This is a genomic window from Paenibacillus rhizoplanae (assembly GCF_042684125.1).
GTDB lineage: Bacteria > Bacillota > Bacilli > Paenibacillales > Paenibacillaceae > Paenibacillus_AQ > Paenibacillus_AQ rhizoplanae.
This window is the reverse complement of record NZ_JBHUKY010000079.1, coordinates 1-50,759: the sequence shown is the minus strand read 5'-3', so window position 1 is coordinate 50,759 and position 50,759 is coordinate 1. Positions and strand designations below refer to the sequence as shown.

Annotated in this window: 37 protein-coding genes and 1 tRNA gene; 28 read left to right on the top strand and 10 right to left on the bottom strand. The window is 51.0% G+C overall.

Annotation, left to right across the window (positions count from 1 at the left end):
• Window positions 1–91: 91 nt before the first annotated feature.
• Window positions 92–271, bottom strand: coding sequence for a hypothetical protein (locus ACFSX3_RS29885; RefSeq protein ID WP_209994152.1), 180 nt, complete (start codon window positions 269–271; stop codon window positions 92–94).
• Between the two features lie 202 nt (window positions 272–473).
• Between ACFSX3_RS29885 and ACFSX3_RS29880 the strand changes: the two genes are divergently transcribed.
• Complete coding sequence (locus tag ACFSX3_RS29880) at window positions 474–1,859, top strand: MATE family efflux transporter (protein WP_209994153.1); 1,386 nt, start codon at window positions 474–476, stop codon at window positions 1,857–1,859.
• Between the two features lie 228 nt (window positions 1,860–2,087).
• Complete coding sequence (locus ACFSX3_RS29875) at window positions 2,088–6,068, top strand: endo-1,4-beta-xylanase (protein WP_209994154.1); 3,981 nt, start codon at window positions 2,088–2,090, stop codon at window positions 6,066–6,068.
• Between the two features lie 377 nt (window positions 6,069–6,445).
• On the opposite strand, the gene ACFSX3_RS29870 is transcribed toward ACFSX3_RS29875, so the two are convergent.
• Window positions 6,446–7,039 (bottom strand): TetR/AcrR family transcriptional regulator, encoded by a 594-nt coding sequence (locus ACFSX3_RS29870; RefSeq protein ID WP_209994155.1) that lies wholly within the window; start codon window positions 7,037–7,039, stop codon window positions 6,446–6,448.
• A gap of 110 nt (window positions 7,040–7,149) precedes the next feature.
• On the opposite strand from ACFSX3_RS29870, the gene ACFSX3_RS29865 reads away from it, so the two are divergent.
• Together ACFSX3_RS29865 and ACFSX3_RS29860 are read left to right on the top strand one after the other, a co-directional pair.
• The gene (locus tag ACFSX3_RS29865; RefSeq protein WP_209994185.1) at window positions 7,150–8,574 is read left to right on the top strand and encodes an MDR family MFS transporter; all 1,425 of its coding nucleotides are present in this window, start codon (window positions 7,150–7,152) and stop codon (window positions 8,572–8,574) included.
• A 26-nt stretch (window positions 8,575–8,600) separates the two neighbouring features.
• Window positions 8,601–8,927 (top strand): hypothetical protein, encoded by a 327-nt coding sequence (locus ACFSX3_RS29860; protein ID WP_379313638.1) that lies wholly within the window; start codon window positions 8,601–8,603, stop codon window positions 8,925–8,927.
• Between the two features lie 81 nt (window positions 8,928–9,008).
• Here the strand turns inward: ACFSX3_RS29860 and ACFSX3_RS29855 are convergent.
• A tRNA-Pro gene (locus ACFSX3_RS29855) sits at window positions 9,009–9,085 on the bottom strand.
• A gap of 284 nt (window positions 9,086–9,369) precedes the next feature.
• On the opposite strand from ACFSX3_RS29855, the gene ACFSX3_RS29850 reads away from it, so the two are divergent.
• Entirely contained in the window at window positions 9,370–11,817 is a 2,448-nt protein-coding gene (locus ACFSX3_RS29850; protein ID WP_209994157.1) for a hypothetical protein, read from the top strand.
• A gap of 7 nt (window positions 11,818–11,824) precedes the next feature.
• On the opposite strand, the gene ACFSX3_RS29845 is transcribed toward ACFSX3_RS29850, so the two are convergent.
• Window positions 11,825–12,883 (bottom strand): ATP-grasp domain-containing protein, encoded by a 1,059-nt coding sequence (locus ACFSX3_RS29845; RefSeq protein WP_209994158.1) that lies wholly within the window; start codon window positions 12,881–12,883, stop codon window positions 11,825–11,827.
• Between the two features lie 45 nt (window positions 12,884–12,928).
• Entirely contained in the window at window positions 12,929–13,867 is a 939-nt protein-coding gene (locus ACFSX3_RS29840) for a tyrosine-type recombinase/integrase (RefSeq protein WP_209994159.1), read from the bottom strand.
• A 505-nt stretch (window positions 13,868–14,372) separates the two neighbouring features.
• On the opposite strand from ACFSX3_RS29840, the gene alaS reads away from it, so the two are divergent.
• The 12 genes from alaS (at window position 14,373) to ACFSX3_RS29780 (ending at window position 29,405) form a co-directional block, all read left to right on the top strand.
• On the top strand, window positions 14,373–17,006 hold the full coding sequence (gene alaS, locus ACFSX3_RS29835; RefSeq protein ID WP_209994186.1) for an alanine--tRNA ligase: 2,634 nt from the start codon (window positions 14,373–14,375) through the stop codon (window positions 17,004–17,006).
• Window positions 17,007–17,343: 337 nt separating this feature from the next.
• A complete protein-coding gene (locus ACFSX3_RS29830) occupies window positions 17,344–17,619 on the top strand; it encodes an IreB family regulatory phosphoprotein (RefSeq protein ID WP_036696603.1) in 276 nt (91 codons plus the stop codon).
• Window positions 17,619–18,035, top strand: coding sequence for a Holliday junction resolvase RuvX (ruvX, locus tag ACFSX3_RS29825; RefSeq protein ID WP_209994187.1), 417 nt, complete (start codon window positions 17,619–17,621; stop codon window positions 18,033–18,035). Before ACFSX3_RS29830 ends, ruvX begins: the two co-directional genes overlap by 1 nt.
• Window positions 18,036–18,048: 13 nt before the next feature.
• On the top strand, window positions 18,049–18,357 hold the full coding sequence (locus ACFSX3_RS29820) for a DUF1292 domain-containing protein (RefSeq protein WP_036696606.1): 309 nt from the start codon (window positions 18,049–18,051) through the stop codon (window positions 18,355–18,357).
• Window positions 18,350–18,655, top strand: coding sequence for a DUF1292 domain-containing protein (locus tag ACFSX3_RS29815; RefSeq protein WP_209994160.1), 306 nt, complete (start codon window positions 18,350–18,352; stop codon window positions 18,653–18,655). Before ACFSX3_RS29820 ends, ACFSX3_RS29815 begins: the two co-directional genes overlap by 8 nt.
• A gap of 182 nt (window positions 18,656–18,837) precedes the next feature.
• Window positions 18,838–19,884 (top strand): endolytic transglycosylase MltG, encoded by a 1,047-nt coding sequence (mltG, locus tag ACFSX3_RS29810; protein ID WP_209994161.1) that lies wholly within the window; start codon window positions 18,838–18,840, stop codon window positions 19,882–19,884.
• Window positions 19,885–19,931: 47 nt separating this feature from the next.
• Complete coding sequence (locus ACFSX3_RS29805) at window positions 19,932–20,864, top strand: peptidase U32 family protein (protein WP_209994162.1); 933 nt, start codon at window positions 19,932–19,934, stop codon at window positions 20,862–20,864.
• Window positions 20,865–21,123: 259 nt separating this feature from the next.
• Window positions 21,124–22,446, top strand: coding sequence for a peptidase U32 family protein (locus tag ACFSX3_RS29800; RefSeq protein ID WP_209994163.1), 1,323 nt, complete (start codon window positions 21,124–21,126; stop codon window positions 22,444–22,446).
• Between the two features lie 259 nt (window positions 22,447–22,705).
• Complete coding sequence (locus ACFSX3_RS29795) at window positions 22,706–24,904, top strand: methyl-accepting chemotaxis protein (RefSeq protein ID WP_379313635.1); 2,199 nt, start codon at window positions 22,706–22,708, stop codon at window positions 24,902–24,904.
• Between the two features lie 193 nt (window positions 24,905–25,097).
• On the top strand, window positions 25,098–26,984 hold the full coding sequence (locus tag ACFSX3_RS29790; RefSeq protein WP_209994165.1) for a cache domain-containing sensor histidine kinase: 1,887 nt from the start codon (window positions 25,098–25,100) through the stop codon (window positions 26,982–26,984).
• Between the two features lie 6 nt (window positions 26,985–26,990).
• The gene (locus ACFSX3_RS29785) at window positions 26,991–28,295 is read left to right on the top strand and encodes an ABC transporter substrate-binding protein (protein ID WP_379257217.1); all 1,305 of its coding nucleotides are present in this window, start codon (window positions 26,991–26,993) and stop codon (window positions 28,293–28,295) included.
• Between the two features lie 48 nt (window positions 28,296–28,343).
• A complete protein-coding gene (locus tag ACFSX3_RS29780; protein WP_209994167.1) occupies window positions 28,344–29,405 on the top strand; it encodes a LacI family DNA-binding transcriptional regulator in 1,062 nt (353 codons plus the stop codon).
• Window positions 29,406–29,646: 241 nt separating this feature from the next.
• On the opposite strand, the gene ACFSX3_RS29775 is transcribed toward ACFSX3_RS29780, so the two are convergent.
• Together ACFSX3_RS29775 and ACFSX3_RS29770 are read right to left on the bottom strand one after the other, a co-directional pair.
• Complete coding sequence (locus ACFSX3_RS29775) at window positions 29,647–30,822, bottom strand: glycoside hydrolase family 130 protein (protein ID WP_209994168.1); 1,176 nt, start codon at window positions 30,820–30,822, stop codon at window positions 29,647–29,649.
• Window positions 30,819–32,051, bottom strand: coding sequence for an AGE family epimerase/isomerase (locus ACFSX3_RS29770; RefSeq protein WP_209994169.1), 1,233 nt, complete (start codon window positions 32,049–32,051; stop codon window positions 30,819–30,821). The genes ACFSX3_RS29775 and ACFSX3_RS29770 overlap by 4 nt, the downstream gene beginning before the upstream one ends.
• A gap of 255 nt (window positions 32,052–32,306) precedes the next feature.
• On the opposite strand from ACFSX3_RS29770, the gene ACFSX3_RS29765 reads away from it, so the two are divergent.
• From ACFSX3_RS29765 to ACFSX3_RS29735, 7 genes are all read left to right on the top strand, one after another.
• Window positions 32,307–33,071, top strand: coding sequence for a response regulator (locus ACFSX3_RS29765; RefSeq protein ID WP_379257212.1), 765 nt, complete (start codon window positions 32,307–32,309; stop codon window positions 33,069–33,071).
• Window positions 33,072–33,381: 310 nt separating this feature from the next.
• Complete coding sequence (locus ACFSX3_RS29760) at window positions 33,382–34,758, top strand: ABC transporter substrate-binding protein (protein WP_209994189.1); 1,377 nt, start codon at window positions 33,382–33,384, stop codon at window positions 34,756–34,758.
• Between the two features lie 107 nt (window positions 34,759–34,865).
• Window positions 34,866–35,747, top strand: coding sequence for a carbohydrate ABC transporter permease (locus ACFSX3_RS29755; protein WP_209994170.1), 882 nt, complete (start codon window positions 34,866–34,868; stop codon window positions 35,745–35,747).
• Window positions 35,748–35,751: 4 nt separating this feature from the next.
• Window positions 35,752–36,585, top strand: coding sequence for a carbohydrate ABC transporter permease (locus tag ACFSX3_RS29750; RefSeq protein WP_209994171.1), 834 nt, complete (start codon window positions 35,752–35,754; stop codon window positions 36,583–36,585).
• Between the two features lie 67 nt (window positions 36,586–36,652).
• The gene (locus tag ACFSX3_RS29745) at window positions 36,653–37,678 is read left to right on the top strand and encodes a glycoside hydrolase family 130 protein (RefSeq protein WP_209994172.1); all 1,026 of its coding nucleotides are present in this window, start codon (window positions 36,653–36,655) and stop codon (window positions 37,676–37,678) included.
• A 121-nt stretch (window positions 37,679–37,799) separates the two neighbouring features.
• Complete coding sequence (locus ACFSX3_RS29740) at window positions 37,800–39,869, top strand: methyl-accepting chemotaxis protein (protein WP_209994173.1); 2,070 nt, start codon at window positions 37,800–37,802, stop codon at window positions 39,867–39,869.
• A 250-nt stretch (window positions 39,870–40,119) separates the two neighbouring features.
• Window positions 40,120–41,937: a peptidoglycan D,D-transpeptidase FtsI family protein gene (locus tag ACFSX3_RS29735; RefSeq protein ID WP_209994174.1), complete on the top strand. Its 1,818-nt coding sequence runs from the start codon at window positions 40,120–40,122 to the stop codon at window positions 41,935–41,937.
• Here the strand turns inward: ACFSX3_RS29735 and ACFSX3_RS29730 are convergent.
• A complete protein-coding gene (locus ACFSX3_RS29730) occupies window positions 41,886–43,127 on the bottom strand; it encodes an AI-2E family transporter (protein ID WP_209994175.1) in 1,242 nt (413 codons plus the stop codon). The genes ACFSX3_RS29735 and ACFSX3_RS29730 overlap by 52 nt on opposite strands.
• A gap of 224 nt (window positions 43,128–43,351) precedes the next feature.
• On the opposite strand from ACFSX3_RS29730, the gene ACFSX3_RS29725 reads away from it, so the two are divergent.
• On the top strand, window positions 43,352–44,722 hold the full coding sequence (locus ACFSX3_RS29725; RefSeq protein ID WP_209994176.1) for a polysaccharide deacetylase family protein: 1,371 nt from the start codon (window positions 43,352–43,354) through the stop codon (window positions 44,720–44,722).
• Window positions 44,723–45,099: 377 nt separating this feature from the next.
• On the opposite strand, the gene ilvD is transcribed toward ACFSX3_RS29725, so the two are convergent.
• Window positions 45,100–46,785 (bottom strand): dihydroxy-acid dehydratase, encoded by a 1,686-nt coding sequence (ilvD, locus tag ACFSX3_RS29720; protein WP_209994177.1) that lies wholly within the window; start codon window positions 46,783–46,785, stop codon window positions 45,100–45,102.
• Window positions 46,786–47,045: 260 nt separating this feature from the next.
• Window positions 47,046–48,086, bottom strand: coding sequence for an acyltransferase family protein (locus ACFSX3_RS29715; RefSeq protein WP_209994178.1), 1,041 nt, complete (start codon window positions 48,084–48,086; stop codon window positions 47,046–47,048).
• Between the two features lie 211 nt (window positions 48,087–48,297).
• On the opposite strand from ACFSX3_RS29715, the gene ACFSX3_RS29710 reads away from it, so the two are divergent.
• From ACFSX3_RS29710 to ACFSX3_RS29700, 3 genes are read left to right on the top strand one after another with little or no spacing between them, the layout of a single operon-like run.
• A complete protein-coding gene (locus ACFSX3_RS29710; RefSeq protein ID WP_209994179.1) occupies window positions 48,298–49,047 on the top strand; it encodes an alpha/beta hydrolase in 750 nt (249 codons plus the stop codon).
• A gap of 47 nt (window positions 49,048–49,094) precedes the next feature.
• Window positions 49,095–49,865 (top strand): HAD family hydrolase, encoded by a 771-nt coding sequence (locus ACFSX3_RS29705; RefSeq protein WP_209994180.1) that lies wholly within the window; start codon window positions 49,095–49,097, stop codon window positions 49,863–49,865.
• A 40-nt stretch (window positions 49,866–49,905) separates the two neighbouring features.
• Window positions 49,906–50,646: an NAD-dependent protein deacylase gene (locus ACFSX3_RS29700; protein ID WP_209994181.1), complete on the top strand. Its 741-nt coding sequence runs from the start codon at window positions 49,906–49,908 to the stop codon at window positions 50,644–50,646.
• Window positions 50,647–50,759: the final 113 nt, after the last annotated feature.

Here is a 50,759-nt window from a genome sequence, read left to right as displayed (position 1 = left end):
GCGCGCAAAAAAACCGCAGGCGGAAATTCGCTTCCTGCGGTTTTTTTGCGCGGAGTGCCTTACGGGTATGTAGCACAGGCAGACTGTGCGGTTAATCCTTATCGATCAGCTCCAGCTTTTCAAGGATCTTAAGGGTGGTAACGGCGGACAATTGTACGGCTAATTGAATGCTGGCCTGGCTGTTTCCACTCTGCTCCAAGGCAGCTTGGTTCTCGGATAACACATCTTCCGTCACCTGCTGGATCAGACTTTTGACGATCTCGTTATTCATAATAGGCTCCTCCTTCCGTAAGTAAATACTCTCATTCTATATTTCGGCAGGACCCAGGAATTTACTTAGGGAGCAGGGAATGTTATCCGGTAATCTGAACGAAATCCACACTTAACACAGACTTGGAGTGGAATCTGTAGTAAACTGGAAGGAATGTATTGTATGCCTGCAATTATTCTACAGAAAAGAATGTGATCAATGTATGCAGCTTCAAGCTCGTCAACCGGCCAAGAAATGGCTGGAAAAATATCTGTCCGGAGACAGCATGGATTACCGGCAAATTATCGCCCTGTTTCTGCCTATTCTCATTGACCAGGCCTTCATTATCGGGCTGAATCTGGTCAACACTGCGATGATCAGCTCGTCAGGGATGGCGGCGGTCAGCGCGGTGAATATGGTGGATTCCCTGAATATTTTTCTGATCAATGTATTTGTGGCGATTGCGACCGGGGGGACGGTGGTGGTTGCGCAGTATAAAGGAAGCGGGAATGACCGCATGGTCTCCCAGGCTACGGCCGGTTCGGTTACCTCGGTCTCGCTGCTTGCAGTGGGAATTGGTCTGCTGCTCATGTCCTTCCATACGCCAATTCTGAATTTGCTGTTCGGGACGGCCTCCGCCGATGTGCTGGACAATGCGCGGGTCTATATGATCGGCAGCAGCATCTCATATCTGGGGATTGCCGTGGTTCAGGCCGTATGCGGTGCACTGCGGGGCGTGGGCCGGACGCGGGCTTCGCTGATGCTGTCGCTGATTATGAACGTGCTGTACGTTATCCTCAACGTTGTCTTTATTAACCTGCTGGACATGGGTGTGCTGGGCATGACACTTGCGGTCAATATTGCGCGTTATGTGGGGATGGCCTGTGCTTTGATCTATCTATTCAAGTTCGATTCGGTGCTGCGTGTGCAGCTCCGCGACCTGTTCCATGTTCCGATTACGATGCTGCGCAAAATCATGTTCATCGGCGTACCCTTCGCCGCAGAGCAGATGTTCTTCAACGGCGGCAAGCTGCTGACGCAGATCTTCATTGTCAGTCTGGGCACGTATGCCATCGCCACCAATGCGATTGCCGGATCGCTGGCAATGGTCTTTCAAATTCCGGCCAGTGCACTGTCGCTGACGATTGTGACCGTGGTTGGCCAGTGTATCGGACGGGGGGATGTGGCGGATGCCCGAAAATTCATCAAATCCTTCCTGTGGATCGGTTCCGCCTCTTACGCCTTGGTGGCCTTGATCCTGATGCCGCTGTTCCATCCGCTGGTGTCGATTTTCTCCCCGCCGCCGGAGATTATCGATGATCTGTTCGTGGTGCTGCTGGTGAATGCGATCGCCCAGATTCCGCTCTGGGCCTTCAGCTTCATTCTGCCGTCTGCCCTGCGGGCAGCGGGAGATTCCCGTTTCACCTCAATTGCTTCAATGCTGACCATGTGGCTGTTCCGGGTGATTTTTGGCTATATTCTCGGGATTGTACTGGGCTACGGGGTGCTGGGGGTATGGCTGGCGATGAACTGCGAGTGGGCGGTCCGCGGAGCTGTATTCCTGTGGCGCTTCCGGGGCAAGAAGTGGTATGCGCACAAGCTGATCTAGCATAGGATGACAACGAGGAGATCCCTGATACAGGGGTCTTCTTTGATTTAGCTTAATCTCACCACCCCCGCTGAAAAAGACTATAAAAAGCACGGTACAACCTTTAGTTTCAGGTAAGACGCACTTTGGTCCGTATGCTACGATTTGGGTGGTGAAGGGGGAGGCTTCCACATTAGCTGTAAGCGCTTAACTCATTGAAACCCAAATTCATACAGAGGAGTGCAACGCATGAAGAGAATAATCAAGCAAGTCTCCCTGGTGCTGCTGGCAGCCCTTCTGCTTCTTCCGGCAGGCGGGTATCTTCCGGCTGCTCAGGCAGCCGAGGCACAGACCACGGTATATCACGAGACGTTTGCGAATGGTGCAGGCAAGACTAGCCAGTCTGGGGGAGCCAGCCTGAGCGCGGTGAAGGAGGTACCTTTTGCAGGGAATGCCGATGGTGCAGCATTATACGTAAACAACCGCAAGGATAACTGGGATGGGGTTGATTTCAAGTTCACCGATCTTGGCCTCCAGCATGGAAAAACGTACACCGTAACGGCCGTTGTCTACGTTGACGCGAAGGTGACGCTCCCAGAGGGAGCAGAGGCAGCGCTGCAGACAGTGAACAGCTACGGAAATTATGCAGCAACACCCTATGTGGCAGGGCAATCGGTCACACTGACGAAGACATTTACTGTGGACACGAGTGCCACGGACCCTGACAAGCAGGACCACTCCTTGCGCATCAACTCCAACGGTCCTGGAGCCACAGTTCCCTTCTACCTTGGCGATCTTCTGATAACGACAGAGTCCACTCCGGGCGGTGGGGAAGAGCCTGTGCGTGAACCGGCTTTGCCGTTCAGTAAGGTTACTTTTGAAGATCAGCAAGAGGGCGGCTTCACCGGCAGAGCCGGAACCGAGACGCTGACCGTAACGAATGAAGCGAATCATACCGAGGGCGGTTCGTATTCCCTGAAGGTCGAGGGCAGAACCAACACCTGGCACGGGCCTTCCCTGCGTGTGGAGAAGTACGTGGACAAGGGCAGCGAATATACCCTGTCTGCCTGGGTGAAGCTGATCGAACCGGCGAGCGCGCAGCTCCAGCTGTCCACGCAGGTGGGCAATGATTCAGGTGCGAGTTATGTGACGCTGTCTCCCAAGACGATCAGTACGGCTGACGGCTGGGTGAAATATGAGGGCAGCTACCGCTATAACAGCGTCGGCGGCGAACATCTGACCCTGTACATTGAAAGTTCCAATAATGCAACCGCTTCCTTTTACATCGATGATATTAATTTCGAGCATACCGGTACCGCACCGGTGGATATTCAGAGAGATCTGATTCCGCTAAAAGCAGCCTATCAAAATGACTTCCTGATCGGCAACGCGTTATCCGCCGAGGATCTGGAAGGTGTGCGGCTGGACCTGCTGAACATGCATCACAATGTCGCTACCGCAGGCAATGCGATGAAGCCGGATGCGCTGCAGCCGACCAAGGGTAACTTCACTTTTACAGCGGCCGATGCGATGGTAAACAAGGTACTTGCCGAAGGCATGAAGATGCATGGGCATGTGCTGGTCTGGTATCAGCAGTCTCCCGCATGGATGAATCTGTCAACGGATGCAGCGGGCAAAACCGTCCCTCTGGGGCGTGATGAAGCACTCGCTAACCTTAGAACACACATCAAGGGAGTCATGGAGCATTTCGGAGACCGTGTGATCTCCTGGGATGTAGTCAACGAGGCGATGAATGATAACCCGTCCAATCCCTCCGACTGGCAAGCGGCGCTGCGTAAAGCTCCGTGGTATGATGCCATCGGCCCGGACTATCTGGAGCAGGCGTTCCTGGCGGCCAGAGAAGTGCTGGACCAGCATCCGGAATGGGATATCAAGCTGTATTACAATGATTACAATGACGATAACCAGAACAAGGCCCAGGCCATCTACAGTATGGTCAAGGAACTGAATGACAAGTACGCGTTGACCCATCCCGGCAAGCTGCTGATTGATGGTGTGGGGATGCAGGCGCACTACAATATCAATACGAATCCAGATAACGTCAAGCTGTCGCTGGAGAAGTTCATCTCCCTTGGCGTAGAGGTCAGTATTACCGAGCTGGATATTCAGGCCGGCAGCCTGAATACGCAGACAGAGAAGGAACGGATTGCTCAAGGCTATCTGTATGCGAGGCTGATGGATCTCTACAAGGCCCATGCCGACCATATCGCGCGGGTAACCTTCTGGGGCATGGATGACCGCACAAGCTGGAGAGCGGAGTCAAGCCCGCTGCTGTTCGACAGGGATTTGCAGGCGAAGCCGGCTTACTACGCGGTTATTGATCCGGTCAAGTTCATGTCCGAGCATGAGCCGAATACGGCGGAAGCCAACGTGTCAGAGGCGGTCTACGGCACGCCGGTTATTGACGGAGCAGCGGATGGAATCTGGGCCTCTGCGCCCGGGATGGCTGTGAACCGCTACCAGATGGCCTGGCAGGGCGCAAGCGGAACCACGCGTACCCTGTGGGATGACCAGAATCTGTATGTGATGGTCCAAGTGAATGACGCTCAACTGGACAAGAGTAATGCTAACGCATGGGAGCAGGATTCTGTCGAGATTTTCCTGGATGAGAATTTCGGCCGCACGACCTTCTATGAGAGCGATGACGGACAATACCGGGTCAATTACGACAATGAAGCCTCCTTCAGTCCGGCAGCCATTGGTGCAGGCTTCGAGTCGGCAACCAAGATAACCGGAACTAACTATACGCTTGAAATGAAGATTCCGTTCAAAAAAATCACGCCAGCCGGCGGCACCAAGGTCGGCTTCGACACTCAGATTAACGATGCCAAGAGCGGCGTCCGGCAAAGTGTGTCCGCCTGGAATGATACCACCGGCAACGGCTATCAGGACACCTCCGTCTTCGGCGTGCTGACGCTTAAGGCCAAAGACGGCGCTGAACCGCCGACGAAGCCGACCCCAACGCCGGAACCAACAGCCACACCGGCACCAGTATCCGGCGGCACCAGCTACAGCAGCAGCACGCCTGCGCCTAAGCCTGCGCAGATGGACAGCAAGGATGGTGTGGTGACGCTTAGACCTGTCGTGAAGGCCGAAGGCACAGAGGCGAAGGCCGTAGTTACGGCTGAGCTGTGGCAGCAAGCCTTGAAGCAGGCGGCCCCGGCAGCAGACGGGCGGAAGCAGATCATCATCGATCTGGCGAACCAGACCGGCGTGGCCTCCTATGAAGCCCAGCTGCCGCTTCAAGGCCTGAAGACGCAGGAGAAGTACCTGCTTGTTCTCAAGAACGGCCTTGCTACGCTGTCCATTCCAAGTGAGCAGCTCGCAGGGATTACAGCAACTGCTGAATATGTCAGCATCCGTGTCAAGCAATCCACAGCCGAAGGCCTGAATGCCGCTGCTCTCCAGCAGACCGGCAGCCGTCCGGTGGTGGAGCTGAGTCTGCTCGCAGGCGGGCAGAAGGTAGCCTTGTCTGGCACCAGCGCGATGACCGTCTCTATTCCTTACAAAGCGTCAGCGGAAGAACTCGGCAGCCTGGAGTCCCTGCTAGTCCGTTCGCTCACCGGCAACGGCGCGTTGTCTGCTATAGTGAACAGCCGTTACGATGCGGCGAAGGAAGCTCTGGTGTTCCGTACTCCGGAGTTCGGCACATTTGCTGCAGCCTTCGCTCCGCCGGCTTTTACAGATCTCGGCAGCCTGTCATGGGCGAAGCAGGCAGCTGCTGCCATGGCTGCGCGCGATATCCTTCCGGGCGGTAACAGCTTCATGCCTGCCGCTCCTATGAACAGAGCAGACTTCACAGCCTCGCTGGTGAAGGTGCTGGAGCTTAAGGCTGCTGCTGAAGCAGGTGCAGGCTTCAGCGATGTCCAGAGCAACGCAGCCTATAGCAAGGAGCTTGCGGCCGCGAAGCAGCTCGGTATCGTCACAGGCTATGCGGATAATACCTTCAAGCCAGCGGGCGTCATCACCCGCCAGGAGATGATGGTGCTTGCGGCGCGCGCCCTGAAGGCGGCCGGTATCTCGGCTGAAGGCAGCGGATCGATAGCATCTTACACCGATGCCGGTCAAATCTCCGCCTATGCCAAGGACAGCGTATCCGCCCTGCTGAAATACGGCGTAGTGAACGGTAAGAACAATAAGCTTGCTCCGGGAGATACCCTTTCCCGTGCAGAAGCAGCGGTGATTCTGTACCGGATCTGGAAGCTGTAAAGTTACTTCTAATACTTCTAATAAGATAGAGAAACAGCCAGCCGCCGGGCAGATTGCCGGTGGCTGGCTGTTTGTGGTTGCAGCCGGATTATCGTGCTGCTCCTCCAACTCCAACTTATAATTCCGATTCAAAATCCTGCTTAAACTACAACATTCCTCTCACATTAAATCAACGATTACTCGTATTGTTGTACAAAAAGCAGGAATATCCTGTCTTGAAGCGGCTTAAAGAAGATAATCCTGCAATTCCTGCAACAATCTCCCGGGAATCCCCATATCCTAGATGCCGAGTTGCAATATATGCAACATTAGCCCCACAGCAAAGAAATTAAGGGCGAATGACTTAAGCCGTAAAGCTTATGGACGGGAATGAAGAATTACCGTTTCAACACCAGCGGAAGGTACACCTCGTCCACAATATTGGCGATCGTCTCCTCCGACATGGGTGCGTTATACAGCATCAGCTCATGGCGGGCCAGATCGGACGGCAAAGTGAGCATTCGGGGAGTCACGGCTTCGGCAGATACTTCTCCCCGCTCAACAGCCCGCTCTAGCAAAATCGACATGGTCCTGTTTTGACGCCCATGGGGGAAAATATAGGAGGCAAGCGGCATATCGCCCATTTCTGCTACAAGCCCGTAGAAAGCATTCAACATTGCTTGTATATTATTCTGGTTCATAGCCCGCAGCACCCCGCATACATCATCCCTCAAATTCCCGTGATCAGGCACTTCCTCCAGCGGCAGGGGCACACGGTCCCGGATGGCAGCAAGCACAAGCTCAGCGCGGTTGGCCCACCGGCGGTAGAGTACGGCTTTGCTTGTTCCCGCCCGCTCGGCCACACTGTCCACCGTAAGATTGGAATATCCCTGCTCTGTCAACTCTTCCCGTACAGCTTGCAGGATAGCGGCTTCCAGCTCCTTGCCTCTGCGTCTGTTCTTCAATTGATCCTGTTCTTGAGAAGTGGGCATATCTATCTCAACCTCCACTGGAGAATTTCGTTGCGTTTCCTATTTGGATAGTATATCATAGGCTCAAATAAGAAACTTAAAGTTTCTTATTTGACAACCTAAGGGAGATGATGAACTTGCAAAAGCAAGCTAAACCCGCACTTGAACCGGCTGAACAGCAGGCAGCAGCGAAGAATTTGATGTGGATTCTTATGCTTGGTATTCTGGCTCCGCTATTCGATACGACGATAACCAATGTGGCGATTGATACGCTGGTCCGGGAATTTAACACCTCCGTGTCCACGATTCAGTGGGTAATGACGGGATATCTGCTGTCGCTCGCGATGGTTATACCGATAAGCGGCTGGGCAGTGGAGCGGTTTGGGGGAAGGAGGATGTGGCTGTTTTCGCTGGAGATGTTTTTGCTCGGCTCTGTACTGTGCAGCATGGCATGGAATGTGGAGAGCCTGATTCTTTTCCGTACCCTTCAGGGGATCGGCGGGGGCTTGCTGATGCCTATCATGCAGACCTTGGCCGTACGTGCTTATGGAGGTCAGAATATGGGCAAAAGAATGGCGACCATTGCTCTGCCAGCGCTGCTTGGGCCGATTCTGGGACCGGTGCTGGGAGGAATAATCGTCAATCATCTGAGCTGGAGATGGATCTTCTTCGTCAATATTCCGCTTTGCGTGGCTGCCATTATTGTGGCGTGGAAGGGACTTCCCAAGGATGTGCGCAATGCTCGCACGCTGCGGCTGGATGTGCCTGGACTGTTATTGCTGTCTCCGGCTATCGTGCTTACCCTGTACGGTCTTGGAGAAGTCAGCTCCCACCACGGCTTCGGTCATGCTGCGGTTCTTGTTCCCGTTATAGCAGGTGTGGCGCTATTAGCAGTATTCGTGGTGTATGCTCTCCGCAAAGGAAGCGAAGCATTGATCGATGTCATGCTGTTCCGGGTACGTTCCTTAACAGTGTCCTCTACATTGCTGTTTCTATCCGGTTTGACCACCTACGGGGCAATGCTGCTGCTGCCGTTATATCTCCAGCAAGTCCGCGGTGAATCTGTGCTTATCTCCGGACTGCTGCTCGTTCCCCAAGGCATCGGCATGCTGCTGACCAGATCACTGGCCGGCAAATTGACGGATCAGATCGGATCGAGACCCGTGGTTCTCGTCGGCACGGTCCTTACCATCCTTGGCACTTGGCCGCTGACGCAGCTTGGCGCAGATACGAGTTACTATTTTCTGAGTGCGGTTCTTATCGTGAGGGGGGCTGGATTAGGAGCTGTTTTTCTGCCGGTTATGGCTTCTGCCTATATCGGTCTGTCCTCGAAGCAAATCCCGCACGCCAGCAGCACCACCCGTATTATGCAGCAGATTGGCGGCGCCTTCGGCGTATCGGTTATCGCAATTATTTTACAAAATGAGTTGAATTCCGTCCTGACTCCTGACCCGGCCGCAGTGGCCGTTGCCTTCGATCATACGTTTATGTGGACGATTGCCTTCTCGATCCTGGCGTTAATTCCGGCGGCGTTCCTGCCTAGAATACGAAGATAGCGCGGCTAGCAGGATCATTGCTTTTTGTGGTATTGGGGATCTGGCTGCTAAAAATATCCGGGGAGGTTACGACGGATCTTGCCATCCTTCTGCGGACGCTGGGAATTTCCTGCACCGTGCTGTTTGGCCTGGCGGCCATTGTCTATCTTATCATGCTGCTGCGCCGCATCTTCCTCGCTGATCCCAAAGCCTACCTGTCCCGACAACGTGGACTAAAGCGGTGGCTGATGGCGATCAACCTCCGTCTCGCCGGCACACCTGTTAATATTACGGGCCAGTCCATACATTTGCCGCTGGAGCGTATCTATGAGGAGATGGAGCTGAGAAGACGGCTGTGGGTGGGGCGGAGGTAGTCGTCTGATTAGAATAGGGGGATGAAACGCCAAAAAATCGCGGTCCCAAAGCCGCGAATCTTAATTAGATCATGTTAGATATGGTCGAGACGACAGGATTCGAACCTGCGGCCTCTTACTCCCGAAGCAAGCGCTCTACCAAGCTGAGCTACGTCTCGACGCTATGAATAACTAAATTATACGCCTGTGTGTAAGCGCTGTAAATACTATTTCCTTGTAAGAATGCCAGAATGATCGGCAGAAACCGTGCGTGTAGGTCAAATACACGATATGAATGGAGAATGCTGACTAATTATGTCGTTCGTGAAAGATCTGTGAAAGAAATGGTAGATTAAAGGAGAATTATGAAGAAAGTCGAATATCCTATTAATGAAACAAAAAGTGGATGGATTATAAAAAAACACATCCTAATAACTCAGAATTATTTGGAGGTTTAATCTAAGTGACCTTATCCAGTAAGCAGTTGGAGATTAAGAAGGAAATTATAAATGGAATGGAAAATCCTAAAATAAGTATAGTTCATTTACATGGACCCTTAGGTGGCGGGAAAACTGAGATAATAAAAAGTTACTTAAAAGAAATACGCGATAAGTATGAGAACTGGGCTGCTTTCTACATTGAAGGAAAGCGAGGACTAAATGATCCTTACTCAACAATTACATTAGCGGAAGAAGTCAACAATCCTTATTTTGAACATAATAATATTGGTTTTAATTTTGGGTTTAAAATTTTTGTCTTTATAAATATAGGAATATCAAATTCCTTTAAAAAGAAGGAGATATTCGACTCAAAAATCAATTTTTTTGCAAAGAAAATAGCGCATTTAGCTGAAGAAAATATATTAATAATTGCAGATAGCTATCACTTTTGGGACAAATCATCTCAATCATTTCTCGAAGCGTTAAGATATTCCCAAAAAAATCTTAAAAATAAAAAGGTAAAGATAGTTGTAGTAACAGACGATGAGGAAAAACAAAGCAGTTACTTAAATTCAAAAATGATGTTTACGGAAGGTTTAAATATTTATTTAGAATTGCCTAAATCAGATGAAATAGGTGATCTACTTAAAAAATTAGGGTACAAGTTATCATTATCTGGACATGATCTTGAAACTATTATGTCTCTAAGTGGTGCAAATATTGATTTTATTAAAATTGTTGTTGAAGGGCTCTATTTAAATAAATCAACTAATCTTTCCTCAGATCAAGCAAATTTGGACTTGAAAATTTTACTTGAGTATAGATTAGATCTGTTAGGTGATAAAAAGTTAGATTATTCTGATATATTAAAAGCTTCTTCAATTATCACTGGAGATTTTGGCATAAATGAAATTGGATTTTTATGTAAAGGTAAAAGTAATATAGACGAAATATTAACCAATTGTTGTGAAAATTTATTCTTAAAAAAAGGTAAACAGTATGTTTTTTCAAACAGTTTTATTCAGAATTTTTTTTATATGAAGCTACACGGAACACATTCAAGATTCCATTTGCAATATTACAATTTTTTAAAAGAAAACAAACCTGAGGACTACTTAACACGTGCTGTTCACTTGTCATTAGGTGATGTTGAAGGCATACATGTTCAGGAAATAGTAGGACTTTTTATATTAGCTTATTGTCGGAATATTTTTGTAGCATCTCAACCTGGAGAGTGTGATTATATTAAAAAAACACTTGAAAAGACGATAAAGAATAGTGATAACTATAATATGCAAGTCTATCTGAGTACCTTCAATAATATGATAGAGGCTTGTCAAGCCTATTTGGAGGAAGACTATTCTAATGCTTATGAAAAACTAAAAGTCATTTCTGATACTGGTTCTTTATTACTTAAGTCAGAAGTTGCTCGTATGGAGCTTCTTGTATCACTTATGCTAGATATGAATACTGAACGTATCAAATCCCATGTTTATAGATTGGAGTTTTTACTTAATGAACTTGAACTGAATGAAAAAGAAGAATGGGCAATTTGTTCATTTGCCCTGTTTTCAACATATTCAAACAAATTGGGCCATTTCGATAAAACAGAACAAACGGCTTTAAAGTTGCTTGCTTTTATAAGTAATAATCAGAATAATAAGTTTTTTGAATATTTAGGTAAAACAATTCAAAGAAAAGCTTTTTTGTATAAATCTCCGGCAATGTCTAAAGTTGCAATGGAAGATGCTGTTAATTATTTCGAACAGTCATCGGACTATCTTCAATATTATTTTTCACTTTGTAATTATGCTGGAATATTAATGGTTTTAGGTAAATTTGATATGGCTATAGCTCATTTAGATGGATGCCTAAGTTTAATAAACGATCACAAATACATCAATTACCCTTCCAAAGAAAAGGTATATAACAACCTTTATTTAACTGAATTTTTATCACAGATGAGAAGAGAAGATTTTGAAATTAAAAACCCTATTGTAGATGAAACGATAGCCAAATTAAAAACTCAAATATCTAACAAACCATCTGAGAAGGATGCTATAATAATGCTCAATCTCGCTAATATTTTTCTGTTGAAGCAAGATTTCAAGAATTGCTATAAAGTAGTAGACGATTTAAAGAAAAATATACTTATAGCAAATGAGGATGCTTTTTATGAATATTACATTAAAAATATATATTTAGTTGTTGAAATACTAAATAAAAATTGGGAAACTTCAAAGCAGTATTTGGTTGATTTAAAACAAAGTGTTCCAGAATTCCATAAAAAAATAAAACAACAAATTACAAACCGAATTTTCGCTTTAGAAAACCTGATTAATAAGAAATTAGATCTTGACCCAGTTGCCCTTGATCAATGGATTTATGAGCAATCATCTCCTAAAGAGGCGGCTTGTAATTTTTATTGTAGATTATTTCTATTTTCCGATTTACAATTCTCGTCACTTTAGAACATTCCTACACATTTGTTGCTAAAGCAATAATTGAACTATAAATATGCTTTGTTTCGAAACCCAATTTTGCAAATGCAAAAGAAAATGAACTGTGGTTAGTTGTATAAGGAGAGGCAGCAATATCCATTAAGTAAGGAATACCATTGTTATTAATTCGAAAATCGATTCTCCCATAATTTCTGAGTCCAACAAGATTAGAAATAATTTTGGCGGATTCTTTAGTTTTTTCTATTATAGATTTTGGCAACTCTTCGTTTAAAGAGTAAAAATCATAAGAATCATTATAAGAATGATCAAAAGTTATTATTGCTTCATTTAATAATCTTTTATCATTTATTGAAATGCCAACTGGTTCAAAAGCAAACGGTGTACTTGAAATTAATAGTGGAACTTCACATTCATACCCTTCAATAAATTCTTGAATTAATAAACTTTTGTTACTTGAATAGGATAAATCGTGAAGTTCGAGAGCTTTTTTTGAGTTGAACTCAATTATGGATTCAGAGCCTAAACCGATACTTGCGGACTCATATAGTGGTTTAATGATAATTTTCTTTCCATCTGGTGGTCTTTTATCTAGCCATCCCGTAGGCGACAATACCCAACTATCTGGTACTAAAATATTGTGGCTTTCTAAGAATTTAGTATATGTATATTTAGCTCTGCTAAGAGAAATAACAAACGCATCAGCTCCGGTATAGGGAATGTGTAATAGGTCGCAAAAAGATGGGATTAACGATTTTTTGCCAACATATTCACCATTTCTTGCCAGATTATAAACTAATCTTTTGTTTTTGTAGTATGCCTCTCTAAGCACAGTCATGATAAATTCAGGTTCATTAAAAAATGTTTCGACAAAAAAACCAGTTCTTTTAATACCTTCAAATACCTCATCGTATTCTTCATCCGAAAAAAATTCATTACTTAAAGAATAATTGACCGGCTGACCATTTATTTCTCTAGTTTGTGAACGTGTATTGGTAATTAGTGCTACATTGTACTTTTTACTTATTTGTTTTGAATTTAACCACAACTCATGGATAAGGGATATTAAATCACTCATATTTTAAAACCTCCAAATAATTCTGAGTTATTAGGAGGTTCTTATCTATAATTTAAGATTATTTCTTGCATTGAATTTGTTAAGGACCTCCTTCTTTCGCTCTACTGAAACTTCTGTGTAGATTTGGGTAGTGCTGACATTAGTATGGCCCAGAATTTCTTGGACAGAACGAAGATCAGCCCCATTGTTTAGTAAATGTGTAGCAAAGCTATGTCGTAAGTAGTGAGGAGTGGATTTTTTACTGATATTTGCAAGATCTCTGTACTTGGCATAGATATCCTCTATAGAATAAATAGAAAGTCGATCTCCATATTTATTGATGAAAAGTGCGTCTGATTTTGGGTTTAGCTCTTCCCGAAGACTGAGCCAAGAATTAATCTTTTTTACTACCTCTGCGCTTGAAATATATAGAAGACGTTCCTTACGCCCTTTCCCAAAAATCAGAATCGTATTCTCCTCTAAATCAATATCTTCTAAGTTAATTGAAACAAGTTCTCCTATCCTGATTCCGATCACATATAACAACTCAATAATTGCATTATTCCTTATACAGATTATTTTTCTAAAGGGGGTATATAATTCTTTCATGTGCTCTTGAGGGGAGTTTAGAAGACGCTCAATCTCAGTCACAGATAGTGTTTTGGGGATTCGTTTAGCTGTTTTAAAATGCTTCCCAAAGGTTGCAACAGGTGATACTGATATTTTCTCAGTTTGAACAAGATAATTGAAAAAGGCTTTAATCGTTATATATTTTCTTTTAATTGTTGAATCACTCAATATATTATTTAGGTTCAGTTCTTCTAAATATGTAATTAAATCTTGTTTTGTAATTTGTTCATAAGAATGAATGTTGTACCAAGCATGTAATCCATTTAAATCAGATAAATAAGCTTTAATCGATTTTAAAGATAAATTACGTTCAACACTTAAATAAAATTCATACTCTTTAAGGTATTCTGTAAAATCAGCAATAGTTAGTTCCATGTTGCCTCCTATTATTTCTGTGATTGCTTGAAGTCATAAATTTTAAATTTATCATTAATCAGCTTACTTTATTTTGACTTAAATAGCTTAGTGTTTTTATGTTCAGTGAATTTCTCGGTACAAGATTGACAGATATCCACCCGCTGGCTATACTTGAAATGTTAAAAAGCAAATCGGACAAAGCGTTGATGAAAACAAGTACGCCGGAGAATGCTTCATCAGAGAACAGGTTCCTTTGCGGATTTTCGCATCGGGTGTGAGAACCTGGGAGACAGGCCGGCTGAAAGCTGATTTCGGAGTGCGGGGACAATCCCGCCGGGGGCACCCGTTAACAGCCGCACAAGGCGATCGTCTGCAATTGTCCGTGATTCACGGATCAAGGCGATAACCAGGGTGGTACCGCGATAATCATCGTCCCTGAATTTCATTCAGGGGCGTTTTTTGTTTTTGATTTTCGTATCCGGCCAGCGTGCCGCATTTAATGAAGAGACGGGAGCTGTACATGATGAAAGCAAGTGAAATCCGTTCCAAATGGCTGCAGTTTTTTGAAAGTAAAGGTCACCGTATTGAGCCGAGCGCCTCGCTCGTGCCGCACAATGACCCTTCGCTGCTGTGGATTAATGCAGGCATGGCGCCGCTGAAGGCATACTTCGACGGCCGGGAGATTCCTGAGAATCCCCGCCTGACCAATTCGCAGAAATGTATCCGCACCAATGATATTGAGAACGTGGGCAAGACGCGCCGTCACCATACGTTCTTTGAGATGCTGGGGAACTTCTCCATCGGCGATTACTTCAAGGAGGAGGCCATTACCTGGGCTTGGGAATTCCTTACCGGCAAGGAGTGGATCGGCTTCGATGGCGACCGGATCTCCGTTACCGTGTATGCTGAGGACGAAGAAGCGTTCAAGCTGTGGAATGAGAAGGTCGGCCTGCCCGCAGAACGCATCATCAAGCTGGGCGACGAGAACTTCTGGGATATCGGCGAGGGCCCGTGCGGACCGTGCTCAGAGATTTTCTATGACCGCGGTGAAGCGTACGGCAGTGATATGAGTGATCCGGAGATGTATCCGGGCGGCGAGAATGAGCGCTGGCTGGAGGTCTGGAACCTCGTATTCTCGCAGTTCAACCATAATAAGGACGGCAGCTATACACCGCTTCCCAACAAGAATATTGATACCGGCGCTGGCCTGGAGCGCTTCGCTTCCATTCTCCAGGATGTGGATTCCAACTTCGATACCGATCTGTTCCAGCCGATTATTCAGAAGACCGCCGGGCTTGCCGGTGTAACCTACAAGGATAATGTTGAACAGGATATCGCGCTAAAAGTCATTGCCGACCATGTGCGTACCGTTACGTTCGCTGTGGGTGACGGAGTGCTTCCTTCCAATGAAGGACGCGGCTATATTATCCGCCGTCTGCTTCGCCGCGCCGTGCGCTACGGCAAGACGCTGGGACTGGACCGTCCGTTCCTGCATGAGCTGACCGAGACCGTTGGAGAGATTATGGGAGTATATTATCCTTCCGTGGTCGAGAACCGTGAATATATCGCCAAAATCATCCGTCTGGAAGAGGAACGCTTCCACGAAACGCTGTCCGATGGTCTGGCGATCCTCGGGGAGATCAGCGCCAAAGCCAAAGCGGACGGCCTGAGCACCATTGCCGGTGCGGATGCGTTCAAGCTCTATGACACGTATGGCTTCCCGTTTGACCTGACCGAGGACTTCGCGTCCGAGCAGGGGCTTGCAGTAGACCGCGCCGGCTTCGATGCCGCGATGCAGGAGCAGCGTGACCGGGCCAGAGCTGCCCGTCAGGACAGTGCCAGCATGAAAATTCAAGGCGGCGCACTCGCCGAGCTGACGGTTAAAAGTGAATTTGTTGGATATAATGACACGGTAGCAGAGTCCAAAGTAATGGCTATTGTCATTGACGGCGCACTTGTTGATGTCGTCAGTGAAGGCGCGCAGTGCCAGGTCATTCTTGAAATGACTCCGTTCTATGCAAAGAGCGGCGGCCAAGTCAGCGATACCGGCGTTCTGACCGGCGGATCGGTGACCGCTAAGGTGAATGGCCTCTTCAAAGCACCGCACGGCCAGCATGTTCACCTCGTTACGGTTGAAGCAGGCGAGCTGAAAGTGGGCGATACCGTCCGTGCTGAAGTGAACCGGGCAGAGCGTGAGGATATCGTGAAGAACCACACCGCAACCCACTTGCTGCACAAAGCACTGAAGGAAGTGCTGGGCAGCCATGTCAATCAGGCAGGCTCTTTAGTAGAAGGCTCACGCCTGCGGTTTGACTTCTCGCATTTTGGAGCCATCACACCAGAGGAGCTCAGCGATATCGAGCAGCGTGTGAACGCTCAGATCTGGCGCGGCCTTCCTGTAGTGATCGAGAATAAGCCGATTGATGAAGCCAAAGCCATGGGGGCAATGGCCCTCTTCGGAGAGAAATACGGCAATGTCGTCCGTGTCGTTCAAGTCGGCGACTACAGCCTGGAGCTGTGCGGCGGATGCCATGTGTCTAATACATCGCAGATCGGAATCTTCAAGCTGCTCAGCGAGAGCGGCATCGGTTCCGGGGTGCGCCGGATTGAAGCTGTGACTGGCCGTTACGCTTATCAGTTCACGGAGAGCCAGCTGGACCTGCTGAAGCAATCGGCAGCCCTGTTGAAATCGTCGCTGACCGATGTGCCGAAGCGGATCGAAGCTCTGCATGCGCAGGTCCGCGAGCTGGGCCGCGAGAATGAATCGCTCCAGTCCAAGCTGAGCGCCACCTTCGCAGCAGAGCTGACCAGCAGTGTAATCACAGTAGGCGGAGGAACACAGCTTCTTGCGGTCTCCGTCCAGGCCGGCAATATTGATGCTTTGCGCTCGACAGCGGACGAACTGAAGTCCAAGCTCCCGGAGGCCATACTGGTGCTCGGTGCTGCAATGGATGACAAGGTGAACTTCGTGGTCGCCGTACCTCAGGAACTGGTGAAGAAGGGCTTCCACGCCGGCAAGCTGGTGAAGGAGATCGCTGCAGTCTGCGGCGGCGGCGGCGGCGGACGTCCGGATATGGCACAGGCTGGTGGCAAGGATGCTTCCAAGCTGGGTGAGGCCCTGAAAAAGGCTGAGGAGCTGGTAGCCGCACAGGCTTAAGCGGTATTCAGAAATTCCCGTCTGTAAGAAACTGTGGATTTCTATCAAGGGTTGGGAAGCAGCGGTGCTGAGGGCAATCACTCAGTGCCGCTGCTTTATTCACACAATGTATATTTTTGGAGGTTATTCATTATTGACCTGGGGCATGCAATAGCTTAAAACCCAAAAAAACATCTATTTTTGTAGACAAAATGCCAAAAAAAGCGCTTTAACCATGGCAGGATTTCCTCGTTAGGGCATGAATATGTTATGATGAGGGCAGCAAGTAAGCTGTACAGCAGCAACTTTGCGAAGCCGCCCGAAACGGGGTGATTTTGCAGAAGGAAGGTGTCACCACATGGACTCCATGGACAAAACGGTCAAATTCAATGTGAAGGGCGACGAAAAGGAAGCCTCTCCCCAGGAAATACTACTCGCCGTGTACGACGCGCTGGTGGAGAAAGAATATCATCCGATCAATCAGATCGTAGGATATCTTCTGTCAGGAGATCCGGCTTACATTCCACGCCACAACAATGCGAGAAGTTTGGTCCGGAGGAAAGAGCGTGATGAGCTGATCGAAGAACTGGTCCGTTTCTATCTGGCCAATCATCGGGTGGACCAGCCGAAATGATGAAGAAGCTGGGACTGGATTACGGTGACCGCAGAATCGGTGTTGCCACAAGCGATATTTTCGGATGGACAGCACAATCTCTGGAGACTATTGAGCGGCGCGGAAACGACAATGAATTCGATCGTATCCGTGAACTGGTCAAGGAGTACGAAATCGGCGAGATTGTTGTCGGACTGCCGAAGAACATGAACGGCTCCGTAGGACCCCGTGGTGAAATTTGCATCGAATTCGCAGATAAGCTGCGGGAGCAACTCGATTTACCCGTACACCTTTGGGATGAGCGTCTGACGACGGTATCTGCTGAGCGGGTGCTGATTGAAGGGGATGTCAGTCGTAAGAAACGCAAGGGGCTGGTGGACAAAATGGCCGCAGCGCTGATTTTGCAAAATTATTTGGATGCTAACAGTAAAAGGTGAGGGGTGTGCGGATATGACAAACGAACAGATCGGCCAAGAAGAGGAACCGGAAATTATCTATATTCCCGATGAGGAAGGTAATGAAGAGGAATTCGAGGTCATCATGAAGTTTGAAGTGGACGGATCGGATGCCAAGTATATGATGGTGGTTCCGCTTGATTCCGAGGATGAGGAGACAGATGAGGTCTACGCGTTCCGTTACGAGGAAGACGGCGACGATCTGCAGCTCTTCATGATTGAGAATGATGAGGAATGGGCCATCGTAGAGGAGACCTTCAATACTTTGGTTGACGAGCTGGATGGAGGAGCAGAGAATGACTGATTTTTCCGCTGATCAGGCGGTATGGACTTCTAAGCTCAAGGAAGTATATGGAGAAACAGTAGAACTGGAGGATGAGCAGGGCAAGTCTTCCGTTTACGATATTATTGCAGAATTTGCTGTGGGTGATCGTGCATATGCCGTTCTGGGCGGATCGGGAAGAGCTGCGGAGCAGGAAATTCTGCGCATCGTAGTTTCTCCGGACGGACTTCCGGAGCTGGAGAGCATTATGGACGATGAAGAGTGGGAGAATATTTCCGAGCTGTATGATGAGCTTACTTTTCCTGCTGATGCCGAGTAAGCGACTGTAACAACTTCATGTAGAGCAGATACGGAGGAGGGCGGATTTTTTCCGCGCTCTTTTTGCTTATGAGGAACGAAATGATCTTTCAGTCTGCATGAAAAAAGCTTATGCTATAAAAATAGGTTGAATTTTGGACAATACAATTTTATACTTTATAGTCGGAAAGTGAGGCGTAACATTTGAAAGCCGTGATCCGCACTGTGCTTATCTTAATCCTGGTCCTGGCAGCTGCCGCCGGAGGAGGAGCATGGTACATTTGGAATGGAATGCAGCCGGTAAAGCCCGCAGGACCGGCCGTAACGGTTACGATAGAGAAGGGTATGGGAAGCTCGCAAATAGCCGACCTGCTTGAGCAAGAGGGCATTATCAAGCATAGTCTGTTCTTCAAAGGGTATCTGAAATGGGTCCAGGAAGGCTCCAGCTTCAAGGCCGGCACATATCAAGTAAGTTCCGGTGACTCCTACGACACGCTGATCAGCCGGTTGAATGCCGGAGATGTTGTGAAGGAAGCGACGGTTACATTTACCATCCCTGAAGGGTATACAGCGGTCCAAGTGGCGGAGAAGCTGGCCGCTGCATGGAATCAGAAGCCGGAGGTCTTCCTTGCGCTGATCGATTCAGGTAAGGGTCTGGAAGCTGTAAGTAAGCTGGAGATTCCGGACAATCCGCTGCTGCGCCACCGGCTGGAGGGGTATCTTTTCCCGGAGACCTATGAACTGGCTAAGGACAGCACCCCGCAGGAAGTCATCGGGGCGATGCTTGAGCAGCTGGTGAAGAAGCTGGATACGATTCCTGAGTGGAAGGCCAAGCTTGCGAACCGCGGGCTATCCCTGCATGAGCTGCTGACCGTAGCTTCACTGGTGGAGCGTGAGGTGGTAGTAGACAAGGAACGTCCGCTGGTGGCCGGTATTATCTATAACAGACTGGATAAGGGGCAGAAGCTGGAGATCGATGCTACCGTCCAATACCTGCTGGACAAGCAGAAAGAGCGGCTGTATGAGAAGGATCTGAAGGTAGACAGTCCTTATAATACGTATAAGCAAGCGGGCTTGCCGCCTGGTCCGATCAGCAGCCCCGGGCTTGCGTCGATTGAAGCAGCTATGACACCGGAGATCTCGGATTATTTCTTCTATGTCACTAAGAAGGACGGCTCGCAGGGACATTTATTTGCCAGAACCTACAAGGAACATTTAGCCAATATTCAAAAAAGCAAACAAAATCCGTAAGAACCCGCTACAATAGTAAGGATGAGCAATGCACAGGAGGTAACACGATGAATAACACACCGGAGCTGCTGGTAACAGCGGCTTCTCTGGAAGAAGCGGCAGCGCTGCTGGATGCAGGAGCGAGTGCGCTGCTGGTCGGCGATGACCGCTTTGGTATGCGTCTCGCCGGACATTTTACACTTGAAGATACGTCCGCAGTAGTTAAGCTGGCACATGCCCGGGGCGGTAAGGTATATGTAAGCATTAATGGACTGATTCCCAATACTATGCTGGAGGAGCTTCCGGCTTATGTGAAGGCCATCGGCGGGCTGGGTGTGGATGGGGTAGAGTTCGGTGATCCCGCCGTCCTGGCGGCCGTCAAAGCCGAAGCGCCGGGAATGAAGCTGCACTGGAATGCGGAAATGACCTCAACCAACTATGCAACAGCCAATTATTGGGGCCGCAAGGGAGCTTCGCGGGTCGTTCTGGCGCGTGAGCTGAATATGGATGAGATGACCGAGATGGTCCCTCATCTGGAAGTGGAAGCCCAGGTCCAGGTACACGGCATGACGAATATCTATCATTCCAAGCGCAAGCTGGTAGCCAGTTATATGTCCCACCAGGGCCGTCCAAGCGATGGCGGAAGCCTGGGCAAGGAGCGCGGGCTGTTCCTGATTGAAGCGGAGCGTCCGAATGAGAAGTTCCCGATCTATGAAGACGAGAACGGCACGCATATTATGAGCTCGGATGATATTTGCATTCTGGAGGATCTCCATTTCTTGTTAAAAGCCGGCGTACACAGCCTGAAAATCGAAGGTCTGCTGAAGCCGGTGGCTTATAATGTGGCTGTCGTTAAGGCTTACCGTCATGCCATGGACGTCTATGCCGCTGATCCCGCTGAATATGCATTCGAGGAGTCTTGGCTGGAGGAGGTCCGGGCTATGCAGGACCCTGAGCGTGAACTTTCGTTCGGCTTTTTCTATAAAGAACAGGTATATTAATATATAAAAGGTATTGTTTCAGCTCTTTAAAATGGGTTGTTAACTTTACCATCCAGATGGTAGCGGCGGAGGGGAATTTGGAACTGTAGGAGCGGGTAGCGTCCGCCTTTGTCTCCGGATGTTATCCGCTAAGCGGAATAATTCCAAACATCTGGAGACAACAGCGGCCGAAAGTCCAAATTCACCGCAGCAGCGTTTAGCATCAGGATGTATGTTTTCAAGCCTTTTAACAAGATGAGACACAGAAAGGAGAACAGGAATGGGAACCATGACCAAGCCTCAATTCAAAGGCAAACGTTACCGTCTGGACAAACCGGAGCTCCTGGCTCCGGCAGGAAACTTAGAGAAATTGAAATTCGCCGTGCATTATGGTGCGGATGCAGTATATATCGGAGGACAAAAATACGGCCTGCGCTCAGGCGCAGATAACTTTACCTTTGAGGAAATGCGCGAGGGTGTTGAATTTGCCAAGAAATACGGTGCCAAAGTATTCGTAGCCACCAATATCTATGCTCACAATGAAGATATCGCGGGGATTGAAGAATACCTGCGTAATTTATATGAGGCCGGAATTGCAGCGATTATCGTAGCCGATCCGGTGATTGTCGATACTGCCCTGCGCCTGGTGCCAGGTCTTGAGGTGCACTTAAGCACCCAGCAGTCCACGCTTAACTGGCAGGCAGTATCCTATTGGAAGGAGGAAGGTCTGCCGCGCGTAGTATTGGGCCGGGAGACCAGCCTGGAGGAAATCGCCGAAATCAAGCAGCATGTGGATATTGAGATCGAGAGCTTCATTCACGGTGCTATGTGCTCCTCTTACTCGGGACGCTGCGTGTTATCCAACCACTTCACCGACCGTGACTCCAACCGCGGGGGCTGCTGCCAATCCTGCCGCTGGAAGTATGATCTGTTCGAAGATGCCCGTCCCGAAGGGAACTGGGTATCCGAAGAGGAGCAGGCTGAGGGGCCTCAGGCCTTGCAGCCCGGAATCACCCAGCTGCCGCTGCATCAGCCCGAGGACAACCCGTTCACTATGGGATCGAAAGACCTATGCATGCTGGAGAGTATTCCTGACCTGATTGAAGCCGGAATTGACAGCTTCAAGATTGAGGGCCGGATGAAATCGATTCACTATGTGGCTACTGTAGTGAATGCCTACCGCAAAGCCATAGATGCTTACATGGCCGACCCGGAGGGGTATGTGCTGAAGCCCGAATGGCTGGAGGAGTTGCAGAAGGCGGCTAACCGTCCGCTGAATACGGGATTTTTCTACGACACACCGGACCATGAAGATCACATTTATGAGCCGGAGGAGAAAGCTGCTCCGTACGACTTTGCCGGTCTGGTGCTGGAGTATGATGCGGAGAGCGGGATGGCGCTCGTTCAGCAGCGCAATAACTTCAAGCCGGGACAGGAAGTCGAATTCTTCGGACCGGACGATACCTTCTTCAAGCAGACCGTAGGCGAGCTGTGGGATGAGGCGGGCAATCCGCTGGAGGTTGCCCGCCATCCGCTGCAGCGGGTGCGGATGAAGGTCGATCAGCCGGTTGCTTATTTTGATATGATGCGCAAGCGAAAATAATGGCTTTACAAACCAAGAGATGTCTGTTTACACAAGGGCATTTCTTTTTTTTGTGCCAAAATGCTTATGCAATTCGACAAAAATATATTAGTATTGAAGCGATTTGCAAATAATGCTAAGAAAAATGAGACTTTGTGCCGATATATAGGGCAGGTAACGCTTACATATATCTTCCAATCTAGGCGATAGGCAGGTGATGGTTATGGGAGCTCCCAATCCGGACGAGAAGACAAATAAACCGAAGGAGAGTAGGATAAAAGTGGCGAAAAACAGTAAAAAGCCAAAGAGTACACAAAAGGCTAAGGCCCAGAACACAGAAGCTTCACAGACAACAAGCAACATGGTAGACAAGAGAAATTACAAAAAGGTATTAAGCGGTTCGCTAAGCCAAATGAAGAGGGTGAACCCGACCAAATCTGTTGGGGTGAAGCTGTTCCTGATCTTCTTATCTTCCATCGTGGTGGTGGTCCTGTTCTTAGGACTTCTGTCTTACAACAAAGCGAAGAATACAATTAAAGAGAATGTGTCCGAAGCCAACCGGCAGACGATTATTCAGACCTCGGAGAAGCTGGATATTACCTTGAAGCAGTATGAGAGTCTCGCACTTCAGTTATATTTTGATACACAGATGCAGGCGAATCTGACAGAGCTGTCTTCGGCGAAGAGCAGCTACGATAAGTTCGTGGCTACCGATGCGATCAGCAAGAAGCTGTCCAGCCAGACTACAACGGATGCCAATATAGTCGCCATCTCACTCATTCCGGAGGACCCGGAGATGGGGATTGTCTCTAGCGGAAGCACCGGCCTGGCCGGCGATGATGTGAGAGCACAGGAATGGTACAAGACCGTGGTCAAGAATTCAAGCTCATATGAGCCTCATTATACGACAGAAGCCAAATCCGCACAGAACTACTGGTTCCCTACGGCCATTGAAGGCAGTGGCGGCAAGAATCTGGCTATGGTCAGAACGCTCAAGAATCTGGGCTCCAACGCCTCTTATGTAGTTATGCTGGAGCTTAAGAGCACTCTCCTGGAAGAAGCTTTCAAGAGTGTGCGGCTTGGGGATGGCTCACGGATTCAACTGGTAGCCCCGGATGGAACCGTAGTGGCTTCGTCACAGCCTGAGGAGGACGGCAAAGCCTCCGAGCTTAGTTTCATCAAGGATAGCAAGGAGAGCAATAAGAGCAAGGAAGCCAAGGATGAGAAGGGCGAGCATATCCTTGCTGTTTACAACCCGATGCAGAAGGCAGACTGGAAGCTTGCCGGTGTAGTTCCTACCGGAGAACTGGTTCAAGCTGCCACGCCGATTCTGTTTACTACCTTCCTTGCTGCTGGAGCGGCAGCCCTGCTGGCCATGGTGGTTGGCTTCTGGATGGTCCAGATGATTGCCAAGCCGCTGGCACGCTTGAAGGACCTGATGCTGGAAGGAGCCGAAGGCAACCTGAGTGTTCGTACCCAGTATGTCTCGAAGGATGAGATCGGCCAGTTGTCGGCCTCATTCAATATGATGATGGGTAAGATTACTGAGCTAGTAGCCCAAACTACAGATACAGCCCGCGAAGTCCTTGAGACTGCTGGTGAGCTGGGGGATGCTTCGCGCAAGACGGCGATCTCCGCCAAGGAAATCGCTGCGGCCACAGAGGAGATTGCCGGCGGTGCCGGAAGTCTGGCCCAGGAAGCCGAGCGCGGCAATGAGCTGACTGATCTGATTGCTACGCAGATGCAGAGTGTTATTGCAGCCAACTCCGAGATGGATCAGGCAGCCCGTGGAGTCGGGGAAGCCAGCGGACAGGGTGCTGTACAGCTGGAAGAGCTGCTGGATCAGACCGGACGTACAGGGGAAATGACTTCTGCCCTGGTGGATAGAGTCAACAACCTCAAGGAAACGGTATATTCCGTAATCAAGGTGCTGGATGTGATGAAGAATATTACCCAGCAGACGAACATTTTGTCTCTGAATGCAACGATTGAAGCAGCGAGAGCAGGCGAAGCTGGCCGTGGCTTCATGGTAGTCGCAGGGGAGGTCCGGCAGCTTGCAGACCAATCCAAGCAGTCCATCGCTCTGGTCGCTGGAATCACAGACAAGATTGTAGCTGAGATGGATGAGACGGTTGCTGTTCTGTCTGAAGTGGCTCCGCTGTTCAAGGAGCAGATGGTATCCGTGAAGAGTACCAGTGAGATCTTCGTGTCTGTGAAGGGGCAGATGGAAGACTTCATTATGAGTCTGGAGTCTGTAACAGGGGCCATCGACAGTCTGAATCATTCGCAGGGCGTGCTGTCCGATGCTATGGGGAATGTGAGTGCGGTAGCGCAGCAATCCTCGGCAACCTCGGAAGAGGTAGCATCGCTCAGCAGTGAGCAGCAGAATGTCAGTGACCATCTCGTAGCCTTGTCGAACAAGCTGCAAGGGGCCTCCACCCAGCTGGAGAGCAAGCTGTCGCTGTTTACGATCAAATAATGTTAGAGCTGTTCTGATTCAAGGGCGTCACGCAAGCCGCATTCGGCTGCGTGACGCCCTTTTGGCATAGTTGGCCTTGCGGGGTTATATATCCTTGTGCATCGTTTAGCGAATACGTATAATGGTTTTGTTAGGATTTTGTTATTGTTGTTTGCTGGATTAGTTATGTAATTTGAACCAGGGAGAAGGCCGAATGAGAGCAGCACGCAATAACAACTGGTGGTCTTATATCGAGGATATGTCCATGGAGCGCAAGCTGTTCCTGGTATTTCTGGTCATTATTACGCTCCCGCTGTCTTTCATCAGTGTGATCAGCTTCAAGAGCTATTCGGAATCTATCCAGGCGAACACGATCGCCTATTCCGAGAAGCTGATTGATCAAATGATGGATTCCATCGATGATTACATAGAAGATATGAAACGGATATCTTCAATGCCCGCCTACGTCAATGAGATCAAGCAGAACCTGATCCGCTCGAACCGCTATTATGAGCAAAAGCAGATGATGGAAGGCAAGCAGGATACGGCTCAGGTGGCTCCCGGCGATTTGGATCTCCTGCTGTCCATTCAGCGGGGCATCGAAGAGAATATTTCATTTATTAACAATATTAAGCGGGGAACCCATTCGGTCTATATTTTTGATGCCTACGGGAATGGTTATTATTCTGCCAAGGATGGGGGCGTCCGGCTGGATCTGCAGCAGAGCTACAGGTTCTGGAGCGAGCAGGTAAAGGGCTCCGGCGGAGAAGCGACCCTTCTGGGAACGCAGGCGTATACAAGCAATTTGCAGAGCACCCGTTATGCCTTTACGGTGGTGCGTCCCATTCTGGACGGGCTATGGAAGCCAGTCGGCCTGATCGCAGTGGAGGCTAACTTCAGTAATCTGGAGAATCAGGTGGCGGAGCTGGACAAGGTGACCCAGGGGAAATCGATCCTTGTGGATCAGTCGGGCAAAGTCATCTATGACAGTGAGCAGAAGCTGCTGACTGCGGATATTTCCCGCTCCTCCTTATTCCGTGCTGCGGAAGGGAGCTCGGGGAGCTTTTATGACACCGTATCCGGCAAGGACCGGCTTAATATCTATTCAAGCTCCACCAAGACGAACTGGAAGGTGATTATTTCCATACCCGTGGACGAATTGACCCGTGGAGTGAAGCTGACCCGCAATGCGACTATAGGCGCCACTCTAATCATCATTGTGCTGGCCCTGATCATCTCGCTCATTCTGTCGTTTGCCCTGACCAAGCCGCTGACCCAAATGATCCAGCTGATGAAAAAAGTGCAGGGCGGCGATCTCGATGTGACCTTCCGCATTAAACGCCGTGACGAGATTGGTCTCCTGGGGCATCAATTCAACCGTATGCTGGCCCGCATTCGTCAACTGATCCAGGATATTTACCAGATTGAGGAACAGAAGAAGGAGGCGGAGCTGCAGGCGCTTCAGAGCCAGATCAATCCGCATTTTATCTACAATACGCTTGAAACTATCCGGATGACGGCAGAGATTAATGATGATGTGGAAGCCGCTGACATGATCTCTATCCTGGGGAAGCTGCTCCGCTACAGCACCAGTGACTTGAGCGGCTGGGCAACGATGAAGCAGGAGCTGCTGTATGTGCGCAACTATGTGGAGCTGCTGGGCAGCCGGTATCCTGGCAGATTTGAGCTGACGATTGATGTTCCCGATACGCTTGACAACTATTCCATGATTAAGCTGGTTTTTCAGCCGATTATTGAGAATGCTGCGTATCACGGGCTGGATGATACCAAGACCCGGATGCATCTGAGCATCAAGTGTGAGTATACAGAGCAGAGGCTTCTGTTCCATATCCGTGATGACGGCTGCGGAATGGATCAGGTTACGCTCGATAAGCTGAGGGAGAGACTTCGGCATGAAGCCCCTCAGAAAAAGAGCATTAATGGAGGGATTGGCATGGCAAATGTGCACCAGCGCCTTCAGCTTCATTACGGTCCGGCTTATGGGATTGAGGTGTTCAGCAAGCCTGGCGAGGGTACGGATGTAATCTTGTCATTGCCGCTGCCGGGAGTTACTCCCGTAATTGAAGGGGAGACCCCTTGAGGAGGAATGGGCTTGAAACGGATGATTGTACGCTTTCCGGTGTATTCTATGCTGCTGCTCTTTCTGCTATCAACCGGCTGTGACAGCCGGAACAGCAGGGGGCTGGCCCCGGCAGCCTCTGCCGGAGATGATGCGTCTTCTGAGCTGTCCGGTACGGTCGTGATGCTGACGAACCGGATTGACCTGATTGAGAATGGAACATTTAAGGGCTATGCGGATGAATTCAGGAAGCGGTATCCTGAAGCTCATGTAGAATTTGAGGGGCTGTCCAGCTATGCCACGGATATCCTGGTCCGCTTGTCCACCAAGGATACTGGGGATGTTCTGTTGCTTCCGGTCAATCTGCCTGCGAAGGAGTTGGGGCTTTTCTTCGAGCCGCTGAGTGAGGAATTGGCGGCGCAGGAGCGGTTCACGACCTTTGCAACCTTTGACGGCAAGCGATACGGGCTGTCTACAGGCAACACCACGAGTGGAATCGTATACAACAAGAAGGCTTTTGAGCGGGCGGGAATTGAACAGGTTCCGCAGACGCTTGACGAATTCTACGCAGCCTGTGTCAAGCTGAAGCAGGCGGGCATCATCCCGCTGTATATGAATTACGGGGCCGTCTGGCCGCTGCGGGAATGGGGCAATAATCTGGTTAATTATATGACGGGGAACCCCGATTATTTGAATGATATGGTTCATGAGGACAGCCCCTGGCAGATCGGTAACGAATGGGGGCGGGCTCTGGGGATTGCCAGAACGATGATGGCCAAGGGTTATGTCGAGGAGCAGTTATTCTCCAACAGCTGGGAGATCTCCAAATCCAGACTGGCCAGAGGAGAAGCAGGTATGTATCTGCAGGGGAACTGGACCATCCGGAAGATTATGGATGCAGGCGCTTCACCGGAGGATATAGGCTTCTTCCCTTTTCCATATGACAACGGTACGGCCCATTATGCGGCACTTAATCCCGACTGGTTCATGGGGGTCAGCAGATACAGCCGCAATAAAGAGCTTGCGATGGCTTGGCTTCAGTATTTCATCACAGAAACTTCGTATGCCAAAGATTGGGGGTTTCTTCCGGCTAAGGGTTCGGACGAACCCGCTTTACAGCAATATAGTGAGTTCCTCTCCTATCATCCGAAGCTGATTGAGGCTACGGTGCAGACGGATGCGTTCATTGATCTGGCGAACCGGACGAAGCTGAGCTTCTGGTCGGGCGATTATATTCAGGATGTGCTCGCCGCACCGGATCTGCAGAAGTCCTTTGACCAGTTGAATGCGAAATGGAAGGAAGCACGTATGAGTCAGCAGTCTGCACCGTAACCACCGGACTCTGCACACTAAGCAAGATCAAATTCTGGAGGTATTGTTGTGGCCAAAAAAGTAACGATGCAAAAAATAGCCGATCATCTCGGGGTCTCCAAGTTCGTCGTATCCAAATCGCTCTCTGGCAAGGAGGGGGTCAATGAGACCACCCGGGAACGGGTGATTCAAGCCGCCTCTCAGCTGGGATATTTCACTCAAAAAAACGCCTATGTGCAAAGTCCGAAGCGCCGTTCCCTGACGGGAGAACAAGACCGCAATAAGCAATCCGTGCTGGTGCTGATGCCCAATATCCGTTCTCAGACCCAAGATTCACTATATTGGGGCAAAATCGTTGATGGCATTGCGATGGCGCTGGATCAGGAGGGGCTGGGCATGGTGATCATTTCAGAGCACCGGGCTGATAATTTCGTTAATGTCCTCAATCCGGACGGCCTGCTCGGTCTGATCGGAGTAGGGCAGATCTCCACCTCACTGCTGCTCGAAGTGCACCGGATCGGGCTCCCGCTGGTCATGATCGACCATGAGGATGCGTTAATTCCGTGTGATACTGTATTTGCGAATAACATCGATTCTATGGCACGGCTCTGCAACCACCTGATTGGTAGCGGACATACGTTATTTCACTTTGTCGGCAATATCCGTTACTCCCGCAGCTTCGGTGACCGCTGGATCGGGTTCCGCAGCGCACTGGAGGAGAGTCATCTGAAGACCCCGGCTATCGATGATGAGCTGCTGCTGGAAGGGATGTATGATGAAGCGCTCCGTGAAGAATTCAGGCTCTGGGTCGCCGCACGAAAAGAATCGGATACTCTGCCAACTGCACTCGTGTGTGCGAACGATTTCACGGCCCTGGCGATTAGTGAAGTGTTGCAGGAAGCAGGGCTAGACATTCCTGCTGATATTTCTGTGACAGGCTTTGACAATATTGAGGATTCCCTGCGGGGGGTAACTCCGCTTACAACCGTGCATGTTCCTAAGGAGGCTATGGGCCGGGCAGCTGTAGAGAAGCTGCTGAACCGAATTCAGAATCCCGCTGTACCGCTGGAGAAAATTCTGATCTCCGCAGATATCGTCCACCGGGATTCTGTAGGCAAACCCCGGGCTTGAAGCAACAAAATAACCCCACAAAGTGGAGCTTTAGCTTAAATATAAGAATTTATATGTTGCACACGATAACTTATCCTTCTATTTCTCGCTAAAACGGTACCGTCCTCTAAAAGGACGGCAAAGCCGTTTCCACTTGCGATGATGACTCAGGCACTTTGCGGGGACCCCATAGCATATAAATTCTTTCAAAAAGAAACGGTACTGTCCTATGAAAGGACGGTACCGTTTCTGCTTGTTTGCGTTATTTCAATTGTAAATTCCGGTCGATCATAGCGATACGATGCTGTACGCAAGCATAGGAACGAAGCGGATCTTCAGGAGTATTCATGACATAATCGAGCAGTTGGTCTACGGTGGTGGCAGCTACATGGATACGGGTATCGGAGGAAGCGTAGTAGATGAATACCTCTCCGTTGTCACGGGCGATTACACCGTTGCAGAAGACAACATTGGATACATCACCGACGCGCTCTTCGCCGTCTGGAGCAATGAAATGTCCCCCTGGGGCATGAGTCACACGGTTTGGTTCCGCAAGGTCAGACAAGAAGGCATACAGCACATAGCGCAGGCCGGCAGCTGTATTGCGGACGCCATGAGCGATGTGCAGCCAGCCGAGCGGTGTTTTGATCGGGGCCGGCCCTTGACCGTTCTTCACTTCTTTGATGGTATGGTAGTAGCGCTGGTCGATGATCGTCTCACGGGTGATAACAGCGTTCTCAATCTGCTCCGATAAGCCCCAGCCGATGCCGCCGCCGGAACCGGCGGCGATGAACCCGTCCTGCGGGCGCGTGTAGAAGGCATACTTGCCGTCAACGAATTCTGGATGCAGGACCACGTTGCGCTGTTGGGCGGAGCCGGTCTTAAGATCGGCGAGACGCTCCCAGGTCTTGAGATCCTTGGTACGGGCAATGCCGCACTGCGCAACGGCGCTGGACAAATCGCCAGGGGCAGCCTCCGGGTCCTTGCGTTCGGTGCAGAACAGGCCGTAGATCCAGCCATCCTCATGCTGTACCAGGCGCATGTCATAGACGTTGATATCCAGGTCTGCGGTCTCAGGAAGCACTACGGGGTGATCCCAGAAGCGGAAGCCGTCCACACCGCTGCTGCTCTCGGCAACGGCGAAGAAGGATTTGCGGTCATTGCCCTCCACCCGGGCAATGATGTAGAATTTGCCGTTCAGTTCAATAGCTCCGGGATTGAATACGCCGTTCACTCCGATTCTCTCTGCGAAATACGGGTTGCTCTCCTCATTGAAGTCGTAACGCCAGATCAGGGGGGCGTGCTCCGCAGTGAGCAGGGGATACTTGTAGCGGTCATAAATGCCGTTGCCGTAAGGCAGCTTCTCATTGGTGCGGCCAATCAGGGCTTCATAACGTTCAGTCAATGCCTGCTTGCGTTGTTCAAAAATGGTACTCATTGTATAGTCTCCTTTATATCTGAGGTTTCGCCAAGCCGTCTAATCATCTCGAAGCAGGCCCGGCTGTTGTGATAGGGGCATTTCCAGGCGCTGACCTTCGGTGCATGGGCCAGCGGCTGCAGGGATTCATCCACCCCCCAGTGCCATTCGCCCAGCTTAGGATCAATAATATATTTCTCTGTGAAACTCCATGAGCTCTCAGCGGCTTCCAGGAAACGCAAATCTCCGGTTAACTGATATGCATTGTAGAATCCGACCATGGCTTCAGCCTGCGGCCACCAGTCTCTGGACTCGTGGGCTTTGTCAATGAAGCCGCTTAGATCTGCCTCATTCCAGATTCCGCCGTCCGGCGCTACCCCCTCAGTCAGTGCAGCTTCGGCCATCGACAGGGTTGCCTTGCGCACGCGTTCAAGCAGGGCCTCGTCTCCAAGTACTTCCGCAGCTTCATAGAGCAGCCAGCTTCCCTCAATGTCATGGCCGAAGGAGATATGCGCTGACTTCACCTGCCACTCTTCATCCATGAACAAATGGAAGTGCTTGTCGTCCGAATCCAGGATATGCTCCAGCATGGTTTCGATTAGCTCAGCAAGCTTGCATCTGAGTGTCTCTGACTTCCATACCCGGTACAAGCCGGTGTACCCTTCCAGTACATGCAGATGTGTATTCATGGATTTTTTCTCATTCATATCCTTCGCGCTGAGACTTAGGGAATCGGTCATCTCCCACTCCCGCGATAAGGCTTCAATATACCCTTTGTGAAGAGGGTCATAACCGTATTTCTCAATCAAATGGAACAATTGGGTTGCTTGGCGCAGGACGTCGTCCCGGCCGGTGGCATGATGGTACTCAGCCAAGGCATAAATGACAAAAGCGAGTCCATAGATTTGTTTCTTGGGCTGGGATGCAGATCCGTGTTCATCTACCATCCAGAAGAAGCCGCCGAATTCGGAATCTGTGAAATTCTGAATGAGGTAATCATAGGCGCGGTCGGCCATAGCCAGATAATCTGCAGTTCCGTAAACTCTGTAAGCACTTGCAAATGTCCAGAGAATCCGTGCATTCAGTACAAGGCTTTTGTCTGCACCGGGCAACACCTGCAGCTGATTATCCATTTCACCGATAAAGCCGCCATGAGTATCATCCAGGGCATGCTTCATCCAGAAGCCCAGAATATTGTGTTTCAGCTCTGCTTCCAGCCGGGTGCGCCATACTTCGGTTGCATTATTCATATTTTCTGTTCACTCCTTAATAGTGCTTGCTGGTGTTGGAGTTATTTTTTATAATTGTTATTATTATATTAGTATATAATGATAACGATATATAACCATTTTATAACCCTTTTCGGCCGGGAATTCAAGCGGGAATTGGATGAAGTCAATTGAAGACTATAAAAGTGGATAGGGGCACATTTTCTAATGGTTATGTAGGGTCTATAATTGTATTGATAGCGCTATCATCATAGATGAAACGACGGGGGCGATAGGGTGGTAATCCGGATCATGATTGCGGATGATGAGGAAGTGATCCGCCGCGGGCTGGAGAAGATTGCTTCCAGAATGGATGTGGAAGTCAGGGTAATCGGCTCATACGGCAACGGGCTTGAGGCCTGGAACCATCTGCGGGAGCTAAGCCTGGAGGAGATCGATCTTCTTATTACAGATATCAAGATGCCAAGAATGGATGGATTCAAGCTGATTGAAGAGGCGAGAGCGCATCTCAAGCAGTTGCCAATAGCTGTACTGAGCGGCTTCAGTGAATTCGACTATGCCCGTAAGGCGATGCGCTTCGGTGTACTTGATTATCTGCTGAAGCCCATTGATAAGGCACAATTATATGATCTGCTCAAAAGTGTAGAAGCGACCCGGCAGACGCCTGCGGCTGCTCCCTCCGATGAAGTGCCGCATCAGCCTTCCGAAGGTGGGGAGCATTATGTAGTAGAGCAGATGAAGAGCATTCTTGAGCAGGATTACGGTCTTAATTTCGAGCTTGAGCGGCTGGCTGAGGCCGTGGGAATGAATGCGAGTTATATCAGCAGGCTGTTCAAGCATAAGACAGGGCAGACCATTACCGACTACTTGATCGGCATCCGTATTGCGGAGGCCAAGAAGATGCTTCTCCATCATCCGGACCTGAAGAATTATGAGATTGCTGACAAAGTCGGCTACACCGATCCGGTGTACTTCAATAAGCTGTTCAAGAAGATGTGCGGCATGACTCCCAAGGAATATAAAAGCCGTTACAGATCATGATATGCGTATCCTGGCAGGATACGAACCCAGTTGCACTGCCTTATCACTTCTCCAGAAGCGATAGGGCAGTGTTTTATTTATATTATCAAATATATATAACAAAATAACAAATTGAATACCAGAAAAAGCAATTGAAACCATCGTTTAAAGGAATGGCAAGGTCTATAATTGCAATGAAAACGATAACAACAAGAGATTCAAGATAAAAATCAGACGATTTAAGTTCTATTTAGTAGAATGATTGATTCTATTGTTATTGTTTTGTTATTATACTATTCCGTTCCAAATGAAGAGAGGGGTCAGAAATATGATGAAAAAAACAAAAGCAGTTACCGGGTTGGCAGCGCTGACACTGATGGCCGGATTGTTCTCCGGCTGTGCATCTGACAACAATAATGCCACTAATGCGGCAGCAACCAATGCAGGCGGCAACACAGGTACCTCTGCGGAGGCAACACCCGCTCCAGGGGGAGATGCCGCCAAGGATATCAAGGGTGATATTACGGTTATTACACAGCGGACGGATATTGTAGATACCGTGTTCAAAGACTACGCCGCCAAGTTCAATGAGAAATATCCAGATGTCAAAGTGAATTTCGAAGCCTTATCCCCCTATGAGGATCAGATCAAAATCCGCATGAGCACCAGTGATTACGGAGATGTTCTGCTCCTGCCTACCAGCGTAGCGATCAAAGACCTGCCAGATTTCTTCGAGCCGCTGGGTAAAAAGTCTGACCTGGAGCAGCAATATACAGGCCTCGAAGAGCGGACGGTAGACGGGATTTCATACGGCATTCCGATTACGGTTAATTTCTCCGGCGTGATCTATAACAAGCAGGTCTTCAAGGATGCCGGAGTGACGGAGATTCCAAGAACCTTTGATCAGTTCTCCGCCGCACTGAAGAGCATCAAGGAGAAGACGGATGCCATTCCTCTCTACACGAACTATGCTGCGGGCTGGACGCTGACCCAGTGGGAAGCGGATCTGGCTACCGTTGCCGGAGATCGTGAATATGTCAACATCGGCCAGGTAGCCTCCGACGATAACTTTGTTCCAGGCCAGCCGCACTATGAGCTCTACAAGGTAATGTACGATGCAGCCAAAGACGGTCTGATTGAAGAAGACCCTACTACAACCGACTGGGAATCCTCCAAGGCAGATCTGGCGAACGGCAAAATTGGTACGATGATGCTTGGCTCCTGGGCCATCGGTCAGATCAAAGGACTGGCAGCGAACCCGGATGATGTAGGCTTCATGCCATTCCCGACCAATGCTGACAAGATCCTGGTTCCGTTATCTGACGACTATAATCTGGGGGTTAGCATTCACAGCAAAAATAAAGAAGCCGCCAGAGCATGGGTGGACTGGTTCATTAATGAATCCGGTTATCCGACTACTGAAGGCGGAGGCATGAGCCCAGTAAAGGGAGCCGAGCTGCCTGAAATCCTCAAGCAATTTGCAGGTACAGACATCACCTTCGACACGCTTGCTCCAGCCAAAGCGGGTGAAGAGGGCTGGGTGGATGCCATTGATAAAGAGGCTGAAATCGGCTTGTGGCAGCCTGACTTCAAGAAGGTAATCATCGAAGCAGCGATTGGCAACCGGAAGCAATCCTATGATGACATTATGAAAGAACTAAATGATAAATGGAAAGCAGCCAGAGCCAAAATTGTGACTGCCAAGTAGATTAAAGATCAAAAGAAAGGGGAGATGCCGGTAACGGCATAATCCCCTTCACTTTTGCAGGGATAGAAGCGGAATGAAGAGCAGTAAGTTTTCAGGAGGTGTGGAGAGTGCCCAAATTGTCTAACATGAGCTATAAAAATCAACGGATTCTGATCATCTTTTTATTTTCGCTAGTACCCGTAGTTCTGCTGCTGACGTTCTCCTATTTACCTGTCTTAAAAATGTTTCAGTACAGCTTCACCAGCTGGAACGGGCTAAGCAAAAATATGGAGTATATCGGCTTTGACAACTACAAGACGATCTTTACCAAGCCGGAGTACTTCGCCGTGTTCAAGGTCAGCTTGTATTACTTTTTTGCCACCTTTATCCAGATGGGGCTGGCGCTTTATTTTGCCACGATTCTGAGCTTCAATGTCCGGATGAAGAACTGGTTCAAGGGGATTCTGTTCTTTCCGACCTTGCTGAACGGTGTGGCGATCGGGTTCATCTTCCTGTTCTTCTTCAAGCCGGAAGGCACCCTTAATACCATTCTTGATCTGCTCGGCCTCGGGGCGCTGCAACAAAAATGGCTGCTGAATCCGCAGCTGATTAACATCTCTCTCGCTTTTGCCTCGGTATGGCGTTACATGGGGATGAACTTTATTATCTTCCTTGGTGCGATCTCCTCAATCGGCAGTGATATCTATGAAGCCTCGGAGATAGACGGGGCTAACCGCTGGCATCAGTTCCGGCATATCATCATTCCAAGCATCAAGCGTATCCTCCAGCTCAATCTGATTCTCGCGGTGAGCGGGGCCATCGGGGTGTTTGAGATTCCGTATGTCATGACCGGCGGCTCCAACGGCAGCGGCACTTTTGTCATCCAGACCGTCGATGTGGCCTTCAAATACAGCAAGCTGGGGCTGGCTTCGGCAATGGCTGTGGTCCTGCTTGGTATTGTGGTGCTGGTCACTATCCTGCAGCGCATTCTGATCAAGGAGGAGAAATAGAGCGATGCATACCTTCAAATACAACCTGGCCGCTGTGTTTAAATATATCTCCCTGGTGCTGGGCGCGCTTATGGCATTGATGCCGATTGTGGTGGTCTTCTTTGCTTCCCTGAAAACCAATGCCGAGTATGCCTCAACCGGTCCGCTGACCCTGCCGGAGAACTGGCTGAATTTCGCCAACTATACTAAAGCCTTCGTAGACGGGAACATGCTGCTCGGCTTCATGAACACGATCATTATCGTCCTTATTTCCATTGCGGGCGCTACGCTTACCGGCTCGATGATGGCTTATATTCTGGCCCGGTTCAAATTCAGAGGCAGCAAGGCGCTGATGGGGGCTTTTCTGCTGGCTACGCTGATTCCCGGAGTAACGACGCAAGTAGCAACTTTTCAGATCATCAATGCCCTGGACTTGTTCAATACCCGCTGGGCGCCGATTCTGATGTATCTGGGGACCGATATTATCGCTGTCTATATCTTCATGCAGTTCCTGGACTCGATCTCTGAGTCACTTGACGAATCGGCAATGCTGGATGGGGCCTCCTACTGGACGATCTACTGGAGAATTATTCTTCCGCTGCTGAGTCCGGCCATTGTGACGGTGATCATCGTGAAGGGCGTTAATATCTACAATGATTTCTACACCCCGTTCCTGTATATGCCCAAAAGCAGCCTGCAGGTCGTGTCCACTGCACTGTTCAAATTCAAAGGGCCTTACGGCTCCCAGTGGGAGGTCATCTGTGCCGCGATTATGATCGCGATCATTCCGACGCTGATCGCATTCGTAGCACTGCAGAAATACATCTATAACGGCTTCGCCCAAGGGTCGGTCAAATAAAGCGGCAAGCCGGGGAGCAATACACCATCGCAGCGGCTGCTGCAACTATTATTGGAGGGATTCTATTATGAGAGAAGTAAAGCTGACTGGCAGCCAGAGTCTGCCGAATATGCCTTGGCAGGACAGACCTGCCGGGAATGACCATCCGGTCTGGAGACATAGCGATAACCCGGTGATCAAGCGCAATCCGGCTAAAGGGGTCGCACGTATCTTCAATAGCGCGGTGATCGCTTACGAGGGCAGCTTCCTGGGAGTCTTCCGCGTGGAAGATCACACGACCCGCCCCCATCTGCGGATGGGCCGCAGCGCGGATGGCCTGGATTGGGTCATTGATGAGCAGCCGATTCAATTCATAGACGAGGCAGGTAACCCGTACATGCCTCGTTACGCGTACGATCCCCGTCTGGTGAAGGTAGAGGATACGTATTACATCATCTGGTGCACAGACTTCTATGGAGCAGCGATCGGCGTTGCCAAGACACAGGACTTCAAGCACTTCGTCAGTCTGGAGAATCCGTTCCTGCCGTTCAACCGTAACGGTGTACTGTTCCCGAAGAAAATAGGCGGCAATTTCGTCATGCTCTCCCGTCCAAGCGACAGCGGACATACGCCGTTCGGTGATGTCTTCCTGAGCGAGAGTCCTGACTTCGTATACTGGGGTAAACACCGTCATGTCATGACCAAGGGCGGACAAGGCTGGTGGCAGAGCACCAAGATCGGCGGCGGACCTGCGCCCTTTGAGACCTCGGAAGGCTGGCTGATGTTCTATCATGGGGTTACAGGGACCTGTAACGGCCTTGTCTATAGCATGGGGGCTGTTATTCTGGATGCGGATGAGCCTTCGCGAGTGAAATACCGCTCCCGGAACTTCGTGCTGACACCGGAGGAATGGTATGAAGAAAGAGGTTTTGTCAACAATGTACTCTTCCCTTGTGCTGCGCTGAGTGACGCCGATACCGGACGGATTGCCATCTATTACGGGGCTGCGGACACCTATGTTGGTGTTGCCTATACCAACGTTGATGAAATCGTTAACTACGTCATTAAGACTCATGAAGAGGTTGGCGATGATGCCGGTCCCGGTAAGATCTAGGCCTGTCCGCCACCCGACGCAATTTGCTGCATACAACAAAATCACAGCCACAGAAGAGCTGATGGTATATCATGAATAGGATCATGAATATCAAGAATACATAGAATTTGGCGGTGGTTTTTTGAGCAGGTCTACAGTTCGCAGTACCTTTATTCTTTCTCGGCTGCATCCCTCCAAGTCGCTTGGGATGCGGCTCTTTCTGGTGTTTTTCATCGCGACGATGGGGATTGTGCTGTCTCTGGGGTATATTTCCTACTCTGTGGCGAGACAAACGATTGAGAACAATGCATTGTCCGCTAATCAGCAGACCGTGGAGCAGACGGCAGAGAAGCTGGATGTGATCCTGCTGCGCTATGAAGATAATCTGGGTCAGCTGTTCTACAATGAGGATATTCAGCAAGCAGTCGCACTGGGAGGCCCAGCTGCCGCAGATCCTGCGAAGCGCACAGAACTGTCCAAGATAATTAACGGGGAGCTCGATCAATGGCTCACGGCTGTACCCGGGGTGCAGGCAGTGTATCTGGTTCCGCTGAATGAAGTCTTGCCCGCAGCCGGAGCTGGTGAAGTGGACAATGATTTCCTGGCGGCGATCCGTGATGCAGCATGGTACAAGCAGTTGCAGGAGAAGCCGCAGAGCCAGTGGATTACCGAGGCGCTGAAGCAGGGAGAGGCCGCAGGAGTGGTGCGTTTCGCTAAGTCTGTAGCGGCGGAAGCGGGTCACTCTGGTTATCTGGCGGTCTGCGATATTAAGACTACAGAGCTTGACAGCCAGCTGCAAATGGTTGATCTGGGCCAGGGTTCCTATATCCAGCTGCTGACGGTCACAGATCAGCTGATCGCCTCTTCCCAGCAAGAGGATACGGACACCTATCTGCGTCTGGGCGGCACTCTGTTCAAGGGCTTAAGCGATACCTCCGGCTCTCTGCCGACCAAGGATGAGCAGGGCAAATCCATTCTTGCGGTCTACGGCACGCTGCATACCTCCGGCTGGAGGCTGCTCGGAGTGGTGCCCTCCGGCAATCTGACCAAGGATGCGGGGCGGATTCTTAACACGACCTACATAGCGGTGGCCGCCGCTGCCGCCGTAGCCGTGCTGATCGGACTCTGGATGGTACGGATGGTCTCGCGTCCGCTGTCTCGGCTGCGGGATCTGATGGTCAAGGGGGCAGCCGGGGATCTGCGCGTACGCACCGATGTAGTCACCCGTGATGAGATCGGCCAGCTGTCCGGCTCCTTCAACCTGATGATGGAGCAGATTACAGAGCTGGTCGTCCACACCAATGAGACCGCGCGTGAGGTTACGGAAGCGGCGGAAGCCCTTGGCAATGCCTCCCGCGACACGGCGGTGGCAGCGAAGGATATTGCCGCAGCCACGGAAGAGATTGCCGGCGGTGCAGGCTGTCTGTCACTGGAGGCGGACCGGGGTAACGAGATGACGGCTCAGATCTCGGAGAAGATGGAATCCGTTATTGCAGTAGCCCATGAGATTGGCGGTACTGCGCATAGCGTGGAGCAAGCCAGTGCAGAAGGGGTAGTCAAGCTGCAGGAGCTGCTAAGTAGAACACAAGAGACTGGCGACAGGACAGGCAAGCTGGTCCTTAAGGTGAATGAACTTAAGGATACCGCCTCATCGGTCATTCAGGTGCTGGAGGTCATGCAGAGCATTACCCAGCAGACCAATATCCTGTCGCTGAACGCTACTATTGAAGCGGCGCGGGCAGGGGAGGCGGGCAAGGGCTTCACGGTTGTCGCCGATGAAATCCGCCAGCTGGCGGAGCAGTCCAAGCGTTCCATTGCCGTGGTGGGCGAGATTACGGACCGGATCATGCGGGATATGCATGAGACGGTAGACGCCTTGTCCGAGGTTGCGCCGCTGTTTGGGGAGCAGATGGACTATGTTCAGAACACCAGTGAAATCTTCATTAGTGTACAGGGCCAGATGCATCAGCTGATTACCAGGCTGGATTCGGTATCTTCTTCGATTGACGGCCTGAACCACTCGCAGCAAGTCTTGTCAGAGACTATAGGCAATGTCAGCTCGTTCGCCGAAGAATCCTCGGCCGCCTCTGAAGAGGTAGCTTCCCTGACCGGAGAGCAGGAGAATGTAAGCGAATATCTGGTTACCCTCTCCAGTAAGCTGGAGAATGCCTCCTCCAGACTGCGGGAGCGATTATCCAAGTTCAACGTGTGAGCTGTTCATCAGCGCCGCCTTTCCCTGGAGGGAAGGCGGTTTTTTTATATTTTGGGGCCCCCGCAAAGTATCTGAGTCATCATCGAAGCTAATGCCCCACTTTGTGGGGTTATTTTTATATTTTGGGGCCCCCGCAAAGTATCTGAGTCATCATCGAAGCTAATGCCCCACTTTGTGGGGTTATTTTGATTCATGAGGTGGGTATAATATTAGCCATGGTTCTGCAGCCCACTTGATGGAGGAATAGCAATTGCACAAGCTGGTTCATAAACGTATATTTTGGGGATGCCTGATCCTGTGTATGCTGCTGGCAGGCCTGATGATCAGGCTGGCCTGGGTACAGCTGCTGTTGAAGGACAGCGTAGTAAGTGGCACCCGCTACACGGTGGCTCAGATGGCCGAGCTGCAAAGTGAGCGGGAGACCGTGCTGGATAGTGGAAGAGGGCGGCTGTATGCGAAGAACGGCGAGGCGCTGGCCGGAGAGACGGTCTGGACCGCTGCGCTGTTCCCGCCGGAGGAGGAGCTTCACCGGCATCCTGGGCCCGGAGAATATAACGATGACCAGCAGCTTCACCGGCTGGCGGAGATTCTTGGCGTCAGCTACAGTCAGCTGCAAGCAAGACGGCTGAGGCTGAAGGAGCCGCTGCTCTGGCCTTCCGGCCAAGGCACCGGTCCGCTGGCCCTGACTCTGCCGCAGGCCAGAGAAGTAGAGGCGCTTGCGATCGAGGGCGTCAGGGCGCTGCCTTTTGCCCGCAGATATAACGGGTCTGCCTCCGGCCGCCAGTGGCTCGGTTATCTGTCTGAAGCTTCGGGTGCTGCTATCACCCAATCCCCCACAGGGCTGAGAATTCCAAGAACCGGCACAGACGGGCTGGAGAAGACGCTGGAGCCGCTGCTGCAGGGCGTGGGGCACACGGAAGCTGTCGCCCAGGTTGATGCACGCGGCAAACGGGTTCCGGGTAGCCCGATCACCGTCAAAGCGCCGGGCAACCCCTATTATCCGCTGTCTCTACATACCACAATTGATCTGAAGCTTCAGGAGAGCATTGAGAAGCTGGCGGCGGAAGCAGGGGTGAAGGAAGGGGCGATTGTGGTCATGGACAGCCGGAGCGGTGATATCGCAGCGATGGTCTCCTTGCCGTTCTACAATCCGCAGCAGGTCTCACCTCAAGGCGGGGAATGGAACAACCGTGCTCTTCAAGCGGCCGCCCCGGGCTCCATCTTCAAAATTGTTACGGCCGCTGCCGCACTTGAAGCCGGGCTGACCACACCGGAGGAGCCCTTCTTCTGTGCAGGAGCATATGGGAAATACGGATTGTCATGTCCCCACGGCAAAGGACACGGCGCCCTTACGCTTAAGCAAGGGTTCGCCGTGTCCTGTAATACTGTATTTGCTACACTGGCCGAGCGGCTGAGCGGTGTGAAACTCCAAGCTACCGCGCTTGCCCTGGGACTGGGCCGGAGCATCGGGTGGCAGGCGGAGAACACGCTCGGTCTGCCACTGCTCCGGCCGCTTGCCGGGGAGCAGCCGGGGACCATCTTCACCACGCTCCTGCCCGATGACGGCGGGGCGAGAGTTCAGACGGCGATCGGCCAGCGCGATGTGCGGATCACTCCGCTGCAGGCGGCTAATCTGGTCGTCACGCTGCTGCATGGTGGCGAGGTGAGAGCGCCGCGGATACTGGAGCGGGTTGCTTTTGCCAATGGACAGACGCTTAAGGAGCTTCCGGGACATCTGGCGCCAGCCCCGGAGGGCCGGATCGCTCCGGCCACTGCCCGTGTGCTGCTGGGCATGATGCGCAGCGTAGTCACAGAGGGCACAGGCCGGATGCTGAAGCCTTCCGCTTGGCCGCTCGCCGGCAAATCAGGCACGGCCCAGACGCTGGTGCATGGCACGCCGCGCAATAATCAATGGTTCATCGGCTATGGTCCGGTTGACCAGCCGAAATATGCGGTGTCTGTGGCGATAGAGAATGTGGCTCCAGACAGTCCGCAGGCCGCCACCCGCCTGTTCGGTCAGGTGTTCGAGCTGTTGTCGGGGCTGGAAGGCGGATCAACTGGGGCCTGAGGGCCTGGACCGGCAGGCTCTGTATTAGACTCGGCATTCCCTGCCGGACTGCTGCTTACGGGAGCGCCTTCTGTAGAGGTTCCCGAGGCCGCGAAGGGCGAGACGACGAACTCCTCCTGCGGCAGATAGATCCACTGCTGGAGATATCCCTGCTGGAGCAGCTCCTTGAGCAGAATCAGCAGAATCGGCGACAGAATGAGTCCTGCTATCCCGAACAGGGAGGAGGACAGAATCACGAAGGAGAGCATCAGGAAGGCGGAGGAGACACCGATTGAATTCCCTGTGATTTTGGGCTCCAGCAGCTGTCTAACCACCATTACCACCGCCAGCAGAACGATGAGCCCGATAGCCAGTGACGTATTGCCGACAATGAACAGATAGATGATCCAAGGGATCAGCACCGCAGGTACGCCGAGGAGCGGCAGCAGATCGACCACGGCGCAGACCAGCGCTATGGTGAGCACATTGCCCGTCTGGAGAATCAGCAGACCCGCGAGAATAATGACGAAGGTGATGCTGATCAGGATCATCTGTGCTTTGATATAAGAACCGATAGCCTTGAATACATTGCCTTGCAGGAACGCATAGGCCGTCTTGAACGTCTTCGGCAGCTTCTCGTGGGCAATTCTGCGCCAGTCCTTAATCTCCATGCTGAGGAAAAAGGCGAGAATGATCGCAACCCCGAAATTAGCCATAAAGGAAGAGAAAGAGCCAAGCACTCCGACCATATATTTGAAGAAGGCAACCATCCACTTCGAGAGAATATTGGTGGCATCCGTGAAATAACCGTTCAGCTTATCCGTCATATCGGATGGAAGCGAATCGATTTTGTGCTGAAGATAGGTCGTAGTTTCTGCGAAATGCTGCTGGACTACGTATGTATATTTGGGCAGATTATTCTGGAGGTGAATCGCCTGGGTCGTAATTAGAAGTCCGGCACCGAACAGCACGCCCAGCAGGATGACCAGGAAGAGGACCACGGAGATCGCGGAGGCGAAGGGCTTGGCCATTCCCTTGCGGTTCAGGAAGCGGGCCAGCGGCTCAATCAGCAGAAATACAAAAAAGGACAGGAACACCGGCGCAGCCAGCTGGTACAATTTGCTGAAGCCGAGCATCACTAAATATACGGTTAGAACAAGCAGTCCAATGTCGAAAAAGGTGCGCCAATATTTTTTGTACAGCGGCAGCATAGATTTAAACGACCCCTTTATGAAGATAAATTTGTAACCGGCACTTCAACTCATTGTACACGATTTTAATAAAAAACGTCTATTTCTTTGGCAGCTGTGTTAAAATAGGAGGTAATGTTTTTTTTAAGCTGTCGCTTCTACTTACTCTACTTGGCCGTATCACTTCTATCTCTTAACAGACGTAAGGCGAGCCAAAGTCAACTCTGGAAAAGCGGTGATTGTACATGCAGACTTTGCTGCTCTGGCTATTTTATATCTCTACCTTTTATGCTTTTATTCCCGGTATGATCAGCCGTTTATTTGGTTATCGTGTCTTCCGCAAAGGAATTGGGCGTACGGATTACGGCCTGACCTTCGATGACGGGCCAGACCCGCATTATACACCGCTGCTGTTGGATTTGCTTAAGCGTTATAATGCGAAGGCGACATTCTTTGTCGTTGGCTCGCACGCGGAGCAGTATCCTGAGATTATCAAGCGGATGCATGATGAAGGGCATTTGATCGGGATTCATAATTATGTGCACAAGACGAACTGGCTGATGCGTCCCGCCACGGTGAGGAAGCAGATTGACCGGACGGGCGAGATTATCTTCTCCATTACCGGCGAACGCAGCACCTATTACCGGCCCCCTTGGGGAATCGTGAACCTGTTCGACTTCTCCAAGCGCCGTCAGGTGCAGATCGTGCTGTGGTCGGCGATGTTCGGCGACTGGAAGGAGAAGCTGGGAGCGGAAAAGCTGACCGAGAAGCTCATTGCGAAGCTCGGTCCGGGTGAGGTGCTGCTGCTGCATGACTGCGGTACGACGATGGGTGCCGATCCGAATGCACCGGAGCATATGCTGATTGCGCTGGAGCGGATGCTCGCCGAAGCCGAGCAGCGCGGACTGCGCAGCGTCCGGATTGACGAGATGATCAAGGCGGTGCAGCGCTCCCCGATCACGCATCTATCCTTCGGCAAGCGGCTGCTTGTCGGATTGTGGCTGGCGTGGGAGAAGCTCTTCCAGCTAGTGTTCCAGCTCAAGACGATCACGCCTGCCGATCCGTTCCTTCATTACCGTCTGCGTAAGTATCAGGGCAATACGGTGCTGATGGACAACGGCGAGACCTTGAGCAAAGACGACAAGGTCATTGAGCTGCACATTGACAACAGGCAATTGTTCGAGCTTGGGGTTCATTCCCGTTCTCCGGCACAGCTGGCGATCCGCATGATCCGCCGGATGGAGAAGGACCTGCCGCTGCTTGCAGTCCATATTGCTGGTGATATCGAGCTGGCCGAAGCCAAGGCGCTCTACGGCGTGAGCATGATTAACCGCGGGCCGGAGAAATTCGGCTTCATGGTGGTGGATCTGCCCAGTGGCCTGTTCGCCCGCTCGACCAAATTCTATCTCAGTGTTCTGCTGAGCGTCATCCACCCCTCAGGCGGGGCGAGGCTCAAGGTGCGCAGTGAGGTGCTGGTGCCCAAGATGATGCTGATGCCCGTGTCGCAGCTGCTGAATCAGATGAACCAGCGGCGGCCACAGAAGCATGTAGAGCGGGTACACGAAGAGGAACTGACGCTTGAAGCTGAGCTGCCTGGAGCAACGGTGGTTCATTGAAGACGAAGCATAAGCAGTTTACTGCACTTATATTTTTACAGATCTCCGCTGGCCTATATGGCTGGCGGTTTTTTAGTTTGGACACGGGAAAATCCCACCTAGGTTCCTGCACATTATGCAACATTCTCCTCCCTAAAGAGGCACCAACTCGCCATTGTTGCACAAAAGGCAGTATTCCTCTACCATTTCACTTCTTAGCGTGATCATTGCTGTAATTCATACAACATTCCCTCCAAATGCCCGCTCCACTTGAGCCTAAGGTTGTAATTTCTGCAACAAAAAACAGCAGCCCCAGCCGCATTCGCGGCTGGAACTGCTGTTACACTCACTACTTATCTCTCCCGCTCAGGATCGGGCTGAAACTGCGGCTCTAACGATTAGATCTTCAGCACGCCGCCCTTGCTTGCATTGGTAACCAGCTTGGAGTAACGGGCCAGATAACCGGTCTTCACCTTCGGCTCGAATTCTTTCCAGCCCTGACGGCGGACCGCCAGCACTTCCTCGTCAACCAGCAGCTCGATCTTGCGGTTGATCAGATCCAGCTCAATGATGTCGCCATCCTCAACAAAAGCAATCGGTCCGCCCTCAGCCGCCTCCGGCGAGATGTGGCCGATGCTGATGCCGCGGGACGCACCGGAGAACCGGCCGTCAGTGATCAGACCGACCTTGGCGCCAAGACCCATACCGACGATCTGCGAAGTCGGAGCCAGCATTTCCGGCATACCCGGTCCGCCCTTCGGACCTTCATACCGGATCACAACGACATGGCCTTCTTTGACCTTGCCGTTCGCGATGCCTTCCAGCGCCTGCTCCTGGGAGTCGAAGCAGATGGCAGGTCCTTTGTGGTAGCCGCCAACGGAAGCGTCTACGGCACCAACCTTGATGATGGAGCCTTCAGGAGCCAGATTGCCGTAGAGTACAGCCAATCCGCCTACTGGGGAATAAGGGTTGTCTATTGTATGAATAACTGACGTATCCTGAATCTCATGACCGGTGACATTCTCGGCCAGAGTCTTGCCGGTTACGGTCATGCAGTCGCCGAAGATGGCGCCCGGCTTCTTCAGTAATTCGTTCAGCACAGCGCTTACGCCGCCCGCCCGGTCTACATCTTCGATGAAGATATCGGAGGCCGGAGCCAGCTTGGCCAGGTAAGGAACCCGGTTGGCAACTTCGTTGATGCGTTCCAGCGGATAATCGATTTCGGCTTCCTGAGCCAGTGCCAGGGTATGCAGTACGGTATTGGTCGAACCGCCCATAGCCATATCAAGTGCGAAGGCATTGTCCAGCGATTCCTGGGTTACGATATCACGCGGCTTCAGGTCCAGCTTGATCAGCTCCATAAGCTGGGTTGCTGATTTGCGGACGAAGTCTCTGCGTTCTTCGGCTACGGCCAGGATCGTGCCGTTGCCCGGAAGCGCAAGGCCCATAGCTTCGGCCAGACAGTTCATGGAGTTGGCAGTGAACATGCCGGAGCATGATCCGCAGGTAGGACAGCCGAATTGTTCCAGTTCAAGCAGCTCAGCGTCATTGATCTTGCCGACCTGATGGGCGCCAACGCCTTCAAATACCGAAGTGAGGGAGAGCTTCTTGCCTTTGCTGTCTACGCCGGCCTTCATCGGCCCGCCGCTGACGAAGATGGTCGGGATGTTGACGCGCAGCGCGCCCATCATCATGCCCGGGGTGATTTTATCACAGTTGGGAATGCACACCATACCGTCGAACCAGTGCGCGGATACTACCGTTTCCAGAGAGTCGGCAATGATCTCGCGGCTTGGCAGCGAATAACGCATACCGATATGACCCATGGCAATACCGTCATCTACGCCGATCGTATTGAATTCAAACGGAACCCCGCCGGCTTCACGGATGGCTTCCTTCACGATCTTGCCGAATTCCTGAAGATGCACATGACCCGGTACAATATCGATATAGGAATTGCAGACCGCGATGAACGGTTTGCCGAAATCCTCTTCTTTAACGCCTGCTGCCCGCAGAAGGCTGCGGTGAGGAGCGCGGTCGAAGCCTTTTTTGATCATATCTGATCGCATTTTCTTGTTTGCCATGATGACTTTTCCCCCTAACAGTATTGGTGAAGCGAATATAGTGCCGCATTAACGCATTGCAATCCCGGAATATACGTACCCTGCGGTGATTGGTTAAGAACGTTAATAGAGAGTCTATCACAAAAAAACTCTTTTTTCTACCGGACAATGTGAAGTTTGTCGGGGAGTAACACATGTAAAGTCTGGGCTAATATACAGAAAGAAGCCTATTCCGTAAGGGATAGACTTCAGCCAATTGATATAGTCCGAGCAATTCTATTCTATAGAGAGCGTCTGATGGCGGCGCGCCGCAGGGAGATCATCCAATTTACCGACGGCTCCACGAGCGGGTTCAGCAGACGTTTGACCGCAGGCTGGGCGAGCAGCACCGTACATCCTACTGCACCGGCGAGCAGCAGCGCTGCTCCGGCAGGATTGCCGATATACCCATACAGGCCGGAAATCACCGCCGTGCGGACGACAAACCCATGCAGCAGAAAAACATAGAGGGTCCGGCGTCCCAGACCGGTCATGCGGCTTAATCCATAAGGCACCAGGCCCAGAAATGCCAGGGAAGCGATGAATTGCAGGCCATAGACCGCCAGCCGGAACAGACCCGCGTACCATTCATGGGCGCCAAGCTGCATATAGGTCATACTGCCATATAGCCAGCCCATGGGAAGATCAGCGCCAAGCAGACCGATAGCAACGAGCAGCAGGAGCGAAGCGGCGGCGGCAATGCTTTTGACATACCGCTGATATAGCTTCACGAAAGCCCCGAAGGAGAAATGGTACCCAATCACAAAAAAGGGCAGATATACAAAGGTGCGGCTGATGCTGAACCAGATCCCGTCCAGTTGCAGATAACCTACGGCCACCCCTGCGGTAACGGCGAAGGCCAGTTGGGCGCTGCGGGTCCAGCGGCTCATGCCCAGCATCAGCAGGCGCCAGCAGATGTGGCTGGCCAGGAACCATAGCAGCAGATAAGGAGCGAAGAAGGAATGCTGTATATTATTCACATGAAACAGGGAGGCGTCAAGTAGGGAGTATAGGCTCTGAAAAATAACATATTGCAGGGCAATCTGCAGCAGGACTTTGCGTCCTGGCGCTCCATGTAAGCTTGAACGGGCAAAGTATCCGGTCACCAGCACAAACAGCGGCATATGAAAACTGAAGATCCACTGGTAAAGAATGTGAAGTCCGCTCATTTCTTGAATCAGGGGTTCGATCGCATTGGCCGCAAAGACAGTTACAATAAGCATGAAGCGCAGATTGAGAAAAAAAGTCTCTCCGCGCGTGTCAAGCGAGCTTTCCCGGGTCATGACGTAACCTCCAATGAAATTAGGTTTGAGGGGGGTTAATACTTTAATTTTAAAATACATGATTTCCGGACAATAAATTGTGAAATACATCACAATAGTAAACGCTATCATTGGAAATGGATAGGGCCAGATGTGGCGAAGTCTTGAAGGTTGTTTGAATTCGCCGATTCCCTTATAATTTTCAGTATGCAGGAACCGGGAGTGAACACTAATGAAAAAGAATATAATCAGACGCCGTGTGCTTATTGGAGTAGTATTGATTCTGCTGGTGGCGGGGGTGTTTATATGGAGGTATCTTACCCCGTATAAGCCGGAGGCCCGGGCTGAAACCGCTCTGCTCTCTGCCGGGGGCGTCACTGTCGAGCAGAATGACAACTGGATCTCGTTCGACCCCTCGGTGGTGCTCGGCACCGCCGTAATCTTCTATCCGGGCGCATTGGTCAAGGCGGAAGCATATGCGCCGCTGGCCCGTAAAGTTGCCGCTGCCGGTCACCCGTTCTACATTGCCAGAATGCCGCTCAATCTGGCTGTAATCAAAGGGGATGCCGCCGAAGAGATTATCCGTGTGCATCCGAAGCAGTCCTTCGTCCTGGGCGGACATTCGCTCGGCGGCGTAATGGCTTCACGCTTCGCTGCGGATCATGCCGGCCAGCTGGAAGGCGTTTTTTTTCTGGCCTCGTATCCCGATGAGAAAGGCAGCCTGAAGGACACGACGCTGTCCGTCTTGTCTGTGCTTGGCACGCAGGATGAAGTCGTAGACCAGAAGAGCTATAACCAAGGGCGTTCCTATTTGCCGGGCAATACCGTATATGTGTCGGTTGAAGGCGGTAACCATGCCCAATTCGGCAGCTATGGCGTGCAAAAGGGTGACGGGATCGCTACGATTAGCGAAGAAGAACAGCAGACACGGACCGTCCGGGCGATGCTGGACTGGCTGGGGAATCTGCGCCAGAGCAAATGAACATCTAATACCTGAAGTAATATAACTTATGCGGAAGGAGTGCTTGAATGCCTGTATTGCACATCAATGAACTCACTGTTCCCGTAAGCGGCATCCTGTTCGATAAGGACGGTACGCTGCTGGATCTCCTGGCCACCTGGGGCAGTTGGGCTGAACTGGTGCTTGAAGGGCTGGGCAGCCAGCTGACTCTGATTGGCAGCAGACCCGTAACGGGAGCGGACCTGGCCACGGTGCTGGGGACTACGCATGATGCCTCCGGACGAATTACCGGATATGATCCCGCCGGTCCGCTGTCCATGGCAACGGCTGAGGAATCCACCGGGATTCTGGCCTGGCAGCTCTATACAGCGGGTGTCCCCTGGAATGAAGCGGTGACGCGCGTGAATGCCATCTCCAAGGAGGCCATGAATGAGCTTCGCCGCCGCCGTACCGCAGTGCCAATGCCGGGACTGCTGCCATTCCTGGAGCAGTGTGCCGCAGCCTCGCTGAAGCTTGGCGTTGTAACCTCTGACAATCTGTCCGCCACCCGTGAGCATCTGGAATGGCTTGGCATCTCCGGCTACTTCGGGGCGGTGGTTACCCGCGACCGGGTGAAGTACGGCAAGCCTGCACCGGAGATGGCCGAGAAGGCCTGCCAGGAGCTGGAGTTGCGGCCCGAAGACACAGTGATTATCGGTGACAGCAATGCAGATATGCAGCTGGGCCGGGGGGCGGGACTGCGACTTGCGGTCGGGATCTCACTGGACGGAAGGGCAGACCATTTGCTGGATGCGGATATTGTGGTATCCGGCTATCCGGCGCTCCGCTTAACGATCTGAATGCATTACGAATGAGGTACAGAGAGGACAGGTGTAGATCATGGAACAATTACAGCTACTGGCTTCCTGGATTCAAAAAAGCAATAATATCGTCTTTTTCGGCGGTGCCGGAACATCGACGGAGAGCGGTATCCCGGACTTCCGTTCGGCAGCCGGTCTGTACCAGACACAGCACAACTCTCCTTATCCGCCTGAGGTCATGCTCAGCCGCAGCTTTTTTATGTCCTCGCCGGACATTTTTTTTGATTTCTACCGCAGTAAGATGATTCATCCCGGAGCGAAGCCGAACGGGGCCCACCGTCTGCTTGCGGAGCTGGAAGAGAGCGGCAAGCTGAAGGCGGTCATTACGCAAAATATCGACGGTCTTCATCAGATTGCCGGTAGCCGCCGGGTACTGGAGCTGCACGGCTCTATCCACCGCAATCACTGTATGGGGTGCCAGCGCTATTACGGCCTGGAGGAATGGCTGGAGCAGGAAGGCTCTGTACCGCGCTGTGAGGACTGCGGGGGCATCATCAAGCCGGATGTGGTGCTCTATGAGGAAGCGCTCGATCATGAAGTGCTAATTGAAGCTGTGGATGCCATTACAGCGGCGGATCTGCTGATCATTGGCGGTACCTCGCTTACCGTTCAGCCTGCCGCGAGCCTGGTTACTTACTTCAGGGGGCGGCATACTGTGCTGCTTAACGGCGAGCCTACCCCGTATGACGATCAGGCAGATCTGATTATTACAGAGCGGATCGGAGAGGTGCTGGGTCGAGTGCAGAGACTGCTGGGCTAACGCCCAGTCTTTTTTTTCTACGGTTGATTATCTCTCTAACTATCCTGAAATCGGGTAATAACAGGTAAGACCTAACTTGGAGGAATCATCATGAAACCACAAAAGAGAGGCTT

Bases quoted from the DNA above. Each gene is read 5' to 3' on its own strand.
- ACFSX3_RS29885 (WP_209994152.1), bottom strand. From the start codon at position 271: ATGAATAACGAGATCGTCAAAAGTCTGATCCAGCAGGTGACGGAAGAT.
- ACFSX3_RS29880 (WP_209994153.1), top strand. From the start codon at position 474: ATGCAGCTTCAAGCTCGTCAACCGGCCAAGAAATGGCTGGAAAAATAT.
- ACFSX3_RS29875 (WP_209994154.1), top strand. From the start codon at position 2,088: ATGAAGAGAATAATCAAGCAAGTCTCCCTGGTGCTGCTGGCAGCCCTT.
- ACFSX3_RS29870 (WP_209994155.1), bottom strand. From the start codon at position 7,039: ATGCCCACTTCTCAAGAACAGGATCAATTGAAGAACAGACGCAGAGGC.
- ACFSX3_RS29865 (WP_209994185.1), top strand. From the start codon at position 7,150: ATGAACTTGCAAAAGCAAGCTAAACCCGCACTTGAACCGGCTGAACAG.
- ACFSX3_RS29845 (WP_209994158.1), bottom strand. From the start codon at position 12,883: ATGAGTGATTTAATATCCCTTATCCATGAGTTGTGGTTAAATTCAAAA.
- ACFSX3_RS29840 (WP_209994159.1), bottom strand. From the start codon at position 13,867: ATGGAACTAACTATTGCTGATTTTACAGAATACCTTAAAGAGTATGAA.
- alaS (WP_209994186.1), top strand. From the start codon at position 14,373: ATGAAAGCAAGTGAAATCCGTTCCAAATGGCTGCAGTTTTTTGAAAGT.
- ACFSX3_RS29830 (WP_036696603.1), top strand. From the start codon at position 17,344: ATGGACTCCATGGACAAAACGGTCAAATTCAATGTGAAGGGCGACGAA.
- ruvX (WP_209994187.1), top strand. From the start codon at position 17,619: ATGAAGAAGCTGGGACTGGATTACGGTGACCGCAGAATCGGTGTTGCC.
- ACFSX3_RS29820 (WP_036696606.1), top strand. From the start codon at position 18,049: ATGACAAACGAACAGATCGGCCAAGAAGAGGAACCGGAAATTATCTAT.
- ACFSX3_RS29815 (WP_209994160.1), top strand. From the start codon at position 18,350: ATGACTGATTTTTCCGCTGATCAGGCGGTATGGACTTCTAAGCTCAAG.
- ACFSX3_RS29805 (WP_209994162.1), top strand. From the start codon at position 19,932: ATGAATAACACACCGGAGCTGCTGGTAACAGCGGCTTCTCTGGAAGAA.
- ACFSX3_RS29800 (WP_209994163.1), top strand. From the start codon at position 21,124: ATGGGAACCATGACCAAGCCTCAATTCAAAGGCAAACGTTACCGTCTG.
- ACFSX3_RS29790 (WP_209994165.1), top strand. From the start codon at position 25,098: ATGAGAGCAGCACGCAATAACAACTGGTGGTCTTATATCGAGGATATG.
- ACFSX3_RS29785 (WP_379257217.1), top strand. From the start codon at position 26,991: ATGGGCTTGAAACGGATGATTGTACGCTTTCCGGTGTATTCTATGCTG.
- ACFSX3_RS29775 (WP_209994168.1), bottom strand. From the start codon at position 30,822: ATGAGTACCATTTTTGAACAACGCAAGCAGGCATTGACTGAACGTTAT.
- ACFSX3_RS29770 (WP_209994169.1), bottom strand. From the start codon at position 32,051: ATGAATAATGCAACCGAAGTATGGCGCACCCGGCTGGAAGCAGAGCTG.
- ACFSX3_RS29760 (WP_209994189.1), top strand. From the start codon at position 33,382: ATGAAAAAAACAAAAGCAGTTACCGGGTTGGCAGCGCTGACACTGATG.
- ACFSX3_RS29750 (WP_209994171.1), top strand. From the start codon at position 35,752: ATGCATACCTTCAAATACAACCTGGCCGCTGTGTTTAAATATATCTCC.
- ACFSX3_RS29745 (WP_209994172.1), top strand. From the start codon at position 36,653: ATGAGAGAAGTAAAGCTGACTGGCAGCCAGAGTCTGCCGAATATGCCT.
- ACFSX3_RS29730 (WP_209994175.1), bottom strand. From the start codon at position 43,127: ATGCTGCCGCTGTACAAAAAATATTGGCGCACCTTTTTCGACATTGGA.
- ACFSX3_RS29725 (WP_209994176.1), top strand. From the start codon at position 43,352: ATGCAGACTTTGCTGCTCTGGCTATTTTATATCTCTACCTTTTATGCT.
- ilvD (WP_209994177.1), bottom strand. From the start codon at position 46,785: ATGGCAAACAAGAAAATGCGATCAGATATGATCAAAAAAGGCTTCGAC.
- ACFSX3_RS29715 (WP_209994178.1), bottom strand. From the start codon at position 48,086: ATGACCCGGGAAAGCTCGCTTGACACGCGCGGAGAGACTTTTTTTCTC.
- ACFSX3_RS29710 (WP_209994179.1), top strand. From the start codon at position 48,298: ATGAAAAAGAATATAATCAGACGCCGTGTGCTTATTGGAGTAGTATTG.
- ACFSX3_RS29705 (WP_209994180.1), top strand. From the start codon at position 49,095: ATGCCTGTATTGCACATCAATGAACTCACTGTTCCCGTAAGCGGCATC.
- ACFSX3_RS29700 (WP_209994181.1), top strand. From the start codon at position 49,906: ATGGAACAATTACAGCTACTGGCTTCCTGGATTCAAAAAAGCAATAAT.